Annotated in this window: 50 protein-coding genes (1 of these 50 cut by a window edge); 26 read left to right on the forward strand and 24 right to left on the reverse strand. The window is 59.6% G+C overall.

Features of this window, described 5'->3' with window-relative positions; all coding sequences use genetic code 11:
- Nucleotides 1-1,095 carry the 5' portion of an aspartate aminotransferase family protein gene (locus AAEO81_RS26095; protein ID WP_341959867.1) on the reverse strand. Its footprint begins 252 nt before the window's first position, so the window shows 1,095 of its 1,347 coding nt (coding positions 1-1,095); it begins with the start codon at nt 1,093-1,095; its stop codon lies beyond the left edge, outside the window.
- Between the two features lie 136 nt (nt 1,096-1,231).
- Here AAEO81_RS26095 and AAEO81_RS26100 point away from each other — a divergent pair, with 136 nt between their 5' ends.
- From AAEO81_RS26100 to AAEO81_RS26115, 4 genes are all read left to right on the forward strand, one after another.
- The gene (locus AAEO81_RS26100; RefSeq protein ID WP_341959868.1) at nt 1,232-2,152 is read left to right on the forward strand and encodes a LysR family transcriptional regulator; all 921 of its coding nucleotides are present in this window, start codon (nt 1,232-1,234) and stop codon (nt 2,150-2,152) included.
- Nucleotides 2,153-2,412: 260 nt separating this feature from the next.
- A complete protein-coding gene (locus AAEO81_RS26105; RefSeq protein WP_341959869.1) occupies nt 2,413-3,792 on the forward strand; it encodes a nucleobase:cation symporter-2 family protein in 1,380 nt (459 codons plus the stop codon).
- 84 nt (nt 3,793-3,876) lie between these two features.
- On the forward strand, nt 3,877-4,536 hold the full coding sequence (locus tag AAEO81_RS26110) for a TetR/AcrR family transcriptional regulator (protein WP_166598393.1): 660 nt from the start codon (nt 3,877-3,879) through the stop codon (nt 4,534-4,536).
- Nucleotides 4,537-4,571: 35 nt separating this feature from the next.
- A complete protein-coding gene (locus tag AAEO81_RS26115; protein WP_341959870.1) occupies nt 4,572-5,165 on the forward strand; it encodes a YigZ family protein in 594 nt (197 codons plus the stop codon).
- A gap of 215 nt (nt 5,166-5,380) precedes the next feature.
- On the opposite strand, the gene AAEO81_RS26120 is transcribed toward AAEO81_RS26115, so the two are convergent.
- On the reverse strand, nt 5,381-5,635 hold the full coding sequence (locus AAEO81_RS26120; RefSeq protein ID WP_341959871.1) for a hypothetical protein: 255 nt from the start codon (nt 5,633-5,635) through the stop codon (nt 5,381-5,383).
- A gap of 51 nt (nt 5,636-5,686) precedes the next feature.
- Between AAEO81_RS26120 and AAEO81_RS26125 the strand changes: the two genes are divergently transcribed.
- The gene (locus AAEO81_RS26125; RefSeq protein WP_341959872.1) at nt 5,687-6,373 is read left to right on the forward strand and encodes an SDR family oxidoreductase; all 687 of its coding nucleotides are present in this window, start codon (nt 5,687-5,689) and stop codon (nt 6,371-6,373) included.
- 226 nt (nt 6,374-6,599) lie between these two features.
- Nucleotides 6,600-7,955, forward strand: a complete 1,356-nt coding sequence (locus tag AAEO81_RS26130; protein WP_341959873.1) for an 8-oxoguanine deaminase — start codon at nt 6,600-6,602, stop codon at nt 7,953-7,955.
- A 107-nt stretch (nt 7,956-8,062) separates the two neighbouring features.
- On the opposite strand, the gene AAEO81_RS26135 is transcribed toward AAEO81_RS26130, so the two are convergent.
- Nucleotides 8,063-9,154, reverse strand: a complete 1,092-nt coding sequence (locus AAEO81_RS26135; protein WP_341959874.1) for a calcium:proton antiporter — start codon at nt 9,152-9,154, stop codon at nt 8,063-8,065.
- A gap of 239 nt (nt 9,155-9,393) precedes the next feature.
- Between AAEO81_RS26135 and AAEO81_RS26140 the strand changes: the two genes are divergently transcribed.
- Complete coding sequence (locus AAEO81_RS26140; RefSeq protein WP_341959875.1) at nt 9,394-10,347, forward strand: adenosine deaminase; 954 nt, start codon at nt 9,394-9,396, stop codon at nt 10,345-10,347.
- 90 nt (nt 10,348-10,437) lie between these two features.
- Here the strand turns inward: AAEO81_RS26140 and AAEO81_RS26145 are convergent, their stop codons facing one another.
- Nucleotides 10,438-11,130, reverse strand: coding sequence for a helix-turn-helix transcriptional regulator (locus tag AAEO81_RS26145; protein ID WP_166598399.1), 693 nt, complete (start codon nt 11,128-11,130; stop codon nt 10,438-10,440).
- A 675-nt stretch (nt 11,131-11,805) separates the two neighbouring features.
- A complete protein-coding gene (locus AAEO81_RS26150) occupies nt 11,806-13,014 on the reverse strand; it encodes a multidrug effflux MFS transporter (RefSeq protein ID WP_341959876.1) in 1,209 nt (402 codons plus the stop codon).
- Between the two features lie 230 nt (nt 13,015-13,244).
- Between AAEO81_RS26150 and AAEO81_RS26155 the strand changes: the two genes are divergently transcribed.
- Together AAEO81_RS26155 and AAEO81_RS26160 are read left to right on the forward strand one after the other, a co-directional pair.
- Nucleotides 13,245-13,604 (forward strand): hypothetical protein, encoded by a 360-nt coding sequence (locus AAEO81_RS26155; protein ID WP_341959877.1) that lies wholly within the window; start codon nt 13,245-13,247, stop codon nt 13,602-13,604.
- A gap of 90 nt (nt 13,605-13,694) precedes the next feature.
- Nucleotides 13,695-14,192, forward strand: coding sequence for a GreA/GreB family elongation factor (locus AAEO81_RS26160; RefSeq protein ID WP_341959878.1), 498 nt, complete (start codon nt 13,695-13,697; stop codon nt 14,190-14,192).
- Nucleotides 14,193-14,279: 87 nt separating this feature from the next.
- Here the strand turns inward: AAEO81_RS26160 and ettA are convergent, their stop codons facing one another.
- Complete coding sequence (gene ettA, locus AAEO81_RS26165) at nt 14,280-15,944, reverse strand: energy-dependent translational throttle protein EttA (protein ID WP_166598403.1); 1,665 nt, start codon at nt 15,942-15,944, stop codon at nt 14,280-14,282.
- Nucleotides 15,945-16,464: 520 nt separating this feature from the next.
- Here ettA and AAEO81_RS26170 point away from each other — a divergent pair.
- Nucleotides 16,465-20,199, forward strand: coding sequence for an EAL domain-containing protein (locus AAEO81_RS26170; protein ID WP_341964626.1), 3,735 nt, complete (start codon nt 16,465-16,467; stop codon nt 20,197-20,199).
- Nucleotides 20,200-20,575: 376 nt separating this feature from the next.
- Nucleotides 20,576-21,829, forward strand: a complete 1,254-nt coding sequence (gene glyA / locus AAEO81_RS26175) for a serine hydroxymethyltransferase (protein WP_166598404.1) — start codon at nt 20,576-20,578, stop codon at nt 21,827-21,829.
- A gap of 181 nt (nt 21,830-22,010) precedes the next feature.
- Here the strand turns inward: glyA and yjiA are convergent, their stop codons facing one another.
- From yjiA to AAEO81_RS26190, 3 genes are all read right to left on the reverse strand, one after another.
- On the reverse strand, nt 22,011-22,982 hold the full coding sequence (gene yjiA, locus AAEO81_RS26180; RefSeq protein ID WP_341959880.1) for a GTPase: 972 nt from the start codon (nt 22,980-22,982) through the stop codon (nt 22,011-22,013).
- A gap of 139 nt (nt 22,983-23,121) precedes the next feature.
- Nucleotides 23,122-23,319: a YbdD/YjiX family protein gene (locus AAEO81_RS26185; RefSeq protein WP_166598406.1), complete on the reverse strand. Its 198-nt coding sequence runs from the start codon at nt 23,317-23,319 to the stop codon at nt 23,122-23,124.
- A gap of 26 nt (nt 23,320-23,345) precedes the next feature.
- Complete coding sequence (locus AAEO81_RS26190; protein WP_341959881.1) at nt 23,346-25,415, reverse strand: carbon starvation CstA family protein; 2,070 nt, start codon at nt 25,413-25,415, stop codon at nt 23,346-23,348.
- Between the two features lie 193 nt (nt 25,416-25,608).
- On the opposite strand from AAEO81_RS26190, the gene AAEO81_RS26195 reads away from it, so the two are divergent.
- Nucleotides 25,609-25,977 (forward strand): PilZ domain-containing protein, encoded by a 369-nt coding sequence (locus tag AAEO81_RS26195; RefSeq protein ID WP_341959882.1) that lies wholly within the window; start codon nt 25,609-25,611, stop codon nt 25,975-25,977.
- A 157-nt stretch (nt 25,978-26,134) separates the two neighbouring features.
- Here AAEO81_RS26195 and radA read toward each other — a convergent pair whose 3' ends face one another.
- The gene (radA, locus tag AAEO81_RS26200) at nt 26,135-27,505 is read right to left on the reverse strand and encodes a DNA repair protein RadA (RefSeq protein WP_166598409.1); all 1,371 of its coding nucleotides are present in this window, start codon (nt 27,503-27,505) and stop codon (nt 26,135-26,137) included.
- A gap of 197 nt (nt 27,506-27,702) precedes the next feature.
- Here radA and mscL point away from each other — a divergent pair, with 197 nt between their 5' ends.
- Complete coding sequence (mscL, locus tag AAEO81_RS26205; protein ID WP_166598411.1) at nt 27,703-28,152, forward strand: large-conductance mechanosensitive channel protein MscL; 450 nt, start codon at nt 27,703-27,705, stop codon at nt 28,150-28,152.
- A 171-nt stretch (nt 28,153-28,323) separates the two neighbouring features.
- On the opposite strand, the gene AAEO81_RS26210 is transcribed toward mscL, so the two are convergent.
- Nucleotides 28,324-29,100: a ferredoxin--NADP reductase gene (locus tag AAEO81_RS26210; protein ID WP_166598412.1), complete on the reverse strand. Its 777-nt coding sequence runs from the start codon at nt 29,098-29,100 to the stop codon at nt 28,324-28,326.
- A 358-nt stretch (nt 29,101-29,458) separates the two neighbouring features.
- On the opposite strand from AAEO81_RS26210, the gene AAEO81_RS26215 reads away from it, so the two are divergent.
- Nucleotides 29,459-29,683 carry a helix-turn-helix transcriptional regulator gene (locus tag AAEO81_RS26215; RefSeq protein ID WP_256665454.1) on the forward strand — a complete coding sequence of 75 codons (225 nt, stop codon included), beginning with the start codon at nt 29,459-29,461 and terminating at the stop codon, nt 29,681-29,683.
- A 157-nt stretch (nt 29,684-29,840) separates the two neighbouring features.
- Entirely contained in the window at nt 29,841-30,965 is a 1,125-nt protein-coding gene (locus AAEO81_RS26220; RefSeq protein ID WP_341959884.1) for a methyltransferase, read from the forward strand.
- A gap of 114 nt (nt 30,966-31,079) precedes the next feature.
- On the opposite strand, the gene AAEO81_RS26225 is transcribed toward AAEO81_RS26220, so the two are convergent.
- The 8 genes from AAEO81_RS26225 to AAEO81_RS26260 form a co-directional block, all read right to left on the reverse strand.
- Nucleotides 31,080-31,247: a DUF2474 domain-containing protein gene (locus AAEO81_RS26225; protein ID WP_341959885.1), complete on the reverse strand. Its 168-nt coding sequence runs from the start codon at nt 31,245-31,247 to the stop codon at nt 31,080-31,082.
- Between the two features lie 12 nt (nt 31,248-31,259).
- A complete protein-coding gene (gene cydB / locus AAEO81_RS26230; RefSeq protein WP_341959886.1) occupies nt 31,260-32,267 on the reverse strand; it encodes a cytochrome d ubiquinol oxidase subunit II in 1,008 nt (335 codons plus the stop codon).
- Between the two features lie 3 nt (nt 32,268-32,270).
- A complete protein-coding gene (locus tag AAEO81_RS26235; RefSeq protein WP_341959888.1) occupies nt 32,271-33,710 on the reverse strand; it encodes a cytochrome ubiquinol oxidase subunit I in 1,440 nt (479 codons plus the stop codon).
- Between the two features lie 355 nt (nt 33,711-34,065).
- The gene (locus AAEO81_RS26240; RefSeq protein WP_341959889.1) at nt 34,066-35,001 is read right to left on the reverse strand and encodes an alpha/beta hydrolase; all 936 of its coding nucleotides are present in this window, start codon (nt 34,999-35,001) and stop codon (nt 34,066-34,068) included.
- Nucleotides 35,002-35,178: 177 nt separating this feature from the next.
- Nucleotides 35,179-36,120 carry a choline ABC transporter substrate-binding protein gene (gene choX, locus AAEO81_RS26245; RefSeq protein ID WP_341959890.1) on the reverse strand — a complete coding sequence of 314 codons (942 nt, stop codon included), beginning with the start codon at nt 36,118-36,120 and terminating at the stop codon, nt 35,179-35,181.
- Nucleotides 36,121-36,360: 240 nt separating this feature from the next.
- Nucleotides 36,361-38,580, reverse strand: coding sequence for a xanthine dehydrogenase family protein molybdopterin-binding subunit (locus tag AAEO81_RS26250; RefSeq protein WP_341959891.1), 2,220 nt, complete (start codon nt 38,578-38,580; stop codon nt 36,361-36,363).
- A complete protein-coding gene (locus tag AAEO81_RS26255) occupies nt 38,580-39,566 on the reverse strand; it encodes a xanthine dehydrogenase family protein subunit M (protein ID WP_341959893.1) in 987 nt (328 codons plus the stop codon). Before AAEO81_RS26255 ends, AAEO81_RS26250 begins: the two co-directional genes overlap by 1 nt.
- Nucleotides 39,563-40,087, reverse strand: coding sequence for a (2Fe-2S)-binding protein (locus tag AAEO81_RS26260; protein ID WP_341959895.1), 525 nt, complete (start codon nt 40,085-40,087; stop codon nt 39,563-39,565). Before AAEO81_RS26260 ends, AAEO81_RS26255 begins: the two co-directional genes overlap by 4 nt.
- A 492-nt stretch (nt 40,088-40,579) precedes the next feature.
- Between AAEO81_RS26260 and AAEO81_RS26265 the strand changes: the two genes are divergently transcribed.
- The 3 genes from AAEO81_RS26265 to AAEO81_RS26275 all read left to right on the forward strand — a co-directional run bounded on the left by AAEO81_RS26265 (nt 40,580) and on the right by AAEO81_RS26275 (nt 44,436).
- On the forward strand, nt 40,580-41,872 hold the full coding sequence (locus AAEO81_RS26265; RefSeq protein WP_341959897.1) for an NCS2 family permease: 1,293 nt from the start codon (nt 40,580-40,582) through the stop codon (nt 41,870-41,872).
- Entirely contained in the window at nt 41,869-42,954 is a 1,086-nt protein-coding gene (trmA, locus tag AAEO81_RS26270) for a tRNA (uridine(54)-C5)-methyltransferase TrmA (protein WP_341959899.1), read from the forward strand. Before AAEO81_RS26265 ends, trmA begins: the two co-directional genes overlap by 4 nt.
- A gap of 189 nt (nt 42,955-43,143) precedes the next feature.
- The gene (locus AAEO81_RS26275) at nt 43,144-44,436 is read left to right on the forward strand and encodes an MFS transporter (RefSeq protein WP_341959901.1); all 1,293 of its coding nucleotides are present in this window, start codon (nt 43,144-43,146) and stop codon (nt 44,434-44,436) included.
- A 59-nt stretch (nt 44,437-44,495) separates the two neighbouring features.
- On the opposite strand, the gene AAEO81_RS26280 is transcribed toward AAEO81_RS26275, so the two are convergent.
- Nucleotides 44,496-45,434: a LysR family transcriptional regulator gene (locus AAEO81_RS26280; protein WP_341959903.1), complete on the reverse strand. Its 939-nt coding sequence runs from the start codon at nt 45,432-45,434 to the stop codon at nt 44,496-44,498.
- Nucleotides 45,435-45,546: 112 nt separating this feature from the next.
- Between AAEO81_RS26280 and AAEO81_RS26285 the strand changes: the two genes are divergently transcribed.
- The 5 genes from AAEO81_RS26285 (at nt 45,547) to AAEO81_RS26305 (ending at nt 50,271) form a co-directional block, all read left to right on the forward strand.
- Complete coding sequence (locus AAEO81_RS26285; RefSeq protein ID WP_341959904.1) at nt 45,547-46,740, forward strand: MFS transporter; 1,194 nt, start codon at nt 45,547-45,549, stop codon at nt 46,738-46,740.
- Between the two features lie 179 nt (nt 46,741-46,919).
- A complete protein-coding gene (locus AAEO81_RS26290; protein ID WP_341959905.1) occupies nt 46,920-47,885 on the forward strand; it encodes a hypothetical protein in 966 nt (321 codons plus the stop codon).
- Entirely contained in the window at nt 47,885-48,250 is a 366-nt protein-coding gene (locus tag AAEO81_RS26295) for a hypothetical protein (protein ID WP_341959906.1), read from the forward strand. Before AAEO81_RS26290 ends, AAEO81_RS26295 begins: the two co-directional genes overlap by 1 nt.
- Before the next feature lie 139 nt (nt 48,251-48,389).
- A complete protein-coding gene (locus tag AAEO81_RS26300) occupies nt 48,390-49,277 on the forward strand; it encodes a neutral zinc metallopeptidase (protein ID WP_341959908.1) in 888 nt (295 codons plus the stop codon).
- 4 nt (nt 49,278-49,281) lie between these two features.
- Complete coding sequence (locus AAEO81_RS26305; RefSeq protein ID WP_341959910.1) at nt 49,282-50,271, forward strand: alpha/beta hydrolase; 990 nt, start codon at nt 49,282-49,284, stop codon at nt 50,269-50,271.
- Nucleotides 50,272-50,418: 147 nt separating this feature from the next.
- On the opposite strand, the gene AAEO81_RS26310 is transcribed toward AAEO81_RS26305, so the two are convergent.
- The 3 genes from AAEO81_RS26310 to AAEO81_RS26320 all read right to left on the reverse strand — a co-directional run bounded on the left by AAEO81_RS26310 (nt 50,419) and on the right by AAEO81_RS26320 (nt 52,564).
- Nucleotides 50,419-51,009, reverse strand: a complete 591-nt coding sequence (locus AAEO81_RS26310; RefSeq protein ID WP_341959911.1) for an HAD family hydrolase — start codon at nt 51,007-51,009, stop codon at nt 50,419-50,421.
- Nucleotides 51,006-51,875, reverse strand: coding sequence for an acyl-CoA thioesterase II (tesB, locus tag AAEO81_RS26315; RefSeq protein ID WP_166597022.1), 870 nt, complete (start codon nt 51,873-51,875; stop codon nt 51,006-51,008). The genes AAEO81_RS26310 and tesB overlap by 4 nt, the downstream gene beginning before the upstream one ends.
- Before the next feature lie 113 nt (nt 51,876-51,988).
- Nucleotides 51,989-52,564 (reverse strand): GNAT family N-acetyltransferase, encoded by a 576-nt coding sequence (locus AAEO81_RS26320; RefSeq protein WP_341959913.1) that lies wholly within the window; start codon nt 52,562-52,564, stop codon nt 51,989-51,991.
- A 139-nt stretch (nt 52,565-52,703) separates the two neighbouring features.
- On the opposite strand from AAEO81_RS26320, the gene AAEO81_RS26325 reads away from it, so the two are divergent.
- Nucleotides 52,704-53,621: a histone deacetylase gene (locus tag AAEO81_RS26325; protein WP_166597024.1), complete on the forward strand. Its 918-nt coding sequence runs from the start codon at nt 52,704-52,706 to the stop codon at nt 53,619-53,621.
- A 326-nt stretch (nt 53,622-53,947) separates the two neighbouring features.
- The gene (locus AAEO81_RS26330) at nt 53,948-55,204 is read left to right on the forward strand and encodes a TIGR03862 family flavoprotein (RefSeq protein WP_341964627.1); all 1,257 of its coding nucleotides are present in this window, start codon (nt 53,948-53,950) and stop codon (nt 55,202-55,204) included.
- A gap of 6 nt (nt 55,205-55,210) precedes the next feature.
- On the opposite strand, the gene AAEO81_RS26335 is transcribed toward AAEO81_RS26330, so the two are convergent.
- Nucleotides 55,211-56,389, reverse strand: a complete 1,179-nt coding sequence (locus AAEO81_RS26335) for an acyltransferase (protein WP_341959917.1) — start codon at nt 56,387-56,389, stop codon at nt 55,211-55,213.
- A gap of 389 nt (nt 56,390-56,778) precedes the next feature.
- On the opposite strand from AAEO81_RS26335, the gene AAEO81_RS26340 reads away from it, so the two are divergent.
- Nucleotides 56,779-57,273 carry a phage infection protein gene (locus AAEO81_RS26340; RefSeq protein ID WP_341959919.1) on the forward strand — a complete coding sequence of 165 codons (495 nt, stop codon included), beginning with the start codon at nt 56,779-56,781 and terminating at the stop codon, nt 57,271-57,273.
- Nucleotides 57,274-57,275: the final 2 nt, after the last annotated feature.

The following is a 57,275-nucleotide window of genomic DNA, read 5'->3' on the forward strand; positions in this document are numbered from 1 at the left end:
CAGCGCGTTTTCGAAATGCGGCGCTGTCTCGGCCACCTGCTGCACCAGATTCTCGCGCTGGAGGATATCCAGTGCCGCCAGACCTGCAGCGCACGCTACCGGATGCGCGGAGTAGGTATAGCCATGAGGAAATTCCACGACGTACTCAGGCGTCGCTTGATTCATGAACGTTTGGTAAATCTCGCTGCTGGCAATCACCGCACCCATCGGAATCGCGCCGTTGGTGACTTGTTTGGCAATGCACATCAAATCCGGGGTCACACCGAAGCTGTCGGCACCGAACATCGAGCCAGTACGACCAAAGCCAGTGATCACTTCATCGAAGATCAGCAGGATGTTGTGCTGATCGCAGATTTCGCGCAGGCGCTTCAAATAGCCCTGCGGCGGAACGATCACGCCCGCCGAGCCCGCCATAGGTTCCACGATGACCGCTGCGATGTTCGAGGCGTCGTGCAGCTCGATCAGCTTGAGCATCTCGTCGGCCAATGCGATCCCGCCTTGTTCTGGCATGCCACGAGAATAGGCATTGCTCGCGAGCAACGTGTGAGGCAGATGATCAACGTCCATCAATTGACCGAACATCTTGCGGTTACCGTTCACGCCCCCCAGGCTGGTGCCCGCAATGTTCACGCCGTGGTACCCACGGGCACGACCGATCATTTTGGTTTTGGTCGCCTGCCCTTTAAGGCGCCAGTAGGCTCGCACCATTTTCACGGCAGTATCGGCGCACTCGGAACCCGAGTCGGTATAGAACACATGGTTCAGGTTACCCGGCGTCAGGTCTGTGATCTTTTCGGCAAGCTGGAACGACAGTGGGTGACCGAACTGGAAGCCCGGCGAGTAATCCAGCGTGCCCAGCTGTTTCGAGACGGCTTCCTGAATCTCCTTGCGCGTATGCCCGGCACCACAGGTCCACAGACCTGAAAGCCCATCGTAGATCTTGCGGCCCTTATCGTCTGTCAGATAGCTGCCCTCTGCCGCCACGATCAGTCGGGGATCGCGCTGGAAATTGCGGTTTGCGGTATAGGGCATCCAGTGCGCGTCGAGCTTGAGCTGACTGGCCAAGGACATATCGGACGATTCGGGCATGTTCATTGGAATAACCTCACAAGGACGTGGGTGGTCGGTCTTCAAAAGCCCTGAAGCCGGACCGGGTTGCAGCTACGTTGCCACGGGCATAAAGTCGCTAAAACCCCGCTTTTATGATCTTTAGTTCGTGGACCACTAAACAATGAGCACACGCCGTTCCGATCCTTTGGCGCAAGTCAGCGACTTCGATATCCGCCTGTTGCGAATCTTTCGAAGCGTAGTCGAAGCGGGTGGATTTTCTGCCGCCGAAAGCAGCTTGGGCATTGGCCGCTCTGCCATTAGTCAGCAGATGAGTGATCTTGAGCAACGGCTCGGATTGCGCCTCTGCCAACGTGGCCGGGCAGGGTTTTCGCTGACGGAAGAAGGCCGCGAGGTGTATCAGTCATCGCTACAACTCTTGAGCGCACTTGAGAGTTTTCGCACAGAGGTGAACGGCCTTCACCGACACTTACGCGGCGAGCTGAACATTGGGCTGACCGATAATCTGGTCACCCTCCCCCATATGCGGATCACCCATGCGTTGTCGGAGCTCAAGGAGCTCGGTCCGGACGTGCACATCAATATCCGTATGGTCGCGCCCAACGAAGTCGAACAAGGCGTGCTCGATGGCAGCTTGCACGTGGGTGTAGTTCCCCAAGCCAACGCGCTATCAGGCCTTGAATATCAGTCGCTCTACAGCGAGCGCTCATTGCTGTATTGCGCCGTCGGTCATCCCCTCTTCTATGTAGACGACGCGCAACTTAGCGATGGACGTCTGGCCGACCAAGAAGCTATCGCGCCGACCTTTCGCCTGCCGGCAGATATCCAGGCGCACTATCAGGCGCTGAAATGCACTGCCAGCGCGTCTGACCGGGAGGGCATGGCGTTCCTGATCCTCACCGGCCGTTACATTGGCTACTTGCCAGACCACTATGCGACGTTCTGGGTGCAACAGGGTCGGCTGCGAGCCTTGAAACCTCTGTCGCGTTTTTACGATTTGAGTCTGGTGACGGTGACGCGGAAAGGCCGCCGCCCGCATTTGGTGCTGGAAAGCTTTCTACAGAGGTTGGCCGCCACACGATGAGGCAGCAACGCCGAAACCCAAGCCATATGCATCCCCTTAAAAATCGCCAATAAAATTTTAATCGTATGATTTGTATAGGCTTATCGAAATAAAAAGAAACCGTATCTGATCATATGGACAGGTTTTTGCAACGAGGCTTTCAATAGAGGTTCGATAGCTGAACGCTCCCGATCACGAGTCTGCTCACGCCTGCGGGTTCGCGATGTTTCACCGGGGGCCGGCTCATCGGACAGGCCAGACACAAAACCCGAGAGTCCAGCATGCAACCTGAAGCGCCAGACAATAACGATCTGATCTACGGCCTCAACGACCGCCCGAAACCTGCGCCGGCCATTCTGGCTGCTGTTCAGCACGTGCTGGCGGCATTTGTCGGCATCATCACGCCGCCGCTGATCATTGGGTCCGCGTTGGGACTGGGTGCCTACCTGCCTTATTTGATCAGCATGGCGTTGATGGTGTCGGGTGTAGGCACTTTCATCCAGGCGCGTCGTCCGTTCGGCATCGGCGCCGGGATGATTTGTTTGCAAGGCACCAGCTTCGCGTTTCTCGGTGCCGTGCTGTCCGCAGGATTCATGGTCAAGCAACGTGGGGGCAGCCCCGAAGACATCATGGCCATGGTGTTCGGCGTGTGTTTTTTCGGCGCTGTCGTGCAGATCGTGCTCAGCCGCTTCATTGGCCAGTTGCGTCGGGTCATCACGCCGCTGGTGACCGGGATCGTCATCACCCTGATCGGCGTCAGCTTGATCAAGGTGGGTGTGACCGACCTGGGCGGCGGCTTCAATGCTCCTGATTTTGGCGAACCGGTCAATCTGATGCTGGGCGCATTCGTGTTGTTGGTGATCATTTTGCTCAATCGTTCGAGTACGCCTTGGGTGCGGCTGTCGGCAATTATCATCGGGTTGGCAGTGGGCAGTGTCGCAGCCTGGTTCAGCGGCAAGCTGGTCCCTCATTCCATAAGCGATGTCGCGTTGGTCAGTATTCCTATGCCCTTCCGGTTCGGTTTCAACTTCGATTGGGCGGCCTTCCTGCCCGTCGCGTTGATTTATCTGATCAGCAGTATCGAAACCGTCGGCGATCTGACTGCCAATTGCATGCTCTCCCGCGAACCTATCAAAGGCCCGACCTACATTGCACGTCTCAAGGGTGGTGTATTGGGGGATGGCGTGAGCTGCATGATCGCCGCGACGTTCAGTGCGTTTCCCAACACCACGTTCGCGCAGAACAACGGGGTGATTCAGCTGACGGGCGTGGCCAGCCGCTACGTTGGTCTCTACATCGGAGCGATCCTTTTTTTGCTCGGTCTTTTCCCGGTCATCGGTGCGATTCTTCAGCAAATTCCAAAATCTGTGCTGGGTGGTGCGACATTGGTGATGTTCGGAAGCGTTGCCGCTGCAGGCGTGCGCATCCTCGCGCAAGCCCCACTGGATCGACGCAGCATGTTGATCATCGCCACCTCGTTCGGCGTTGGGCTGGGCATCGCCGCTCAACCGGCATTGCTGCAACATCTACCGATGCTGGTGCAAAACCTGTTTGACTCTGCGATTACCAGCGGCGGCCTCACCGCCATCGTCATGTGCCTCGTGCTGCCAGAAAACAAGGAGGTTCGCGCTGAAAAGGAAATGGAGGCCCTCGGGCACTAATTTCCACCACGAACGCTTGTCGGATCGCCTTGGGTGCGTTATCTGTTCACCCCGTCGCACCCAATGATCCGTCTGGAACCGCACATGGCCCTTGAAGTCCCCGCTCACAGCGTCAGCGCCGCCAAACCGGCGAGCCGAATTCGTCAAAAGAATGAAGAAGCGATCATGAAGGCTGCCGAAGACGAGTTCGCTCGTCACGGATTCAAAGGCACCAGCATGAACACCATTGCGCAGAACGCCGGGCTGCCCAAGGCTAACTTGCATTATTACTTCACCAACAAATTGGGTCTGTACATCGCGGTCTTGAGCAGCATCATTCAGCTGTGGGACAGCACGTTCAATAACCTGAAGGTCGAGGACGATCCCGCTCAGGCGCTGGCCCAATACATTCGCGCGAAAATGGAGTTTTCCCGCCGGCAGCCACAGGCCTCGCGCATTTTCGCGATGGAAATCATCAGCGGCGGCGAATGCCTGAACGAGTATTTCAGTCAAGATTACCGGGCCTGGTTCCAGGGTCGCGCAGCGGTGTTTCAAGCGTGGATCGATGCCGGAAAAATGGACCCCATCGATCCGGTGCACCTGATCTTCCTGTTGTGGGGCAGCACTCAGCATTACGCCGATTTCGCCACGCAAATCTGCCAGGTGACCGGACGCTCGCGCCTGACCAAACAAGACATGGACGATGCCGGCACCAACCTGATTCGTATCATTCTCAAAGGTTGTGGGCTGACGCCTCCGATCTGAATGTACGAAACGTCCTGATTTCAGCTGGAACCGTCATGCCTTCGACCCTCATCGGCCCTTGCGAATTTCGCGAGGAAATTCGCAAAAGCCGCTTCGTCACCTTTGCTGCGCCTATCAGTAGCCCCGCCGACGCTCAAGCCTTCATCGAGCAAAACAGTGACCTTAATGCCACGCACAATTGCTGGGCCTGGAAGCTAGGCGCGCAGTACCGCAGCACGGATGACGGCGAGCCCGGCGGCACGGCGGGGCGCCCTATTTTGGCGGCCATCGAGGCGCAGGATTTCGATCAAGTCGTGGTGTTGGTGATTCGATGGTACGGGGGCATTCAGTTGGGCACTGGCGGCCTGGCCCGAGCATACGGCGGCGGCGCAAACAAATGCCTGCAACAAGCGGAGCGCCTGCCGCTGGTCAACCGTGTCTTGCTCCACTTCGACTGCACTTTCAGCGAACTGACGCTGGTCAAGCTGCGACTGGCTGAACTCAACGGGTTGGTGCAGGACGAGCAGTTCACGGCGGTAGGTGTCGATCTCTCGGTCGCACTGAGCCCGGATCACATTCAGACTTTTCAACGTCAGCTGTCCGACATCAGTCGCGGGCGTATTGTTTTGCGCGAGGATGACGCTGACTGACATGCGTGGGCTTGAGAAGCGAGGACTGATCGTTGCCCACATCTGCTGTGCATCCGGCTGTGGACAAACTGAGCATATCCGGCTGCAGGCCTTGATTTATATCGCGCGCACGCTTTTGATCACTTTTTGCACAAATACCTCATCCACTGCATAAAACGGCCAAAAACCAAGGTGTTAGCGCGCCTTATCGCGACTGGGTCCTACGCGCACGGCCCTTATATCCACCGGTTGAGCTTGCGCACATTAACTGTGGAGCAACCTGTGGATAACACGTGCAACGTTGTCCACAATGCCGAAGCTATCGTGCTCAGCTGGATTTGGTCATTTTTTGTACAAAAAAACTGAACCAAATCTTCATTCTGCTGCAACACTGTTCTGTTCGCGACAATCGCCGAAGGTTCGGCCACCACCACAGGGTTTGCCAGAATCAGCCAACCGTACGCCGGAAAAATAAATTCCTGGCTCTGCATGCGGTCCACTCTGCTAACCCTGCCCGTTTAGTTCTTCAAGGAGTGACATTCATGTCTGCCAAAAAAACTGCGCTCATTATTGGCGCCTCTCGTGGCCTGGGCCTTGGGCTGGTGCGACGTCTGATTGAACAAGGGTGGGACGTTACGGCGACCGTTCGTGATGCGCTCAAGGCCGATGACCTGAAAGCCACCCCCGGCGTGCATATCCAGACGCTGGACATGGATGAGCAGTCCTCGCTGGAGGTCCTCACCCACAACCTCAAGGGTCAGGTTTATGACCTGCTCTTCGTCAACGCTGGCATCATGGGCCCGTTGCACCCCTCTCCTACAGATGCCACCGCAGGCGAACTTGGCCAGTTGTTCCTGACCAATGCCGTGGCACCGATTCGGCTGGCCAAACGCTTCGTCGACCAAATCCGGCCGGACACTGGCGTCATTGCTTTCATGAGCTCGGTCCTGGGCAGCGTGACCATGCCTGACGCTCCGGAAATGGCGCTCTACAAAGCGAGCAAGGCGGCCCTCAACTCCATGACCAACACCTTCGTCACTCAACTGGGCGACAACAAACCTACCGTGCTGTCCATGCATCCGGGTTGGGTCCGTACCGCCATGGGCGGCGAAGGCGCCGACATCGACGTGGAAACCAGCGTTCGCGGGATGGTTGAGCAATTGGAACGGTTCGCCGGAAAAGGTGGGCACCATTTCGTGAATTACAAAGGGGAAACGATTCCTTGGTGATCGCTTCGCTTATGTAGCCGTGCGGCTTGCCGGCAGCGGCGACTTGAATGACGTTGCGGGCAAGATGCTGCTGAAGATTCCACACACGGCATCTTGCATCGCCTCACCGGACGCACATAAACTCCCCTTCGCCTCGCGCCCGATCCAACGGCGCGGCGACCCTGGATCAGCAGACAGGGCAAAACTGAGCTGGCTACCTGAACCCACTTTTCAGAGGAGCCGGCCCATGCCCGCGATCCGTATCTGGTTGAAAAATCCCCTTGCCGTGTTTACCGCTAATGACCTCGATGCCCGAGGTGGGCTGGTGGTGCAGAACGGTGTGATTGTCGAAATGCTTGCCTCGGGCCAATCGCCTGCCCAGCCGTGCGATCAGGTCTTCGATGCCCGCGAGCATGTGCTGTTGCCCGGCCTGATCAACACCCACCATCACTTCTACCAAACCCTTACCCGTGCCTGGGCCCCAGTGGTCAATCAGCCTTTGTTTCCATGGCTGAAAACCCTGTACCCGGTATGGGCACGGCTCACGCCGGAAAAGCTGGCGCTGGCGAGCAAGGTTGCACTGACCGAACTGTTGCTGTCCGGCTGCACGACTGCCGCCGATCATCATTATCTGTTTCCGGACGGTCTGGAGCAGGCTATCGATGTCCAGGTCGAGAGTGTGCGGGAGCTGGGCATGCGAGCAATGCTGACGCGAGGGTCGATGAGTCTCGGCGAGGCCGATGGAGGCCTGCCGCCACAGCAAACGGTCCAGCAGGGTGAGGTGATTCTGGAGGACAGTCAGCGGCTGATTGAGCGTTATCACGAGCGTGGCGAAGGTGCGCAGATCCAGATCGCGCTAGCGCCCTGCTCGCCATTTTCCGTGACCACCGAGATCATGTCCGAAAGCGCTGCATTGGCTGAAAAACTCGACGTTCGCCTGCACACTCACTTGGCCGAGACGCTGGATGAAGAGGATTTTTGCCTACAACGCTTTGGCCTGCGCACGGTGGATTATCTCGACAGCGTGGGTTGGCTCGGACCGCGGACCTGGCTCGCTCACGGGATTCATTTCAATGAGCAGGAAATCGCCCGGCTGGGCGCAGCGGGAACCGGTATTTGCCATTGCCCGAGTTCGAACATGCGCCTGGCGTCGGGGATCTGTCCGACGCTGGATTTGACGGCTGCCGGTGCGCCGATTGGCTTGGGGGTCGATGGCTCGGCGTCCAACGACGGATCGAACATGATTCTCGAAGCGAAGCAGGCGTTGTACTTGCAGCGATTGCGTTATGGCGCCGAGAAGATCACCCCCGAGGTGTCATTAGGCTGGGCGACGCGAGGGTCGGCGCAACTGCTGGGCCGCAGCGACATTGGCGAACTGGCCGTAGGGAAACAGGCCGACATGGCGCTGTTCAGGCTGGATGAGCTGCGTTTTTCCGGCAGCCATGACCCGCTGTCAGCCTTGTTGCTGTGCGGGGCTGATCGTGCGGACCGGGTGATGATTGGCGGCGAATGGCGGGTGATCGATGGGCAGGTCGAAGGGCTGGATCTGAAAGGTTTGATCGCCGATCACCGGCAGGCGGCAGCGGAGTTGATCAACGGCTGATCACGCAATGCCCTGTAGGTCTTCACTTGCTCACGATGGCAGTCTGTCGGCAGGATCATCACCGACCGACACGCCGCCATCGCGAACAGCGAAGCCCTTACGAATACCTAAAGTCCCATCAACGACAGCATCACGAACGTTGCGAACAACACGAAGTGAGTCATGCCTTCGATGGCATTGGTTTCGCCGTCGTTGAGGTTGATGGCGCTCACCAGTAAGGTGACGAAGATCATCACGGTTTGCACCGGCGTCATTGCCATCTGGAACGGCTGGCCGGTGTACAGCGCCATCGCTTCCATCACGGGAACCGTCAGGATCACCGTCGACAATGACGCACCCAACGCGATGTTGACCACCGACTGCATGCGGTTGGCCAACGCGGCCCGCAAGGCCGTAAGGATTTCGGGCGCCGCGGAAATCGCGGCCACCAGAATTGCGGTCATGACTGGCGGCGCGCCGCTGCCTTCCAGTCCGAGGTCCACGGTCTTGGACATCACCTCTGCCAACGCGCCGATGATCACCACACCAAACACCAGAATGCCGATGGACAGCGACAGGTTCACCTCTTCGACGGCGTGCTCCGGCTGATCCTTGCGACGCTTCTTATCGGGATAACTGTAGCTGAAAAAGTAACTGTGCGGCCCCACTTGCATGCGCAGGAACAGCGCGTAAAGCAGGATCATCGCGCCGATCGTGAAGCCGGAGTACACCTTCCAGTTCGACTCGGGGATGAACTCGGGCACGACCATCGACACCGCCATCGCGGTCAGAATCATCACGCTGTAGGAGCGTGCGGAGTCATCGTTGTAAGACTGTTCTCCATGCTTGAGCCCACCCATCAACGCGGCGAGGCCGAGTATGCCGTTGATGTCGAGCATGACCGCCGAATAAATGGTATCCCGCACCAGCGTCGGTGAGGGTTCGTTGCTCATCATGATCGCCAGAATGACGACCTCGACCAGGACCGCCGATAGGGTCAGGATCATGGTGCCGTAGGGGTCCCCGACCTTTTCCGCCAGCAGTTCGGCGTGATGCGCCACGCGCATCGAAGCACAGACGATAAAGGCTACCAGGACAATTCCCGCGATCAGCGCGACGGTGTTGCCGTGGCTGAGCAACTGGTGCTCGAACGGGTAGGCGAAGCAGGTCGCGATCACCGCTAACAGAAGAAACTTTTCTTGCTTGAGAATCGTGCCCATCGTTGCCTCTTGTCCTCGCGACCGAGGCCGCACATCCATGGAATGATTAGTGCTCACGGCGATGAGAGTGCTTGTTGTAAATAAAGGTTTCAAGACTCGTGTGTCACACGTTTCAGCCCGATTCCGTACGGGAGCATGATCGTTGCCCTCCGGACCTGAACCTTTCGGTCAGGTTTTTAACCAGCCGATGCGCATGACTCTGTAGAATGCCGGCCATTGCACCTGATGAGAAAAAGCACATGTACGACTGGCTGAACGCCTTGCCCAAGGCTGAATTGCACCTGCATCTGGAAGGCTCGCTCGAGCCTGAACTGCTGTTCGCGCTGGCCGAACGCAACAAGATCGCCCTGCCTTGGACGGACGTTGAAGCGCTGCGCAAGGTCTATGCCTTCAACAACCTCCAAGAGTTTCTAGACCTCTATTACCAAGGCGCGGATGTGCTGCGCACCGAGGAGGATTTCTATGATCTGACGTGGGCGTACCTGCAGCGCTGCAAAGCGCAGAACGTGATTCACACCGAGCCCTTCTTCGATCCACAGACCCACACTGATCGGGGCATCCCCTTCGAGGTGGTCCTCAACGGTATTTCGAAAGCGCTGAAAGATGGCAAGGAACAACTTGGTATTGGCAGCGGCCTGATTCTGAGCTTCTTGCGCCATCTGAGTGAGGACGAAGCCCAGAAAACCCTGGACATGGCCCTGCCGTATCGCGACACCTTTGTTGCCGTCGGTCTCGACAGTTCAGAGATGGGTCACCCGCCGAGCAAGTTTCAACGTGTGTTCGACCGCGCGCGCAGCGAAGGCTTCCTGACCGTGGCGCACGCTGGAGAGGAAGGCCCCCCTGAATACATTTGGGAAGCGCTCGATCTGCTGAAAATTCAGCGCATTGATCACGGCGTAAGGGCGATTGAAGACGAGCGATTGATGCGACGGATCATCGACGAGCAGATTCCGCTGACCGTCTGCCCGCTGTCCAACACCAAACTGTGCGTGTTCGACCACATGAGCCAGCACAACATTCTCGACATGCTGGAACGAGGCGTGAAGGTCACCGTCAACTCCGATGACCCGGCGTATTTCGGCGGCTATGTGACCGAAAACTTCCACGCGCTGCATGAACATTTGGGGATGACACAAGACCAGGCGAAACGCCTGGCACAGAACAGCCTGGATGCACGGCTGGTAAAACCCTGAACGGGTGATTCGCGGGGGCGAATCGCGTCGCCCCCACGGTTTGATCGTTAGCCTGCCGCCCCTTGAAAGCGTTTCCCTCCTTCCGCCTGATCAAGCCGCTGCCGCTATCTTGCTGATTTCCCGTTGCCCGTTTGAAGAAACCTGCAACGTGCACGCCTCTTCCGTAGCACGCAACCAGCCCAACTGCATGAATAGCTGCAGTAGCCCGGCTCCCAATGCCCCGCCAAGATGCGGGTGCACATCACTGCAATCGATGCAGGCGCACACGGTTTCGCGCTGCCGAAGAGCAAGCGCTGGAACGAAGATGCCCCGCTCGGCGAACCGGGAAATGCCAACACTGGTGACTTCCAGCCGTTGATCGCATTGCTCGATCCAGCCAGCACCGAGTAACCGTTGATACAGCGCCGTCGCCAACTCTCCGCCCAAATGATCGGAGCACACGCTGGCTCGCCGTAAAGGCAGTTGCGGCAACGGCTGTGCGACGCTGCGGCTGATGACTTCCGCACTGATCACAGATGCACTGGCTAACGCCTGAACTGCGGTGCCGACCTCCGGTGCAGCCAGCCGGAAATATCGTTTTTTGCCTCGCGTTTCCAGCCTGAGCAAGCCACCGGACGCCAACCGTGCGAGATGCGCGCCTGCCGATGACGTGGATAGCCCTACCAGCAGTGCCAGTTCATCCGCCGCCCGAGAGGCCCCATCCAACAATGCCCACATGATCGCGCTGCGTTTCGGGTCCGCCAGCAGTGCGGCAATCTGGCTGATGCAAGGTGCATGTTCCATGTTTTCACTCCCTGTTGAAACATTCGTATAACGGTGGCCGGGTCGCCACATATCGTAAGCAGCCAACAGTGTTGCCATGACCGAATGATGGCCTTGATTTACGTCATATCTTGAAAACTCTGTGCAACAGAAGTCGTGTGGCAATACAGATTCGTCCGCGCGACCACAACAGGTTCAATGTCTTGTCATTAAATCGGATTCACAGTGGTGGCATAGTATAAGCGTTGCATCACGCTAGAGAATCGGCTCGCGGATACTTGATACTGAAGTTTGTCAGTATTGTCAGCAAAACGTGACGCAAAGGCTCCCCTGTGTGGCGTGCCCAACAAACATTCACCAAGCGTCGACATGCACGACTCGCGGGGCTTTCAGGCCGATTCACGCAAACGTCTCACCCGACGACCACGGTAATTGCCTACAACAAACTCTCCGATACCTCTCAAAAAAAACATCCCCTAGTCTAACTCTGACCACGAGATTCTCTGATTGAAAAATCAGCTGTTTTATTTTTACAAAAGCGGAGCTGTAAGAAATGTCTTTTTTTAAAGTAGTAAAAGGCAACCTATTAGTTTCGATTCTTCTACGCGCCGGACACGATCAAACAGGTTCGGAGACGTCCGACACTCTGGATCGGGGCCGCCTGACTGCGACGCGCCGTGCGTCGCAGGGCAGGGTTCAGATGCGGACGTCGGCGTGAGGCGTCGCCGCATCACGTTTTTGCTGAGCGCGGCGGGTCACCATCGCCAACCCTACCGCCAACACACCACACAGCGTGATGACGGTCGCCATTGGCACCGCGGTGCCGTCGTGGAGAAACCCGACTAACGACGCAGCACCCGCTGCCACGCTGAATTGCAGGCAACCGAGAAGAGCCGACGCGCTTCCGGCACGCTTGCCTTGTCCGGCCATGGCGCACGCGGAGGCATTGGGAATGATGCAGCCCAGGCTGGCAATGTAAACGAACAGCGGAATCAACAACGGCCACAGTTGTTGAGGGTGCAGCGAGGCAATCGTCAGCAGCACGACAGCTGCGCTGCAGTAAAGCCAGACCGCACGGGACAGCAGCCATGCCGGACCGAAACGCCCCACGAGGCGGGCATTGACTTGCGCCACCAGGATGAAACCTGCGGCATTGGTGCCGAACAACCAGCCGTAATGCTCAGCAGGAACGCCATACAGTTTGATGAAGACGAAAGGAGATCCCGCGATGTAAGAGAACATACCGGCCATCGCAATCCCGCCGGTCAAGGCGTGGCCCAAGAAGATCCGGTCGCCGAACAGCGCCCAATAAGACCCCAATGCGCCCGAAAGGGGTAAGCGCGGATGCCCAGGGGGCATGCTTTCCGGCAATCCCAGCGCAACCGCGAGCGCCGTGAGTGCGCTGAACAGGGTCAGCGTCAGGAAGATGGCTTGCCAACCGTAGACGTTCACCAGCAGGCCGCCGAGCATCGGTGCCAGAATGGGCGCCAATCCCATCACCAGCATCAGTTGCGAAAATACTTTGGCGGACTGCACCGGGGAGCATTTGTCGCTGACGATTGCGCGAGAAAGCACCATCCCCGCACAGCCGCCCAAGGCCTGTACGAAGCGGGCGGCGATCAACCATTCAAGACCAGGGGCAAAGGCGCAGGCCAGAGAAGCCAGCGTGAACAGCCCTACTCCGAACAGCAGCGGGATGCGTCGCCCGAAACGGTCAGCAATCGGGCCGTAAGCCAGTTGCCCGATACTCAGCCCGAGAAAGTAAGACGCCAGGGTCATCTGGACGTGCTTCTCGTCAGTCCCGAATGCCAACGCCATCGCGGGGAAGCCAGGAAGATAAAAGTCGATGGCCATCGGGCCAAATGCGCTGAGGGCGCCGAGAATAAGGATCGTTCTAAGGTTCATCAATCTTCCTAAGCCGTTTTACGCAGCTCGGCAGTTTAACAACCTTGGCTGTTTTTCAGGTTGTCTAGAAAAAAATTACCAGAAGTTTTTTCACCCACGGCGGCCGTCAGGCGGAAATCGGGAACTAATCAGGGCTGACCGAGCATCGGTTAATGGATTTATCACACGCCTTTTACAAATAACTTACGAATCCGCTTCTAGACTTTTTACATAAGTCGAGGAATACGGAAATGAATACGCGTTGGGTTGTGCTGTGGTGCTGTTTAGTGGTCGCCGGATGTCAGTCTACCCACGACCAGTTAGTGTCTGAAGGCTATCCGCCTGCTTTCGCTGACGGGTTTCAGGATGGTTGCGGCAGCGGTCGTCAATCCATCGACCCCATGAAGGGGCAATACAAAAAGGATGTGCAGCGTTATTTGCGCGATACGATTTATGCGCAAGGCTGGAGCGACGGTTTCAATCAATGTCAGGGCCAGTTGGCGAATCGCAATGTTCAGGACCAGGGCCGGGACAGCATCTGGAATGATCGTGATCGAGCCTGGGAACAACAGAAAACCCAGGACGCCGCCAAGGCCTATCGCTCCCACTGATGCCTGTGTCGCTGCCAGGCATTTCGCGAAACTTACGGGATGCCAACATGGCCCAACGCGTAGGCAGTCAGTCACGAAAGGGAGCACGCCATGAGTCGGGCCTTCGTCAATGAAGACCATGCCGCTGCGCAGGCCAGCCAGCCGGTGGAGCGTCACGTCAGCACACATCCCAATTACGTCACCGCCCGTGGGCTTGCTCAGTTGCAAGCCCACGTCGCGGCGTTGCAGGAAGAGCACGGCACGCAGTCGGCACTGGGCGAGGCGGCAGACAGACAGCGGCTGGCCGATATCGAGCGTGACCTGCGTTACTTCAATCAACGGGTGCAGAGCGCGCAAGTGGTCTCGGCGGCAAACACCACCGACAAGGTGCAGATTGGCTGTTGGGTGACGTTCGCCGATGAGGATGATCGTCAGCAACGGGTGCAGTTGGTGGGAGAGGATCAGGCCGACGCCGCGGCTCAGTTGATCAATTGGGCCTCCCCGCTGGGCAAGGCGTTGCTGGGCGCGCAAGTGGGCGATGAGTTGACATGGAGGCGCCCGGCAGGGGATCAGGTGATTGAGGTGGTGCGGATCGAGGCAGAGGGTTGAAGTCCAAGGCTCCCACAAAAAAAAGCAGCATTCCCGATAAAAAACGGAGCCCGAAGGCTCCGTTTTTATGACACCGACCCGAACAGATCAGGCCAGTTTCTTGTGACGCACACGGTGCGGCTGGGCAGCAGCATCGCCGAGTCGTTTTTTGCGGTCGGCTTCGTACTCGGTGTAGTTACCTTCGAAGAAGACTGCTTGCGAGTCGTCTTCGTACGCCAGGATGTGAGTCGCCACACGGTCCAGGAACCACCGATCGTGAGAGATCACAATGGCGGCGCCCGGGAAGTCCAGCAGGGCTTCTTCCAGGGAACGCAGGGTTTCGACGTCGAGGTCGTTGGACGGTTCGTCGAGCAGCAGAACGTTGCCGCCCTCTTTCAGCGTCAGCGCCAAATGCAAACGACCGCGCTCACCACCAGACAAGTCCTTCACGAACTTCTGCTGATCGCCGCCCTTGAAGTTGAAACGTCCGACGTAGGTGCGCGACGGGATTTCGTAGTTGCCGATCTTGATCTGATCGGAGCCGTCGGAAATCTGCGCGAACACGGTTTTGCTGCCGTCCAGGTCGTCACGGCTCTGGTCGACGCACGCCAGTTGCACCGTTTCACCGATTTCGATGGAACCCGAATCCGGCTGTTCCTTGCCCATGAGCATACGGAACAGTGTCGATTTACCGGCACCGTTACCGCCGATCACGCCGACAATGGCGCCTTTGGGCATGGAGAACGACAGGTTGTCGATCAGCACGCGATCGCCGTAGCCCTTGCTGACGTTCTTGAATTCGATGACCTTGTCGCCCAGACGTGGACCGGCCGGGATGTAGATCTCGTTGGTTTCGCTGCGCTTCTGGAATTCCTGCGATTGCATTTCTTCGAAGCGTTGCAGACGGGCCTTGGATTTGGACTGACGAGCCTTGGCGCCTTTGCGCACCCACTCCAGTTCTTCCTTCATGGCTTTTTCGTGGGCCGATTGCTGCTTGGATTCCTGGGCCAGACGATCGGATTTGGCTTCCAGCCAGCCCGAATAGTTGCCCTCGTAAGGAATGCCCGCGCCGCGGTCGAGCTCCAGAATCCAGCCGGCGACGTTGTCCAGGAAGTAACGGTCGTGCGTGATCGCAACCACAGTACCCGGGAAGTCGTGCAGGAAATGTTCGAGCCAGGCAACGGAATCGGCGTCCAGGTGGTTCGTCGGTTCGTCGAGCAGCAGCATGTCAGGCGCCGACAGCAGCAGGCGGCACAGGGCCACGCGACGCTTTTCACCACCGGACAGGTGTTCGACCTTGGCATCCCAGGCGGGCAGACGCAGCGCATCGGCGGCGACTTCCAGTTGACGCTCAAGGTTGTGGCCATCGCTGGCCTGCAGGATGGCTTCGAGCTTGGCCTGTTCGGCCGCGAGTTTGTCGAAGTCGGCATCCGGCTCAGCGTACGCCGCGTAAACCTCGTCCAGCCGCGCTTGAGCGTCCTTGATCACGCTGACGGCTTCTTCGACCACTTCACGCACGGTCTTGGTCGGGTCCAGTTGCGGCTCTTGCGGCAGGTAACCGACGTTCAGTTCCGGCATCGGGCGCGCTTCGCCATCGAACTCGGTGTCGACCCCGGCCATGATTTTCAGCAGTGTGGATTTACCCGAGCCGTTGAGGCCGAGGACACCGATCTTGGCGCCCGGGAAGAACGACAGGGAGATGTTTTTCAGGATTTCCCGCTTCGGCGGAACAACTTTGCTCAGCCGATGCATGGTGAAGACGTATTGAGCCATGGAATGAAAACCTGGTTAGGACTGTGAATAAAGGCGCGAGCCCGGTTTGCCGCGCAAACCCGGTGCCCCGTCGCAAAAAAAGCGTTTATTTAGCGTTGCGACTTGTCGTGCGACGCATCCGGGCCTTGAATGAATAAGGCACGAACAGAAGCGTTGCGACAAAACTTCCGAGTATCGGTCGTCAAGCTGGAGCAAAGTTTGCAAGCACTGCAGCCATTTGCAGAAAACCGGCTTGCAGATTCGGGCACATCGCGCGTGGCGCAAAGCTACCCGAATGCAGTCGAGAGGGCAAACCGTGCGGGCCTTAAGGGCTGGCACTTAGCCACAACTCAGGTCATGCTAGCCGCCATTTGGGCGTCAGGCTTATAGTGCATTTCGCACACGCTGATTCAGTCCAGCAGTCAGGATCACCAGTTTGTCCACACCAACACCCACTTCCCCGTTGCGCTCACCCAAAAGCGCGACGGCCGCAGCTTTTCGAAGCTCGCCCAAAGGTGCGCTGGCAGTGCTGGTGCTGCTCATGCTCGCGCTGTTGATATGGCAACTGGTCGAACAATTTCAGCAGACTCAGGACCGCCAACGCCAGCGTAGCGTGGACTACAGCATTCAGCTGGCCGATCGTCTGAGCTTGAACATGGCGCTCAGTGCGCAGGTGGCCCTCAACATTCTGGACGACGCCAAAGGCGAACCGCCCGTGGCCGATCAACGGTCGGCAACCCTGGAACGCCTGCGCTTGGAACTGCCGGGAATGCGCAGCGTGGCGTGGCTTGATGAAGACGCCAATATTCTCAGCGACAGCGCCAACAACAGTGCAGATGTCAGTTTTTTGACTGAACAGCGCGAGCGCATCAACGGTCGCACCTATTACTACGCTGACTCACCGGACGGCTCGACGCTCTACCTGTTCGTACGCCAGCCAGGAAACCGGGAAGAATGCCATTGGGCCATCCGACTCGACCCGCAGGTGATGAAAAACCTGACTCGGCAAAGTGATCAGGATTTTCGCGCGTCGTGGCGGCTGGAGAACCGCACCACCGAGCACGTCATCTATGAGGCGGAGCCTGCGGACGACAATCGGACCGACAGCGCGGCCCAGACAGTCCTCCTCGAACCCCTGACCAATAGCGACTGGCAATTGCGCGGTCTGTTCGACGCCAGCAAAACCCGTCAGGCGCTGATCGCCCCGCTCGTCGCCAAATGCCTGATCGCGCTGTTGTGCTCGATCCTTCCGCTGCTGGCCCTGCGCAGCCTGCGTCGCCGCCAATTGCAATTGCACGAGAGTCGTCGCCGCTACAAGGACATCTTTGAAGGCACCGGCGTCGCGCTGTGCGTGCTGGACTTGTCCGGTCTGCCGGACTATTTGAAGCACCTGCAACTGACCACCAGCGATGAATTGCACAAACGCCTGATCAACCATCCGGACCAGTTGAGCGGCCTGTTGCATCAGCTACGCATTACCGAGGTCAACCAGGTTGCGGCCACGCTGCTCAATGCCGATTCCTCGGCGCGTGTCTGGCAGCAACTGATCGAGGGTTGCCCACGGTCGCGCAACGGCATCGGTGTGCAACTGATCAGCGCGGTGCTGGATCGCCAGCCTCAACTGGAACTGGAGATTGTGCTGCCCAACGCCGATGGCCAGGATCATCACCTCTGGCTGGTGGTTCGGTTGCCCGAGCAGCCCGAAGACTTCAACGCCGTCATCCTGAACATCAACGACATCACCAACCGCAAACAGACCGAGCTGGCGCTGCTGGAGCGCGAAAGCTTTTGGTCGGACGTGGTGCGCACGGTTCCCGATCACCTCTACGTGCAGGACGTCGTCAGCCGTCGCATGATCTACAGCAACCACCATCTCGGCCAGACCCTGGGCTACAGCAAGGAAGACTTGCAGCAGATGGGCGAGTATTTCTGGGAAATTCTGCTGCACCCGGATGACACCGACCCTTATGAACAACTGCGCCTGACCCGCACTGAAGAAGGCCGCAGAGACCTCACGGAATGCCAGTTGCGCTTCCGGGATCGCCAGGGTCGCTGGCGGCGCTTTGATATCCGCGAACAAGCCCTGGCGCCAGACCAGAATGGTCGTGTGACGCGCATCATCGGCGTCGCCAAGGACATCACTGAACAGATCGAGGCCAGCCAGTCTCTGCGTGACAGCGAACAGCGCTATCGCATGCTCGCGGAAAGCATCAGCGACGTGATTTTCTCCACCAATCAGAAGCTGCGCCCCAACTACGTCAGCCCATCGGTCAACGCCGTGTTGGGCTACAGCGCCGACTGGATTCTGCAGAACGGCTGGAATTCGATCATCGCCAACCCTCAACAACTGGCGAATCTTCAGGCCCTGCTGAACCGCATCGGCAAGGCGCTCAATAAGCCCGAGACACTGACAGAGCTGCGCAACGAGGTGACCACGCAGTTGTATCTGTTCGACTGTCTGCGGGCCGATGGTCGCAAGATTCCGGTCGAGTTGCGTCTGGTGTTGTTGTGGGACGAGGCCGGTGCCTTCGAAGGCATTCTCGGCGTAGGCCGTGACATCAGTCAGCAGCGCCGGGCGGAAAAAGACCTGCGCATGGCGGCGACGGTGTTCGAACACTCGACCTCGGCGATCCTGATCACCGACCCTGCGGGCTACATCGTGCAGGCCAACGACGCATTCAGTCGGGTCAGCGGGTACGCCGTTTCACAGGTGCTCGATCAGCTCCCGATGATGCTGACCGTTGAGGACCAACAGGAAGCCCACATGGGCTATATCCTCAAGCAACTGCATCAGCGCGGCAGTTGGGAAGGTGAACTGTGGCTGAAACGTCGGGACGGCGAACATTATCCCGCTTGGGTCGGCATCACGGCCGTGTTCGACGACGAAGGCGACCTCGCCAGCTACGTGTGTTTCTTCAGCGACATCAGCGAGCGCAAGGCCAGCGAGCAGCGCATTCATCGCCTCGCGTATTACGACGCCCTGACGCACCTGCCGAACCGGACGCTGTTCCAGGACCGCCTGCACACCGCCTTGCAGCATGCCGAGCGCCAGCACGCCTGGGTCGTGCTGATGTTCCTCGATCTGGACCGCTTTAAACCGATCAACGACTCCTTGGGTCACGCCGCCGGGGACCGCATGCTCAAGGAGATGGCCACACGGCTATTGGGCTGTGTGGCCGAAGACGACACCGTGGCCCGCATGGGCGGCGACGAATTCACCCTGCTGCTGCAACCCGGCGCCACGCAACAAGCCGCGCTGACCCGCGCCATTCATGTGGCGGAGCAGATCCTCGCCAGTCTGGTGAAGCCCTTTGTGCTGGAGGGTCGCGAGTTCTTCGTGACGGCGAGTATCGGTATCGCACTGAGTCCACAGGACGGCAATGAGCTGAGCCAGTTGATGAAGAACGCCGACACTGCGATGTATCACGCTAAAGAGCGCGGCAAGAACAACTTCCAGTTCTATCAGGCGGACATGAATGCCAGCGCTCTGGAGCGTCTGGAGCTGGAAAGCGACCTGCGCCATGCGCTGGAGCAGGAAGAGTTCACGCTGTATTACCAGCCGCAGTTCAGTGGCGACGGCAAACGCCTGACCGGGACCGAAGCCCTGCTGCGCTGGCGTCACCCGACCCGCGGACTGGTGCCGCCCGGCGATTTCATTCCAGTGCTCGAAGAGCTGGGGCTGGTGGTCGAAGTCGGCGAATGGGTCATCAAAGAAGCCTGTCGCCAGTTGCGCGAATGGCACCAGGCTAAAGTCCGCGTGCCGAAAGTCTCGGTCAACATTTCCGCACGTCAGTTCTCCGATGGGCAGCTCGGCATGCGCATCGCCAACATCCTTCAGGAGACCGGCCTGTCCCCGGCCTGTCTGGAGCTTGAGCTGACGGAAAGCATCCTGATGCGCGAGGTCAGCGAGGCCATGCAGATTCTCGCCGGGCTCAAGCGTCTGGGCCTGAGCATTGCGGTGGACGATTTCGGCACCGGCTACTCGTCCTTGAACTACCTCAAGCAGTTCCCGATCGATGTGCTGAAGATCGACCGCACGTTCGTTGACGGCTTGCCCTCGGGTGAACAAGACGCGCAGATCGCCCGCGCCATCATCGCCATGGCCCACAGCCTGAACCTGGCGGTGATCGCAGAGGGCGTGGAAACCTACGAGCAGTTGGAGTTCTTGCGCGAGCATGGCTGTGATGAGGTGCAAGGCTACCTGTTCGGCCGCCCGATGCCTCCCGCGCGGTTTGAAGCACAGTTCAGCAATGACGCGCTCTTCATGCTGGACTAGAAGCAGCCGCGAGCTTCGAGCTGCAAGCTACAAGCTACAAGCTACAAGCTACAAGCTACAAGCTACAAGCTACAAGCTACAAGCTGCGAGCAGAAGCAGGCCTGCGGTGCTCGCACTAAATGTGCTTCAAGGTCAAAGCAAATAAACGCACGTGTCAAAAACAGAAGCCGTTACGCGATCAGCTTGAGGCTTGAGGCTTGAGGCTTGAGGCTTGAGGCTTGAGGCTTGAGGCTTGTAGCTTGAGGCTTGTGGCTTGTGGCTCAAAGCTCGAAGCTGCACCCCGCTCATCTGCCGCATGACCGCCTTTCATATGCCAGATAAAACGTGATGTTGTAGAATGCCCCCCTTTTCTACTGCCCGATCCCCGAGGACCGCCATGTTCAGCCGTAATTTGACTATCGCCAAGTACGACTCCGACCTGTATGCCGCTATGGAACAAGAAGCCAAGCGCCAGGAAGAGCACATCGAGCTGATCGCCTCGGAAAACTACACCAGCCCGGCCGTCATGGAAGCCCAGGGTTCGGTTCTGACCAACAAATACGCTGAAGGCTACCCAGGCAAGCGTTACTACGGTGGTTGCGAGTACGTCGACATCGTCGAGCAACTGGCCATCGACCGCGCCAAAGAGCTGTTCGGCGCTGATTACGCCAACGTCCAGCCACACGCCGGTTCGCAGGCCAACAGCGCCGTTTACCTGGCCCTGTTGAACGCTGGCGACACCATTCTGGGCATGAGCCTGGCCCACGGCGGTCACTTGACCCACGGTGCCAGCGTTTCGTCCTCCGGCAAGCTGTACAACGCCGTTCAGTACGGCATCGACGGCAACGGCCTGATCGACTACGACGAAGTCGAGCGCCTGGCTGTCGAGCACAAGCCAAAAATGATCGTGGCCGGTTTCTCGGCGTACTCGCAAGTGCTGGATTTCCCGCGTTTCCGCGCCATCGCTGACAAAGTCGGCGCCTACTTGTTCGTCGACATGGCCCACGTGGCCGGTCTGGTCGCCGCGGGCGTCTACCCGAACCCGGTGCCTTTCGCTGACGTCGTGACCACCACCACCCACAAGACCCTGCGCGGTCCACGTGGAGGCCTGATCCTGGCGCGCGCCAACGCTGACATCGAGAAGAAGCTGAACTCCGCGGTGTTCCCGGGCGGTCAAGGCGGTCCTCTGGAGCACGTTATCGCGGCCAAAGCGATCTGCTTCAAGGAAGCACTGCAGCCTGAGTTCAAGGCTTACCAGCAACAAGTGGTGAAAAACGCCAAGGCCATGGCCGCTGTGTTCATCGAGCGCGGTTTTGACGTGGTGTCCGGCGGGACCGAGAACCACCTGTTCCTGCTGTCCCTGATCAAGCAGGACATCTCCGGTAAAGACGCTGACGCTGCGTTGGGTCGTGCGTTCATCACCGTGAACAAGAACTCCGTGCCGAACGATCCACGTTCCCCGTTCGTCACCTCCGGTCTGCGCTTCGGCACCCCGGCTGTGACCACTCGCGGCTTCAAGGAAGCAGAGTGCAAGGAACTGGCAGGCTGGATCTGCGACATCCTGGCTGACCTGAACAACGAAGCCGTGATCGACGGCGTTCGCGAGAAAGTCAAAGCCATCTGCGCCAAGCTGCCGGTTTACGGCGCTTGATAGCGATAGTGTGATGTGAAAAAGCCCGGCGCTTGAGCCGGGCTTTTTTATGTCTGACGGTCGGCGATCAAACCTGTGGGAGCGAATTCATTCGCGATTGGACGGTACATCCAATACACATCTATCGGCTGTACGACCGAATCGCGAATGAATTCGCTCCCACAGGGTTCGGCGTACTGCCTTATTGCGCCGCGACCTTCGCAAACCCTTCCCGAATCTTGTCTTCTGGCAGATCGTCGGCAATGAACACGATCACGCTCTCACGCTTCTCGTCCGCGCCCCACTCCACGTCGAAATCAAAACCATAGAGCTTGAGCACGCCCTGAAACACCAGCTTGCGGTCTTCGCCTGCGATATTCAGCACGCCTTTGTAACGCAGCAATTGCTTGCCGTGCTCTTCCAGCAGGTCGTTCATGAAGGTGCTGAGCTTGTCGATGTCCAGCGCCTTGTCACTGCGAAGGACCAGACTGCTGATCCGGTCAATGCCACGACCTGCGGGGGCTGCCGGGCGCAGGACCATGCCGCCGACGTCGGCGTTCAGGTTGAAGCCGCGCACATCCAGCAGTTCGGCCAGATCGATCTTGCCGTGCTCGACCACGCGAATCGGCGCCCGGCGGTTGATGCGGGTCAACCGCTCGCTCAGGGCCTTGAACGTGGCCTCGTCCACCAGATCGGTCTTGCTCACCAGCAAACGGTCGGCAAAACCGATCTGGGCCTGGGCGATGGTCTGTTCCAGATGAGTGTCGGCGTGGGCGGCGTCCACCAGCGTGATGATGCCGTCGAGGATGTAACGCTCACGCAGTTCTTCGTCTATGAAGAAAGTCTGTGCGACCGGCGCCGGGTCAGCGAGGCCGGTGCATTCGATCACCAGACGGTCGAACTTGATTTCGCCGCTGTCCAGCCGCTCCAGCAGCAAAACCAGCGCCTTGGTCAGGTCGGTGTGGATGGTGCAGCACACGCAGCCGTTGGACAGAGTCATCACCTGCACCGGCTCGCTGCCGAGCAACTGGGTATCGACCCCGGCATCACTGAATTCGTTTTCAATCACGGCGATCTTCAAGCCGTGCTCTTCCTTGAGCAGGTGACGCAGCAACGTGGTCTTGCCCGCGCCGAGAAAGCCGCTCAGTACGGTGACGGGGATGGGTGTGAACACAGCAAAATCTCCAGCACAAAAATGACTGTAGGAGTGAGCTTGCTCGCGATGGCATTGTGTCAGATACATCAACGTGTCTGGCACAACATCATCGCGAGCAAGCTCACTCCTACAAGGAACGTGTTAACCGATCAGCGGATCAACAACACTTAGGCCCGCCCTTACCACCGTAACGCGCGTCCTGGCGTTCCCGAAAGAACGCCTCGTACGACATCACCGGTTTGTCGGGGTGGGTGTTCTGCATATGCTCGACATAGTTGTCGTAGTCCGGCATGCCGACCATCAAGCGCGCAGCCTGACCCAGATATTTACCCAGACGACTCAGGTCATTGAACATGTGCAGCTCCTCGCCTCACAGCGTACTCAATGGGTTTTAGGGAAGGCCTGAAACGGCGCTTCCTTGTCGGTACGCTCTTTCTTGACCCACGCTTCGCGACCGACTTTGATCGCGTAGAACAGGATACTCAACACCACGAACAGGAACAGCGAGGTCAGCGCCGCGTTGGTGTACGCGTTGAAGATCACGTGCTGCATCTGCTCGACGCTTTTCGCCGGGGCGAGTATCTGGCCTGCATCGGCCGCTGCGCTGTATTTCTTGGCCAGGGCCAGGAAGCCAACGGCAGGGCTTGGGTCGAACAGCTTGATGAAGCCTGCGGTCACGGTGCAGATCAGCAGCCAAGAGGCTGGCAGGATGGTCACCCAGACATATTGCTGACGTTTCATTTTGATCAGCACAACGGTCGCCAGCATCAGCGCAATCCCGGCCAGCATCTGGTTAGAGATGCCGAACAGCGGCCACAAGGTGTTGATACCACCCAGCGGATCGATCACGCCTTGATACAGCAGGTAACCCCACAACGCCACGCAACCACCGGTACCAATGGCATTGGCGGTCCAGGACTCGGTGCGTTTCAGAGCTGGCACGAAACTGCCCAGCAGGTCTTGCAGCATGAAGCGTCCGGCACGGGTACCGGCATCGACAGCGGTGAGGATGAACAGCGCTTCGAACAGAATCGCGAAGTGGTACCAGAACGCCATGGTGTTCTGGCCCGGGAACGCCTGGTGCAGGATCTGCGCGATACCCACGGCCAATGTTGGCGCGCCACCGGCACGGGCCAGGATGGTGTTCTCGCCGATGTCTTTGGCGGTCGCCACCAGTTGATCCGGCGTGATCACGAAGCCCCAACTGCTGACCATTTGCGCGACAGCGTTGACATCACCGCCAACGATGGCGGCAGGGCTGTTCATGGCGAAGTACACGCCTGGCTCGATGACCGAGGCAGCGACCATGGCCATGATGGCCACGAACGACTCCATCAGCATGCCGCCGTAGCCGATGTAACGGGCATTGACTTCGTTATCCAGCAGCTTCGGCGTGGTGCCCGAAGAGATCAGCGCGTGGAAGCCCGACACGGCGCCACACGCGATGGTGATGAACAGGAACGGGAACAGGGTGCCTTTCCAGACCGGGCCGGTGCCGTCAGTGAACTGGGTCAAGGCCGGCATTTTCAGCTCAGGCGCGAGAATCAGGATGCCGATCGCCAGCGCGATGATGGTGCCGATTTTCAGGAAGGTGGACAGGTAGTCGCGCGGGGCCAGGACCAGCCAGACCGGCAACATCGCCGCAACAAAACCGTAGCCCACCAGCATCCAGGTGATCTGCACGCCGGTGAAGGTGAACAGCGGCGCCCACTCAGGGCTGGCCGCCACCTGACCGCCGACCCAGATCGACAGCAGCAACAGCACAACGCCGACGATGGAGATTTCACCGATGCGGCCCGGGCGAATGAACCGCATGTAGACGCCCATGAACATCGCGATCGGGATCGTCGCCATGACGGTGAACATGCCCCAAGGGCTCTCGGCCAGGGCTTTCACCACGATCAGCGCCAGCACCGCGAGGATGATGATCATGATCAAGAAGCAGCCGAACAAGGCGATGGTGCCGGGGATACGGCCCATTTCCTCGCGGACCATGTCGCCGAGCGACCGGCCATTACGGCGTGTGGACAGGAACAGGATCATGAAATCCTGTACCGCACCGGCCAGGACCACACCGGCGATCAGCCAGAGGGTGCCGGGCAGGTAGCCCATTTGCGCCGCCAGCACCGGACCGACGAGCGGACCTGCGCCTGCAATGGCTGCGAAATGGTGACCGAAAAGGATGTGTTTGTTGGTCGGAACGTAGTCCAGACCGTCGTTGTTCAGCACCGCAGGGGTGGCCCGAGTCGGGTCCAGCTGCATGACGCGGCTGGCGATGAACAAACTGTAGTAGCGATAAGCGACCAGATAGATGGCGACCGCGGCGACCACGATCCAGAGTGCGTTGATGGCTTCTCCCCGACGCAATGCAACCACTCCAAGGGCCCAGGCCCCGAGAATCGCAACGATCAGCCAGGGCACATGGCGCAGCAGACTATTATTATTTTTCATTTTTGAGTTCCAGCAGAGTGGACGTGTTTTGAGCAGCAACGAGAGTTTAGCGCTGCTGGAGCGAAAGGCCACCCCCCACGATGGTCTAGCGCGGGATTTGGCCTATAGTCAGAGCAGCTGTCGCCCTCGGGGCGGAATGATCGGCGCTCGGGTCCATGAAACCTGGCCGCCAGAGCCTAGGAGAAGTCGCGTCATGACAGATGCCCACGAAGACCGTCGTCGTTTTAAACGTATCTCGTTCGATGCCAAGACCGAACTGACCCAAGGCCCAAAAAGCTGGCCGGTGCACCTGATCGACCTGTCGCTCAAAGGACTGCTCATCGAACGGCCATTGCCGTGGCAGGGCAACCCGGACGAACCATTTCTTGTCGACATTCACCTCAACGTCGACATCGATGTGCGAATGGAAGTGCGGCTGACCCACGACGACCATAATCATCTGGGGTTCGTGTGTGAGCACATCGGGCTGGATTCGGTGACGCATTTACGGCGGCTGATTGAGCTGAATTTGGCGGATCATGCCGAACTGGAGCGGGAATTGGCGGCGTTGATTGAGGTGTGACGCTGCCAGACCTGAATAACCTTGAACCCTGTGGCAGCGAATTTATTCGCGATTGGCCGGTACATTTGACACATTTCTATCGATTGCGCCGATGTCTCGCGAATGAATTCGCTCCCACAGGTATTACGTACGTCTGACGAGCTGGATTGATCGTCTTTTATTCCTCAAACAACGCATCCAACGCCTGATCCAACCGGGTCACGCCTATCACGGTCAGCCCCGGTGGCGATTCTTTCGGGGCATTGCCCTTGGGCACGATGGCGCGTTTGAAGCCGTGCTTGGCCGCTTCCTTTAAACGCTCCTGGCCGCTCGGCACAGGGCGCACTTCGCCCGACAGCCCCACTTCGCCAAACACCAGCAAGTCTCCCGGCAACGCCCGGTTGCGAAGACTCGACATCACCGCCGCCATTAACGCGAGGTCCGATGCCGTTTCCAGCACTTTCACCCCGCCCACCACGTTCAGAAAAACGTCCTGATCGTGCGTTGGAATCCCGCCATGCCGGTGCAGGACCGCCAATAGCATCGCCAGCCGGTTCTGATCCAGCCCCAACGTCACGCGACGTGGATTAGAGAGGTGACTGTCATCCACCAGCGCCTGCACCTCGACCAGCATCGGGCGAGTGCCTTCCCACGTCGCCATGACCACACTGCCTGCGACCGCTTCCTGTGCACGGGTCAGAAAAATCGCCGACGGGTTCGAGACTTCTTTCAGACCCTTGTCGGTCATGCCGAACACGCCCAGCTCGTTGACGGCGCCGAAACGGTTTTTCACCGCCCGTAGCAAACGCAAACGTCCGTCCGATTCGCCTTCGAAATACAGCACGGTGTCGACCATGTGTTCGAGGACGCGAGGGCCGGCCAGTGCGCCCTCTTTGGTCACGTGGCCGACGAGAAAGATCGCCGTCCCGCTCTGTTTCGCGTAACGCACCAGCAGCGCCGCGCTTTCCCGCACCTGTGCCACGCCGCCGGGCGCCGATTGCAGCTGCTCGGTGAAGATGGTCTGGATCGAATCGATCACCATGACCTTCGGCTGTTCGACGCGGGCCGTGGCGATGATGGTTTCGATGGAGGTTTCGGTCATGACCCGCAGTTTGTCCTGGGGCAGGCTCAAACGGCGGGCGCGCATGGCGACCTGCTGTTGCGATTCCTCGCCGGTGACGTACAGCGCGGGCATGCGTTCGGCGATGGCGCAGAGGGTTTGCAGCAGGATCGTCGACTTACCGATGCCGGGGTCGCCACCGATCAACACCACTGAGCCGTCCACCAGACCGCCGCCGAGCACGCGGTCGAGTTCGGCAGAATTGGTGGAAAAACGCGGAATCTCTTCAACGCTGACTTCGGCGAGGGTCTTGATCTGTGCCTGCTGCCCGGCCCAACCGCCACGCCCTGCCGGGGCTGCTGCGCCACCGCTTTCGATCATGGTTTCGGTCAGCGTATTCCAGGCGCCGCATTCGCCGCATTGCCCGGCCCATTTGGGAAAGGTCGCGCCGCACTCGGTGCAGCCATACATGCGTTTGGCCTTGGCCATGGAACCCCCGCCGCAAAAAAGGGGCAATCATACCCCATGCCTCGAACGCCCGCCCGGGATGGCCAGGGCAGACACCTTTCTGAACGATTCAGTAAAACTAACAGGGCCAAAGCCGGTCGATTGAATGGATTACGCGAGATGCAGGTAGCTGACATACACTGCATTCACCACCCTCATCTGTAACAAAGGAATACACCATGAGCGTACTAAGCGAGTTCAAAGCCTTTGCCGTCAAAGGAAACGTGGTCGATATGGCCGTCGGTATCATTATTGGCGCGGCATTCGGCAAGATCGTTTCGTCGTTCGTCGGCGATGTAATCATGCCGCCCCTGGGGCTGCTGATTGGCGGCGTGGACTTCAGTGACCTGGCGATCACCCTCAGAGGTGCCGAGGGCACGGCACCGGCGGTGGTGCTGGCCTACGGCAAATTCATTCAGACCGTGATCGACTTCATCATCGTGGCGTTCGCGATTTTCATGGGCGTGAAGGCCATCAACCGCCTGAAACGTGAAGAAGCCAAGGCCCCTTCGGTTCCGCCTGCGCCTACTCCACAGGAAACCCTGTTGACCGAGATTCGTGACCTGCTGAAAGAGCAGAACAACAAGCCTGCCGCGCCACTGCCGGTGAATCCTGATCGGTTGGTTTAACCCCTCAACATTGCCTGACATCGGTCACACGACCTGCTGAATCATCTGTGGGAGCGAATTCATTCGCGAGACGTGGGTACAAACGATGGAATTTCATCGGCTGATACACCGCATCGCGAATAAATTCGCTTCCACAAAATATCGTTCGCCTCAAAGACCGTGCGTACATCCCTACCAATAATTCTCCACCGCCACCTGCCCCGGCTTGCGGGTCAGGGCCAGGCGCATGTCGCGGGTTTTGAGCAAGGCGCGGGTGTCGTCGATCATCTGTGGGTTGCCGCAGATCATCACCCGTGAATGTTCAGGCGACAGCTCGACCCCCGCCGCCTTTTCCAGCTCACCGTTTTCGATCAGCGTCGTGATCCGGCCATTGAGCGCGCCGGGATGCGCTTCACGCGTCACCGTGGCGATGAACTGAAACTTGTGGGCGTACTCGGCCAGGTATTCCCGTTGAGTGAGTTCGGCGATCAGTTCCTGATACGCCAGCTCTGCGGCCTCGCGCACGCTGTACACCAGAATGATGCGCTCGAACTTTTCCCACACTTCGAAGTTTTGCAGGATCGACAGAAACGGCGCCACGCCCGTGCCCGTCGAGAGCATCCAGAGGTCCCGGCCATCGTTGAAGCGATCCAGCGTCAGGAAGCCCGTCGCCTGCTTTTCAACCATGAGCGTGTCGCCCTCGCGCAACCGGCTCAGCTCGCTGGTGAACTCGCCACCGGGTACGACGATGGAAAAGAATTCGAGAAACTCGTCGAAGGGCGACGACACCACCGAATACGCCCGCCACACCGTGCTGCCGTCCGCCTTGGTCACGCCCAGCCGCGCAAATTGCCCTGCGACGAAGCGAAAACCCGGATCGCGCGTGGTGCGCAGGGTGAACAGGCTGGGGGTCAAGGGGGTCACGTCGAGCAGCGTCTGCCGGGTGAATTTTTCTGCACTGGCGGTCATGGGCGCTCCTGGCTCCTGTCACTCAATCAAGTGCGCCCAGTTTCCCGCAAACCGGCCTCGATAAACACCGTGGGTTTGTAGTGGTATCCCGCTCGGCGCCACCCGAAGCGTTTTAGAGCATTTTGCGATGGGGGTTATCGCGGTTAGCGCTCAGAACAGAGGGGGCAACGCGTAACCGGTTGATTGCACATGCGTTGCCAAATCCGCCAAAAGAAGAAGCACTCCCCACTCGTCAGCCTCACGCTCGAGGGTAGAAATCACCTAAGGATTCCTTACCTAGACTCCCATTAAAACGGCATTCAATTTTGATCGGGCATGGAGGCTAGTGATGGAACACTTGAGACTGGACCTGATACAGATGAGCAAAGCCGTCGCCTTGCTGCACAGCGGATTGACGCTTAGGGAAATCGAAGTCCTCAAATGGTCGGCAGAAGGCAAGACCGCAGCCGAGGTCGCGATGATTCTGGACGTCAAAATCCGCACCGTGAATTTTCACATCGGCAGCGCCATTCGAAAAATGGGAGTCAGCAACAAGACCTCGGCGGTGGTTCAAGCCGCTCTGCATGGGGTATTTCAGTCGTGAGGCGCCCGATACCCACTCGTTTTTACTGAAAAGGCCGGGTGCCAGGCCGCGAGAAAAACACGTAAAATCGCGGCTTTCGCGAGTCAGGTGGCAAAGGTGCATCGGTCACCTGCGCTTCGCCGCTCATCGCGTGCCAACGAACGGAAATTCCCAGCACATGCCCCTGCTTACCACGCCTTTCGCCCAGCTCGACCTGATTCGCCAGCCGGAGCAGTCGGATGAACCGCTGCAGGCGTTCGACGCTGCTGACGAATACTTGCTCAACCACCTCGCCGAGCATGGCCTGACGCTGCAAACCCGCGTGCTGATCCTCAACGACAACTTTGGCGCACTGGCCGCCAGCCTGGCGCCCCACGCGGCAGTGTTCAGCAGCGCGGATTCATTCCTCGGCGTACAGGCGCTGGAAAAGAACCTGGTGCGCAATGGTCAGGCCTACGACGCCGTGCCGGTGATTCCAGCCAGTGAACCGCTGCAAGGCCCGTTCGACTGGGTGCTGATCCGCGTCCCGAAAACCCTGGCTTTGCTGGAGGAACAACTGATTCGCCTGCAAGGCCAACTGGCGCCGGACGCCAAGGTAGTGGCTGCAGGCATGATCAAACACCTGCCGCGCTCGGCGGGTGAGCTCATGGAGGATTACATCGGGCCGGTGCAGGCGTCGTTGGCAGTGAAGAAGGCGCGCCTGCTGTTCTGCACACCCGAGCCGAAAGACTATCAGCCCTCCCCGTTCCCGACCCGCTACACGCTGGACGAACCGAAAATCGAACTGATCAACCACGCCAACGTGTTCTGCCGCGACGGTCTGGACATCGGCACCCGCGCCTTCTTGCCTTACCTGCCGACCGGCCTCGGTTCGGCCCGTGTCGCGGACCTCGGCTGCGGCAACGGCGTGTTGGCGATTGCCAGTGCGCTGGCCAACCCTGACGCGCAGTACACGCTGGTGGATGAGTCGTTCATGGCCGTGCAGTCCGCTCAGGAAAACTGGCAACTGGCGTTGGGTGAGCGTGAGGTGGAGATTCGTGCCGCTGACGGCCTCGCAGGGCAGGAACCGGATTCGCTGGACGTGGTGCTGTGCAATCCGCCGTTTCACCAACAGCAAGTGGTGGGGGATTTTCTGGCCTGGCGCATGTTTCAGCAAGCGCGTTCGGCGCTGGTCACCGGCGGCGCGCTGTACATCGTCGGCAATCGGCATTTGGGGTATCACGCCAAGCTGGCGCGACTGTTTCGGGGCGTGGAACAGGTGGCGGCTACGCCAAAGTTCGTGATTCTCAAGGCCCGGAAGTAGCAGTCCCTGTAGGAGTGAGCTTGCTCGCGATTGCGGCAGACCTTTCACTGTAATGGGTCTGGCACACCGCATCGCGAGCAAGCTCACTCCTACAGAGGTGAAATGGCTGAAAACTCAGTGGGTTTTCATCCCCGCCGCGGTCATGAACATCCGCAACAACGTGGCGACGACGAACAGCGCCAGCACACTGCCTGACCAAATCACCACCAGCCAGCCCAGTCGCTGCCAGAGCGGCTTTTTCTCCGCCCCGTCGTCTTCACCCAGAGACCCCTTGGTGCTCATCGTCATGCCCTCTTAGTGGTAACCATCTTCGTGGGTGACTTTGCCGCGAAACACGTAGTAGCTCCAGAAGGTGTACCCGAGGATGAACGGCAGGATGAACAGCGTGCCGACCAGAATGAAGCCTTGGCTTTGCGGTGGCGAAGCGGCGTCCCAGATCGAGATCGACGGCGGGATGATGTTAGGCCACAGGCTAATGCCCAGGCCGCTGTAGCCGAGGAAAATCAGCACCAGCGTCAGCAGGAACGGCGTGTAATGCGCGTTGCGTTCCACCGCCTTGAACAGCCCGTACATCGTCACCAGCACCAGCGCCGGAACCGGCATGAACCAGATCAGGTTCGAAGGGCTGAACCAGCGGTCAGCGATTTCGTGGTGCGCCAACGGCGTCCACAGACTGACGATGCCCATCACCACCAGGGTTGCCAGTGCCAGCGGTCGCGCCAGATCGTGCATCGCCTTCTGCAAGGCGCCTTCGGTTTTCATGATCAGCCAAGTGCAGCCAAGCAGGGCGTAGGCCACGATCAGCGCCAGGCCGCAGAACAGCGAAAACGGCGTCAACCAGTCCAGCCCGCCGCCCGCATAGGCACGGTTGACCACCGGAATCCCGTCGATGAACGCGCCCAGCGCCACGCCCTGGAAGAACGTCGCCACCAGCGAGCCGCCAATGAACGCTTTGTCCCAGAGATGGCGTTTGGCGTCGGTCGCCTTGAAGCGGAACTCGAAGGCCACACCGCGAAAAATCAGCCCGATGAGCATCAGGATCAGCGGCAGGTATAAGGCTTCCAGTACTACCGAATAGGCCAGTGGAAACGCACCAAACAATCCGGCGCCGCCCAATACCAGCCACGTTTCGTTGCCGTCCCAGACCGGCGCAACGGTGTTCATCATCACGTCGCGGTCGGTCTTGTCCTTCATGAAGGGAAAGAGAATCCCGATACCCAGATCGAAGCCGTCCATGACGACGTACATCATGATGCCGAAGATGATGATCACGGCCCAGATCAGTGGAAGATCGATACCCATGGCTCAGTTCCCTTCCCGCAGGCTGTCTTTGTGGCTTTCTTCGCTGCCTTCGTCGGCGGCGGAGAGAGGACGTGCTGGAGTGCGTTTCTGGCCGGGGCCGCCGTGTGGCGTGTCGGCTCCTTCATGGGTCTTCGGCCCTTTGCGCACGAGGCGCATCATGTAGCCGAAGCCCGTGCCGAACAGCATGAAATACACCACGACGAACAGCACCAGGGTCAGGGTCAACTGGCCCACGCTGTGATTAGACGAGGCGTTGGCGGTGCGCATCAGCCCGTAGACCACCCACGGCTGACGACCGATTTCCGTGGTAAACCAGCCCGCCAGCATCGCGATCAGACCGGCAGGCCCCATGCACATCACGAGCCGCAGAAACAGGCGGTTGGTGTACAGCCCGCCCCGCCAGCGCAGCCACGCGCTCCACAGGCCGACGAAGATCATCAGCATGCCCAGCGCCACCATCACCCGGAACGACCAGAAGACGATCAGCGAATTGGGGCGGTCCTCAGGCGGGAACGACTTCAGCGCCGGGATCTGTTTGTCCAGGCTGTGGGTCAGGATCAGGCTGCCGAGGTACGGAATCTCGATGGCGTATTTGGTGCGCTCTTCTTTCATGTCCGGAATGCCGAACAGGATGAGCGGCGTCGGCTCGTTGCCCACGTTTTCCCAATGTCCTTCGATGGCCGCGATCTTGGCAGGCTGGTGCTCCAGCGTGTTCAAGCCATGGGCATCGCCCACCACTGCTTGAATCGGCGCCACGATCAGCGCCATCCACATCGCCATCGACAGCATCCGGCGGATGGCCGGGTTGTCACGGCCGCGCAGCAAGTGCCAGGCGGCCGAGGCGCCAACGAAGAAGGCAGTCGCGACGAACGCTGCAATGGCCATGTGCATGAGGCGATAGGGGAATGACGGGTTGAAGATCACCGCCAGCCAGTCCACCGGAATCACCCGGCCATCGACGATTTCGAAGCCCTGCGGGGTTTGCATCCAGCTGTTGGAGGCGAGAATCCAGAAGGTGGAAATCAGCGTGCCAATGGCCACCATCACGGTCGCGAAGAAGTGCAAGCCACGGCCCACGCGGTTCCAGCCGAACAACATGACACCCAGGAATCCGGCTTCGAGGAAGAAGGCGGTCAGCACTTCATAGGTCAGCAACGGCCCGGTGATCGCGCCAGCGAAATCGGAGAATCGGCTCCAGTTGGTGCCGAATTCGTACGCCATGACCAGCCCGGAGACCACGCCCATGCCAAAGTTGACGGCAAATATCTTCGACCAGAAATGGTAGAGATCTCGGTACGTGTCATCGTGCGTCTTGAGCCACAGGCCTTCGAGCACCGCGAGGAAACTCGCCAGACCGATGGTGATGGCAGGGAACAGGATGTGGAACGAAACAGTGAACGCAAACTGAATTCGGGCGAGATCGAGTGCCTCTAAACCGAACATAGGTCTTCCTCTAATCAGGTGAAACCGGCTGCAGACACACGGGGCCTTCAGCGACTGCCCCCACGGTGTATTGAGTACGACGGCGTGCCATTGTTCTTTTTGATTTCGCGCTCAGGCAAACGACCACGCGGGAGTGATGTCAAGCCGCCCGGTCAATCGCTGGAGTGTGAGAAATTGATTCAGGTCAGCCGACGCTGAAAGAGTAGTCCCATTTCCGCACATGCTCCGCGTGGTCATTTGTCGCGTGACGAGTTGCCTCACCCGGGAGGGCAGTGCAGAAGGGGAGAAAGCGGATCAGACGCGGGATAAATGTGCTTTCGCATCTGCGCGGCGCAGGCCGTGAGAGTGCAGGAGTTCACAACAAACGACGCAAAAACCCCAACAGCGCGCTGACCAACCGTCGATACAGCGCGTCCACTTCCGCCACCTGCCCCTTGCCCCGCAGGCTGCCATGCACGAGCCCCAGTCCCGGGTCGAACTCGGTAGCAACGCCCGCTTCGCGCAAGGCCCGTTCGTAACACACACCGTCGTCGCGCAAGGGGTCGAACTGGGCGACGGCAATGAACGCTGGCGCCAGGCCACGGAAGTCCGTCGCATTGAGGGGCATTGCATACGGTGAACGTTCGCCCTCGCTCAGGTACAACTGCCGGTAAAACCCCAGATCCACCGTACTGAGCAACGGCGCATCGAAACATTCCGTGCGCGATGGGAGGTCGTCGGCCCCGCCCAGTCCGGGGTAAATCAGGGTTTGCCCTACGGGCTGCCGCTGTCCCGAATCGCGTAGGGCCAGGCACACGGCAGCGGCGAGATTTCCCCCGGCGCTGTCTCCAGCAATGACGATGCGCTGAGGATCGATGTCCAGCCGTTGCGCCTGAATCTGCAAAGCGTGCCAGACCTCCAGGCAATCCTCGAACCCGGCGGGAAACGGGTGCTCAGGCGCCAACCGATAATCTACGGCGATGACCACCGCGTTGAGGTCAACCGCCAAGGCGGCGGTCAGAAAGTCATGGGAATCCAGATCCCCGACCACCCAGCCCCCGCCGTGCAGGTACATGACACATGGGGCGGGATGTTCGACAGAAACGCGATGGGGCCGGTAGCAGCGCACGTCCACCCCGGCCAGCTGGAAATCCTTGACCTCAAGGTCGGCCGGACGGGTGGGGGTGAAGGCCTCGCACATGCGCGAGTAGGAACGGCGTTGAGCGGGAATTTCCAGCGAGTCGACGCTGAAACTCAGAGTCTTTTGAATGAAGAAGGCCATTTCTGGCGAGAGGGGATATTCAGTAGGCATCTGCGGCTCCAGCCCGTCTGACGCCGGGGGGACAGGGTCGGTATGAACACAAAACCTGTAGGAGCGAGTTCATTCGCGATTGGCCAGTACATCCAACGCATTTTCATGGGATGGACGGCCTCATCGCGAATGAATTCGCTCCTACAGGGTGACATCAACAGCGCCGACTCACTGCGCTTACTTGTTGACAGCCACTTGCACAGCCGCCGCTGCGTCTTTGCCGTCAAACGTGGTCACGCCATCCAGCCAGCGCTTGGTGTCTTCCGGGTGATCCTTGAGCCAGGCCTTGGCGACGTCGTTCGGGGCCTTGCGGTCCATGATCGGCACCATCATCTGACTTTCTTGCGCTGCGGTGAATTTCAGATTGTTCATTAGCTTGTTGACGTTCGGGCAACGCGCCGCGTAATCCGGGGCGGTCACCACCGAAACGGTCGCTGCACCTTCGTTCGGGCCGAACACATCTTCACTGCCGGTCAGGTACGCGATCTTCATGTTGATGTTCATCGGGTGCGGAGTCCAACCCACGAACACCACCCACTCCTTGCGATCCACGGCGCGTTTCACAGCGGCCAGCATCCCGGCTTCGCCTGATTCAACCAGTTGGAAACCTTTAAGGCCGAACTGATCCTTGTCGATCATGCCCTTGATGTTGGCGTTGGCACCGGTGCCTGGCTCGATCCCGTAGATCTTGCCGCCAAGCTTGTCCTTGAATTTGGCGATGTCTGCGAACGTTTTAAGGCCCGCGTCCGCTTCGAATTGCGGTACGGCCAGCGTGGCCTGGGCATCGTTCATGCTGGGGGTGTCGAACACCTTGACCTGATTGGCCGACACGAAGGGTGCGATGTTTTTATCCATCGCCGGTTTCCAGTAACCCAGGAACACGTCAAGACGGTCATCACGCAAACCGCCGAAAACGATCTGTTGCGCGGCACTGGTTTGCTTCACGTCGTAACCCAGGTTCTGCAGCAACACTTCAGCCACCGCGCTGGTCGCGATCACGTCAGTCCAGTTGACCACGCCCATCCGCACGTTCTGACACTTGGCTGGCTCGGCCGCCATCAGGGCCGTGCTGCTCAGCATCAACACACCACAACTGATCTGACGAATAAACTTCTTCATGCGTGCTCCTCGGGTCGGCTCGTTATTTTTAATCAGCTCTTTTTGGCAGTTTGTTTCTAAACCTTGAAGACCCACGACAATGCGTTGCTGCCGCGTTGATGCAAATTACGCAGCCGCCCTGCCCACGAAACGCACCAGCGCGACCTGTGCTTGCACTGTGGCGACATTGAGAAAGATGGCAGGTTGACAGCAGCAAGACGAGTGCCTGTAGGAGCGAGCCCCTACAGGGTTTGCGGATGATCAGAGCACTTTATCCAAGGTGATCGGAAACTCGCGCACGCGCTTGCCCGTTGCATGATAGATGGCATTGGCAATCGCGGACGCGACACCGACGATGCCAATTTCCCCAACGCCCTTGGACCCTAACTCGTTGACGATCTCGTCGTTCTCTTCAACGAACAGCACGTCGATTTCGCCAATGTCGGCGTTCACGGGGATGTGGTATTCCGCCAGGCTGTGATTCATGAACCGGCCCAGGGTGTGATCGGTCTGAGTCTCTTCTTGCATGGCCTGACTGATGCCCCACACCACGCCCCCCAGAATCTGGCTGCGTGCGGTTTTGGGATTGACCACCCTCCCCGCCGCCACCGCGCTGACGACGCGATTCACTCGGATGTTGCCCAAGTCTTCATCGACCAGCACCTCGACAAACACTGCCGAGTGCGTCGCTGTGGCGTAGCCATTGCGCTTCTCGTCGGGTTCGGCGTCGATCTGCACGTCCAGCGTCTCGTGGGACGACTCTCGGACGATGTCGGCGTAGGCAAATCGCTGATCCTGGATGATCAGGTAGCCGTCGCCAAACGCGATGTCTTCCATGTCCACCACCGCGAATTGCGGATGGGCCATGCGCACAGCGTCCAGTAGTTTGGTGCGCACGCCACGGCATGCCTGCTGTACCGCAGTGCCCACCGATGACACGGTGAACGAGCCGCCCTGCAACGGCGCGGTCGGCAACGAAGAGTCGCCCAGCACGAAAGTCACGTCGTCATGCTTGACCCCGGCGGCTTCGGCGGCGATTTGCACCATGACGGTGTACGTCCCGGTGCCGATGTCGGTGGTGGCGCTGCTCACGGTCAACTTGCCGTTGGCGTCGATGCTGGCCTTGGCGCTGGCCTTCATCTGCATCGCCTCCCACACCCCGCCCGCCATGCCCCAGCCCACCAACTGCCGGCCGTTGCGCATGCTGCGTGGTTCGGGATTGCGTCGATGCCAGCCGAAGCGCTCTGCGCCTTGCTCATAGCAGGCGATCAGTTCCTTGCTGGAATAGGGTTTGTCCTCGTTGCCATTGCGCTCGGCGAAATTAATCACGCGCAGTTGCACAGGGTCGATTCCGGCGGCGCAGGCCAGCTCGTCCATCGCGCATTCCAGCCCGACCATGCCCGAAGTCGCGCCCGGCGCCCGCATGTCCAGCGGGGTGTAGACGTCCAGCGGCGCGAGTTTGTAGGTCAGCTGCACGTTGTCGCACTGGTACAGCATGCCGCTCCACTCGACGACGTGTTCGGTGAAGTCCTCAAAGCGCGAGGTCTGGCCGATGACGTCGTGCCCCACTGCCACCAGCCGGCCTTCTTTGGTCGCACCGAGTCGCAGGTGCTGCAAGGTGTTGGGGCGGTAGCCAAAGGTGAACATCTGTTGGCGGGTCAGGGTTACGCGAACTGAACGCTTGAGCTGCAGGGCCGCCATCACCGCCAAGGGCAGTTGGTATTGCGGACGCAAACCGGAGCCGAACGCACCGCCCACGAACGCGGCGAAAATGCGGATCTTCGACTTGTCCAGGTCGAACACCTTGTGCAGGTAGTCCTGACAATTCTGCGGGCCTTGGGTCTTGTCGTGGATGTGCAGGCTGCCGTCGGCTTGATAAAGCACGGTCGAGGCGTGAGGCTCCATCGGGTTGTGATGCTCGTTGGGCGTGCTGTAACGGGCGTCCATGGTGAACGCCGCACTGGCCAGCCCCGCGTCGAAATCCCCCCTTGGTTTCGGGGTTTCCGCCGGGGCCGTATGAGCGCTGCCTTGGGCGGCGAGCAGACTCGTCTGGTGAGCCTCGGTCTCGTACTCGATGCGGATCAGCGAACCGGCATGGCGCGCAATCTCCAGCGAGTCGGCCACGACCAGCGCCAACGGCTGACCGCTGTAGAGCACGCGATCGTTATAAAGAGGCCGAAATGGCGACCCCTCTGCCGAGTCGGCGTCTTCGTAATCCTTGTCGTAACTGGCGACGTGCGGGCGATTGAGGTGGTCGATGACGGCCACGACCCCCGGCACTTGCAGCGCCTGCGACGTGTCGATGTTGATCACGCGCCCTCGGGCGATGGTGCTGGAGACCACGCTCCCATGAAGCAGGCCCTTTTCCGGGTATTCACCCGCGTAACGCGCCTGGCCTGTCACTTTCAGCACGCCATCGACTCTGTCCAGTGGCTGGCCCACGGGCGAGACGCGACCGGGTGGAAACATTTTGGCGTTCATCAGGCATTCCCTCCCACGGCGGCGTCGCTGAGCGCACGGACGATAGCGCGACGTGCCAGTTTGATTTTGAAGGCGTTGTGCTCAAGCGGCTGAGCGTCGCGCAGCATGGCGTCGGCGGCGGCCACGAAGTTTTCCCGTGAGACCGGTTGGCCGATCAGCGAGCGCTCGACCACCTTGTCACGCCACGGCTTGTGCGCCACGCCGCCCAAGGCCAATCGCACGTCGCGAATGACGTCGCCGTCGAGTTCCAGCGCGGCGGCCACGGAGACCAGCGCGAACGCGTAGGACGCGCGATCACGGATTTTCAGGTAATGGCTGTGCTGCTCGAAACGCGCAGGAGGCAACTCGACCGCTGTGATCAGTTCATCGTCGGCCAATTGGTTGTCCCGTTCGGGGGAGTCGGCCGGCAGGCGATGAAAATCCGCGAATTCAAGGGTGCGTTTCCCGGCTCGCCCTTCGACATGAACCACCGCTTCAAGCGCCGCAAGTGCCACGCACATGTCCGAGGGATGAGTCGCCACGCAGTCGTCGCTGGCGCCCAGAATCGCGTGAATCCGGTTCAAGCCTTGTTTCGCCGGACAGCCAGAACCTGGCTCGCGCTTGTTGCAGGGCACCGTCGAATCATAGAAGTAGTAGCAACGGGTGCGCTGTAACAGGTTGCCGCCGGTGCTGGCCATGTTGCGCAACTGAGGCGACGCACCCGCAAGTACGGCTTGCGACAAGAGCGGATAGCGGATTTCGATCAACGGGTGCCAGGCCAGGTCGGCATTGCTGACCAGAGCGCCAATCATGACGCCGCCTTCGGGCGTCTCGCGGACATCCTTCAGCGGCAGTCCCGTGATGTCGATCAAGTGTTCGGGGTGGGCGATATTTTCTTTCATCAAGTCCAGCAGATTGGTGCCGCCCGCGATGAAGCGGCTGGCGGGTCCCGCAAGGTTGATGGCTTGAGCCACATCGGCTGGTTTGCTGTAACTGAACGGGGTCATGACTGGCGCCCTCCCTGACCGGGTGCGGCGTCGAGTTGAGGCAGCACCTCAACGACGGCCGCACGAATGTTGCTGTAGGCGCCGCAACGGCACAGATTGCCGCTCATCAGCTCTTTGATGTCGTCTTCGCTGTTTGCGCGCCCTTCGTTGGCCAGCCCTACGGCCGAGCAGATCTGGCCTGGCGTGCAGTAGCCGCACTGAAAGGCGTCATGTTTGATGAACGCCTGCTGCATCGGGTGCAGGGTGTCGCCTTCGGCCAACCCTTCGATGGTGGTCAGTTCCGCGCCGTCGCACATGATCGCCAGCGTCAGGCAAGCATTGATGCGCTTGCCGTCGCGCAACACGGTGCACGCCCCGCATTGGCCGTGGTCGCAGCCTTTTTTGGTGCCGACCAGATCGAGCTGTTCGCGCAGCAGGTCGAGCAACGTGGTCCAGGGGCGCACGTTCAATTGTCGGGGTTGGCCGTTGAGCGTCAGGGCAATGGAATGCTCTGCGAAGGCCTGTGGGTTCGTCGCACTCATGGGAAAGCCTCACGGTTGATACGCATCAGCGCAGTGAATCTGCGTCTCTGGTTTACGACGTGTGGTGTTTCGCAATCGTTCAGGGAATGTGATGAGTGAGCGTCGGGGCGCTTGTAACTCCTGGGCTTGGGAACCCCGCGACACCTGTGGGAGCGAATTCATTCGCGAAATCGTCCAGACGGTAAAGACGTGTCGGCTGAACGGGCTTTCGTCGGAATGCCGCCCAGAATAAATTCGCTCCCACAGGGAATTGAGCATGTGCCGCGAGACGTTTTGAGCCTCAACGCCGCGGGCGAATAGAGGGGCAATCCTGACAAATACCGTCCCCCGACGGGCTCCCGCCCCCATCCCGCAAAGCTGCTGGTATGATGCGCGGCTTTTTTGCGACTGGCAGATTTTGTGCAGTGAATTAATACGAGCCGTTTCAACGGCTGTGCTTTGCTGTTACTAGTCGATTCATTAAAGGTGCATTGCGCCACCGGGGAGCCATACATGCTGGAGCGGCTGTTTCAACTCAAGGCACATGACACCAATGTGCGTACCGAAATTCTGGCCGGGGTCACGACGTTCCTCGCCATGGCCTACATCCTGTTCGTCAACCCGAGCATCCTCGGCGCGACCGGCATGGACAAGGGCGCCATCTTCGTGGCGACCTGCCTGGCGGCCGCCATCGGTTCCACGGCCATGGGCCTGATCGCCAACTACCCGATCGCGCTGGCACCGGGCATGGGCCTGAACGCCTTCTTCACCTACACCGTCGTCCTGCACATGGGCCACACCTGGCAAGTGGCGCTGGGGGCGGTGTTCATTTCGGCCGTGATGTTTTTCCTGCTGTCGATCTTTCGCATCCGCGAGTGGATCATCAACAGCATCCCGCTGCCGCTGCGCTCGGCCATTGCCGCCGGTATCGGCCTGTTCCTGGCGCTGATCGCCCTGCACAACGCCGACATCGTGGTCAGCAACCCGGCGACCATGGTCGGCCTGGGCGATCTGGCCAAACCTGCGCCCATCCTCGCCGCGCTCGGTTTTGCCCTGATCGTCGCCCTCGACGCCCTGAAAGTGCGCGGCGCGGTGCTGATCGGCATCCTGGCGGTCACCGTTATCTCCATCGTCCTTGGCTTTTCGCCGTTCGGTGGCGTGATGTCGATGCCGCCATCGCTGGCCCCGACGTTCCTGCAACTGGACATTCCGGGCGCGCTGAACATCGGTCTGGTGAGCGTGATCTTCTCGTTTCTCTTTGTTGATCTCTTTGATAATTCGGGCACCCTGATCGGCGTCGCCAAGCGCGCCGGCCTGATGGGCAAGGACGGTCACATGCCGAAGATGGGCCGCGCCCTGATCGCCGACAGCACCGCCGCCATGGCCGGTTCGCTGCTGGGCACCTCGACCACCACCAGTTACATCGAGTCGGCAGCAGGCGTCAGTACCGGGGGCCGCACCGGTCTGACCGCCATCGTCGTCGCGGTGCTGTTCTTGCTGGCGCTGTTCTTCGCCCCGTTGGCGGGCAGCGTTCCGGCGTTTGCCACCGCTCCGGCGTTGCTGTTCGTTGCCGTGCTGATGACCTCGGGTCTGGCGGAAATCAACTGGGACGACATCACCGAAGCCGCCCCGGTGGTGCTGACCGCACTGGCGATGCCGTTCACCTATTCCATCGCCAACGGCATCGCCTTCGGTTTCATTTCCTGGACCGTGATCAAGCTGTTGTCGGGCCGGGGCCGTGAGCTGAATTCGGCCTTGGTCGTGCTGTCGATTCTGTTTGTGATCAAGTTGGGCTTTTATCCATGAGTGCTGCGTTCGACCCCGCCAACTACACCCGACAGCTCGACGAAAAGGCCCAGCGCCTGCGCGAGTTGTTGCAGCCCTTCGATGCACCCGAGCCGCAGGTGTTCGACTCTCCGCGCGAGCATTACCGCTTGCGCGCCGAGTTCCGGCTGTGGCGCGACGAGGGCGTGCGTCACTACGCGATGTTTGCGCCGGGCGACAAATACACCCCGATCCTGATCAACGATTTCCCCATCGCCAGCCAGCAGATCAACGCGCTGATGCCGGTGCTACGGGACCGTTGGGAAGCCAGCAAGACGCTCAATCACAAGCTGTTCCAGGTGGATTTCCTGACCACGCTGGCGGGCGACGGCATGGTTACCCTGTGCTACCACCGCCCGCTGGATGAGGCCTGGCAGGTTGAAGCCGAGCAGTTGGCGGCGGACCTCAACGTCAGCGTGATCGGGCGTTCCAAAGGCCAGCGCCTGGTGATCGGTCGTGATTACGTGACCGAGCAACTGGAAGTGGCCGGGCGTAAGTTCAGCTATCGCCAGCCCGAAGGCGCGTTCACTCAGCCCAACGGCACGGTGAATCAGAAAATGCTGGGCTGGGCGTACGACGCGCTGGGCGACCGGGACGATGACCTGCTGGAGCTGTACTGCGGCAACGGCAACTTCACCCTGCCGCTGGCAACCCGCGTGCGCAAAGTGTTGGCGACCGAAATCAGCAAGACGTCGGTCAACGCGGCACTGAGCAATCTGGCGGACAACGGTGTGGATAACGTGTCGCTGGTGCGTCTCTCGGCGGAAGAGCTGACCGAGGCGCTGAATGACGTGCGTCCGTTCCGCCGTCTGGCCGGTGTCGATCTGAAAAGCTACGACTTCGGCAGCGTGTTCGTCGACCCGCCCCGCGCCGGGATGGACCCGGACACCTGCGAGCTGACCCGGCGTTTCGAGCGCATTCTGTACATCTCCTGCAACCCCGAAACCCTGGCCGCCAACATCGCCCAACTGCACGACACCCACCGGGTCGAGCGTTGCGCGTTGTTCGATCAGTTTCCGTATACCCACCATATGGAATCGGGTGTGTTGCTGGTTCGTCGGTAATCCTGATCGTTGCTTTGATCGTTCCCATGCTCCGCGTGGGAACGATTATCTGCGATGAGCCTTTCGCGACAGACCTCAAAACGCGCCTATTTCCTACCATCCATCATTAAATTTCTGACAGCAAGCGGCATATACCTCCTTGGCGGTGTATAACAGTCGGCCGTCTTTCGCTTCGATGGATGTCCTGCCTTGAGTTCCGATTCGTCCGCCTCACCTTCCGACGCCGTTTCTGGAAGTGCCCTTAAGCAGCCCGGCTTTTTTGCCTTCCTGACCGCCCGCCTTGCCGCCGTCTTCGCCATGCAAATTCAAGCCGTTGTCGTGGCCTGGCAAGTCTATGACATGACACGCGATCCGATTTCGCTGGCGTATGTGGGACTGGCGCAGTTCATTCCGATGCTGTTGCTGCTGATGCCAGCCGGTGACCTGATCGACCGCTACGACCGCAAACTGATCCTGACCATCAGTTGGACCGTGCAGGCCACGTGCAGCCTGATGCTGATGCTGTTTTCCGTTACCCACCACCAGGACACCCGCCTGATCTACGCGACGCTGGCCCTGTTCGGTTGTGCCCGCGCGTTCACCGGTCCGGCGCTGCAAAGCCTGCTGCCGCAAGTCGTCCCTCGGGAAAAACTGGCGTCGGCGATTGCGACGAACAGCATGATCATGCGCATCGCGACCATCGCCGGGCCTTTGGTCGGCGGCGGTCTTTACGCGGCAGGCGGTGGCGGGCTGACCTACACCGTGTGCATGGCAAGCTTCATCGCAGGCGTGCTGTTGCTGATTCGCGTGCCGGTGCTGTACGCCGGTAAAAAGCAGATCCTTGAATCCACCGCCTGGAAACGCTTCACCGCTGGCATCGCTTTCATTCGCTCCCGCCCGATCATTCTCGGCACCATTTCCCTCGACCTGTTCGCCGTGCTGCTCGGCGGCGTAGTGGCGTTGCTGCCGATCTACGCCCACGAAGTGTTGCACCTCGGTCCTCAAGGGCTGGGCGCTTTGCGCAGTGCGATGAGCCTGGGCGAAGTGACCACCGGCCTGTATCTGGCGGCGCGTCCGTTCGACCGCCACGTTGGTATGGTGATGTTCATCGCCGTGGCGGTGTTCGGCGTCGCTAATCTGGTGTTCGCCCTGTCGACGCTGTTCTGGCTCTCACTGATTGCGCTGATGTTCGCCGGTGCGGCGGACATGGTGAGCGTCTACATCCGTTCGACGCTGGTGCAGTTCTCCACGCCGGACGACATGCGCGGGCGGGTCAACGCCGTGAACATGCTGTTCATTGGTTCCTCCAACGAACTGGGCGAATTCCGTGCAGGCAGCAGCGCGTCACTGTTCGGCGCTGTGCCTGCCGCGATCCTCGGCGGGCTGTGCACCTTGGGCGTCGTGGGCACCTGGATGGTGGGTTTCAAAGCGCTGCGGCAGGTGAACCATTTCGCCGATGCATCGCCTGTGGAAGTGTCCGAGAAGCAGACCGCGCGGGTGTGATGACGCGCGTTTGCCTGTAGGAGCGCTTGACCGCGTGACGTCGGATCAAGCGCGAAAGGCTAATCGACGGTTGCTGACCGCGTGCTGCCCGTCGGCGTCAGTCGGGCAGTCAGATAATCCAGCAGCGCCCGTACTTTCGGCAGATTTTCCCGGTTCCTGCGCCAGACCAGGTTCATCGGCATGCCCTCGGTCGCCAGGTCTGGCAAGACCTCCACCAATGCCCCCGAATCCAAATGACGTTGCACCAGCCAGGTAGGCAGCTGCGTAATTCCCAACCCCGCCAGCGCCGCCATCACCACCCCTTCCCCATCGCCCACCGCCACATGGGGGTGCATGATCCTGCGCTCCATGTCGCCGGACTGCCGCCCCTTGAAATACCACGGGCTGATCGTGCCCGCATGCATCGAATACCCCAGGCACCGATGCGCTTCAAGGTCGTGCTCGAACGCCGGAATGCCGAACTGGGCCAGGTATTCGGGGGACGCGCAGAACACCAGTCGCTGACTGCCAAAATAGCGATGTCCCACGCTGGACGCCCACGCGTCCGGCCCGCCGATGCGCACCACGATGTCGATTTCTTCGTGCACGGGGTCGACGAAGCGGTCCGCGAACGAAATGTGCGGCATCAATCGCGGGTGCTGTTTGACGAAGTCCAGAATCAGCGGCAGGACGTGCAACCGCCCGTAGGCCGCGGGCAAATCGATGCGCACCTTGCCCTGAGGCTCATCCTGCTCGGAATGCAGCACCTGCTCGACTTCTTCGAGGTCCGAGAGCACGGCGGTGCAGGTCTGATAAAACGTCAGCCCCGCGTCCGTCAGCGAGAGGCGTCGCGTGGTGCGATTGAACAGCCGCGTCCCCAGTCGGTTTTCCAGCCTGCCGATGCTCTTGCTCACAGCAGAATTGCTGAGGTTGAGGCGTTCAGCGGCGGCGGTGAAGCTGCCCAGATCGGCGACGATGACAAACACGTCGATACCTTTTAGGCGTTCGGAAGAAAACATCGGCGACCCTGCGATTAGTGAACCTGTTTCACATCATTTCAGAAAAAATGACCGGAATAGACCTTAAATTCTCCAATAGGCTAGCGCCATACCTTTTTTCTGGAGTTTTCCCATGTCGTCCCCCTCAACGGCCAACGCCAACGCGCTGCCGTACGAGTCCTCGCGATCCGGCGTGCAGATCCTGATCATGGCCATTGCGGCCTTCATCATCGTGACCACCGAGTTTGTCATCGTCGGGCTTCTGCCTGCGCTCGCGCAGGATTTGAACGTCTCGATCACCGTCGCCGGTCAGGTCGTCACGCTGTTCGCCTTCACGGTGATGCTGTTCGGCCCACTGTTGACGGCCAAGCTGGCCCGCGTGGAACGCAAGAAACTGTTCACGCTGATTCTGATCGTCTTCGCCTTGTCGAACGCCTTGGCCGCCGTTTCGACCAACATTTGGGTGCTGGCCATCGCCCGCTTCATTCCAGCGCTGGCGCTTCCCGTGTTCTGGGGCACGGCCAGCGAAACCGCCGGGCAACTGGCCGGTCCCGGTAACGCGGGCAAAGCCGTGTCGAAGGTCTACCTCGGCATCTCGGCGGCGCTGGTGTTCGGCATCCCGCTGGGCACCGTGGCAGCAGACCTGATTGGCTGGCGTGGCAGCTTCTGGGTGCTGTCGGGACTCTCGCTGATCATTGGCATTCTGATGCACCTGATGATGCCGACACTGCCCAGCGCGCCTGTTACTGACAAAGGCGAGAAACAGACCGCCATCTTGCGTCAGCCTCGGTTCCTCGCGCACATCCTGCTGTCAGTCCTGACCTTTACGGCGATGTTCACGGCCTACACCTACCTGGCCGACATCCTCGAACGTCTTGCGAATATTCCGTCGAGTCATGTCGGCTGGTGGCTGATGGGCTTCGGCGCCGTCGGCATGATCGGCAACCATTTAGGCGGCGCCATGGTGGACCGTCGGCCGTTGGGGGCGATGGTGCTGTTCCTGCTGGTGCTGGGGTTCGGAATGCTCGCAGCAGTGGCGCTGGCGGCGGACACGCCCTGGCTGGTCGCGTCGCTGATCATCTGGGGCGTGGCCTACACCGCGCTGTTCCCGGTCTGCCAAGTGCGCGTGATGACGGCTGGCGCCAAGGCGCAAGCGCTGGCAGCGTCGATGAACATCTCGGCGGCGAATGCTGGCATCGGCCTTGGTGCCATTTTTGGCGGCTTGGGCATCCATCACTACGGGCTGGGTTCGCTCGGGATCATCGCCACGACCCTTGCCGCCCTTGGCGTTATCGTGGCGCTGTTGATGATGCGCGGTCAGCGTTAAGAGCGTGGCTCGCGCGAGGAAAACACCTCGCGCGGCCCACTTTATGAGCCAGTGTTGTAGGAAAGAATCACGCCCTGAGTAGGGCCGTTCTGAATTCTCTGTAACCCCGCCCCAGCCCCTCGAAAAGCCCTCTGCCCGTTCCTATCCTCGCGCCTTCATGCACATTCAGGGACAGGAAAATGGCAGTTGCAGGCAAGCCGTATGTGTTCATCAACGATCAGGTTCAGCACTACCCCGTCATCAAGGCGCAGGTCGGCGGCGGGGCAAAATTCGACCAGCTTAACGCTCACGTCCGCAACACGATGGTCATGCCGGGGCAGCTCATGGTCGTCGCCGATGAAGCGACGTCGCGCGTGACGCCTGAGGAGGCGGAGATGATGAGACTCGCCTACGGCACTCACCATTCGCTCTTTCAGCATCAAGCGGACAAAGACATCGTCAAAAATTACGACCTGTTACAGCACATGCTGGGCTACGGATCATTGGGCATCGGGGCCGCCACCGGGAGCTGGGAAAAGCACCTCAAAGGTGTTGAAGCCACGCTGAAAGACATCGAGCAGCTGTATCAACTCGCCCTCAAACGCGGCACCCCCATCGCTCGGCAGGAATTCATCAACCAACGCCGCGTGCACTTCGTCAAACTCGCCACCCAACTCAAAGGCATCGCCCACTGGGGCACGGGTATGCGCAATAACGGGTCGATCAAGAAAATGCTGGGGGTTTCGACGAAGAGCTATCTGCACAACCCGGAGATGCGTGGGTATTCGCAACGGCTGGCGCATATTGCCAAGGCGTCGAAGTTGCTGAGGATGGGGACGCCGATCGGGATTGCTTTGAATGCCTGGTCTACGCATCTGGAGATCAAAGAAGCATGTTCGATGGGGCGGGAGGAGATGTGCAGGAAGGCGAAGTATGTCGAGGGGTCGAAGCTGGTCGGTGGCATTAGCGGCGGCCTGGTAGGGGGCACTATAGGAATGGCCACCCTTGCGCCACTTTGCATGGTCGTGTTCGGAGTACCAACCGGCGGTTTGGGCGCGATTGGATGCGGTATCGTCGCGTCTGCTATAGGCGGCTACGCTGCAGGCTCTGCAGGTGAGTGGGGTGGTGAACACATTGGCGAAATGATCTACGAATGGAGGCCGTAATGCCGATTTTTGTCGTCCTTGGCTTGGCTTGGCTCATTTCCTCGTGGGTCAATCTCATGGCAATGGGATGGTTCACGTACAAGAATATTGATGTACTCGAAGAGCATTTGTCCGACTGCCAAGGTGTTACAAACACCCGAAACCTGTGGCAAGGCGGCGTGATAGGTCGACAGATGCGACTCAGCATCATCTTCGCAATTATGTACATGCCGAGAATCATGTACCGCCGAGGTGACATTACCCAAGACGCTCACCTCAGGATTCCTTTCCGTTTGAGGCGACATATCTGGGCACTTCATATCTGGCTTTTCATCAACGGCGGCGCCCTAGCTGCATTGTGTTACGCCATTAAAAGCTCTCGATAGTCAGCAAGGTCAGGGAATGCTCCAATCACCTAGCATCCCCTGAACCATTCCCCCCACTTCCCTCTCTTAGTCCCAGCAGTCAGACGCCGTCCCTCCCCCGGCGTCTACACTTCCTACACGACTAAAAGAGGATTCCTCCATGCTCTGGAAAAAAGGACGTCGCAGTGACAACGTCGTCGATGCACGCGACGACTCCGGTGGCGGGGGTGGGATGCGCATCGGGGGCAAGGGGCTGGGGCTTGGCGGGATTGTGATCATCGTCGCCATTGGGCTGTTGACCGGGCAGGACCCGATGCAGATTCTCGGGCAGATCGCCGGTCAGGTGGGCAGCCAGCAGACCACCTCTGTCAGCCCCCAGACGCGGCAGGCGCCTCCGGCCAACGACGAGCAGGCGGATTTCGTGCGAGCCATTCTGGGTGACACTGAAGACACATGGGGTCAGATTTTTCAGCAGGGTGGTCGGCAGTATAAAAACCCGACTCTGATTCTGTTCCGGGGTCAGGTGCAGTCTGCGTGTGGTTTTGCGTCATCCGCCAGCGGCCCGTTCTATTGCCCGGCCGATCAGAAGGTTTATCTGGACATGGATTTCTTCCGCGAGATGAGCCAGCGCTTCAAAGCTGCAGGGGATTTTGCCCAGGCCTACGTGATTGCGCATGAAGTTGGCCATCATGTGCAGACCTTGCTGGGGGTTTCAGCTAAAGTTGACGCCGCCCGCCAGCGTGGCATGCGCATGGAGGGTGACAACGGTCTGCTGGTGCGTCAGGAGTTGCAGGCGGATTGCCTCGCCGGTGTTTGGGCCAACAACGCGCAAAAGCGTTTGAACTGGCTCGAACCGGGTGATATTGAAGAGGCGCTGAATGCGGCGAATGCCATCGGCGACGACCGTTTGCAGCAACAAAGCCAAGGGCGTGTAGTACCCGACTCGTTCACTCACGGGACGTCTGCCCAGCGGGTTCGCTGGTTCAAGACAGGTTTTGCCCAGGGACAAATCAACCAATGCGATACCTTCGCCGCCAAGAGCCTCTGATCACATGATGAAACCGCTTTCGATCCTGTTGTTGGGCACCCTGATGAGCGCGACGGCTCATGCTGCGGATCAGGCGGTCAAATCCATCAGCCCCGACCGGCTGCTGATCAATGGAACGTCTCAAGCCACGCTGGGCCTGAGCCAGAGCTGGGTCAGCCCGAACCCGCATATTCAGCGGGTGGTCATCATTTTTCATGGCCGCCTGCGCAACGCTCAGACGTATTTGCGCAGTGTCGAGCGGGCTGCCAACCAGTCCAAGCAGCGGCCTAAAACCCTGCTGATCGCGCCGCAGTTCCTCGATGAGAAGGACATCACCGCGCACCACTTGCCGGAAACGGTGTTGCGCTGGCACGGCAATGACTGGATGGCGGGCGACAAATCGCTGGGTGCCAAGCCGGTCAGTTCATTCGTGGTCATCGACCATATCCTCAAACGCCTGAGCGACAGCAAGCTGTTTCCGAACCTGAAAGAAATCGTCATCGCCGGTCACTCGGGTGGTGCGCAGGTGGTGCAGCGCTACGCGATGATCGGCGGCAAGGAAGACGCGCTGCTGAAGAAGGAAGGCATCAAGCTGCGTTACGTGATCGCCAACCCGTCGTCTTACGCCTATTTCGACGCGACCCGGCCATTGCCGGTGACGACGGCGAGCTGCCCGGGGTTCGACACCTGGAAATACGGCATGAACAAACTGCCGGCCTATGCAGGCAAGGAAACCGTGGCGGAGCTGGAAGCGGCGTACGTGAAGCGTGACATCACGTACCTGCTGGGCGATCAGGACACCGACCCGAATCACCCGGCGCTGGACAAGGATTGCGGTGCCGAGGCGCAAGGGCCGTTTCGCCTGGTGCGGGGGCACAATTTCTTCGATTACCTGACCAAGCGTCATCCTGAAGGGATGAACCAACGGCTGGTGGAAGTGAAAGGTGTGGGCCACAACGGCGACGCAATGTTCACCTCTCCCGAGGGACAGGCGGCGTTGTTCAAAGGGAATTGATCGCCGCCCCCGCCAAAAAACCGCATCACTGTAGGCGTGAGCTTGCTCGCGATCAGGGAACGTCAGTCATACACACGGTGGCTGATACCCCGCTATCGCGAGCACGCTCACTCCTACAGATTGTGTGTATTTCAAGCAGCTTTCGCGCTAGCTGAGCATCGCCCGTAACGCCACGCAATCATCCGCATGCCAATCGGTCAGTTCCGGCCAGGGGTTTTCCGGCAGGTTAACCAGCACGGTGTGTGCGCCCGCTGCTTTGCCGCACGCCAGGTCGAACTGGTAGTCGCCCACCATCACCATCTGCGAAGGCTCGACGTCCCAGGCCTGGGCCAACTTCAGAAGCCCGCCCGGATCAGGCTTCGGCGGCGCTTCGTCCCGTCCCAGCACGTCCTCAACCTCGAAACAGTCCGCGATGCCAATGGCTTCCAGCGTGACATGGGCCAGCTCCCGCGCATTGCGCGTCAGGATGCCAAGTCGGTAGCCGCGCCCTGCCAACTCACGCACCAACTCGACCGCACCGGTCGCAGGCTTCGACGCCACGGCCAACTCTCGCTCGTGCTCAAGCAGCCACGCATGTTTGGCCGCACCCTCGTCGGCCGGCAACGCGGCCAGATGGGTGAGGATGTCGTCCTCCAGCGGAATACCCAAGGCGCGCTTGATCGCCGGAAAGTCGTGCACGGCGATGGTCAGCGTGCCGTCCATGTCGAACACCCAATGGCGCAACTGCGACAGGCTCATGCCCAGTCCTTGCGGTGTCGGATCAAACCTTCCTGACTCACCGAGGCCACGAGCTGGCCTGCGCGGTTGTAGACGCTGCCACGGGAAAACCCGCGCGCGTTGCCGGCCCACGGGCTGTCCATCGCGTAAAGCAGCCACTCATCGGCCCGCAGTTCGCCATGAAACCACAGCGAATGGTCGAGACTGGCGATCTGCATGTCTTTCTGCCAGACCGTCTTGCCGTGAGGCAGCAGCGACGTGGTCAGCAGATTGAAGTCCGACGCATAGGCAAGCATGTAGCGGTGCAGGGCCGGGATGTCAGGCAGCGTGCCGTCGGCGCGGAACCACACGTATTTCACCGCTTCGGTGGGCTGCGGGTTGTAAGGATCGAGGGCGGTGACAGGGCGAAACTCGATGGGCTTGGGGCACAGCAGCTTGTCTTTCATGTGAGCGGGAATCAGGTGCTCGCGTTGACGCGCCAACTCAAGTTCCGACGGCAGATTTTCCGGGCCGACCACCTGCGGCATCTGGCTTTGATGCTCGAAACCTTTTTCGTCGTACTGGAACGACGCGCTGCACGTGAAGATGGGGTGGCCCTTCTGGATGGCCGTCACGCGGCGGGTGCTGAAACTGCCACCATCGCGCACGCGATCAACCTGATAAACCACAGGCAATTGCGCATCGCCCGGACGCAAGAAATAACCGTGCAGCGAGTGAACGTGGCGTTCATCCTCGACCGTCTTGCTCGCTGCCGACAACGACTGCCCCAAGACCTGACCGCCAAACAGCTGGCGAAAGCCAAGGTCCTGGCTGCGCCCACGGAAGAGGTTTTCTTCGATCGGCTCCAGGCTCAACAGCGACACCAGATCATCCAGCACATGGCTCATTCAGAGGCTCCTCACACACAGTCATTACACCGGTCCAGCCACCGACGCCGAACGACGGCGAACGTGGAGGTTGGGCAGAATGATACAGATGTTTGCGGCGGGGTTCCCGTCCATCACAACGTGGCGAGCCATTGTTGGCGATTGATGCGATACAGCACGTGGGGCCGCAGCGGGTGGGCTTCCGGGAGGTTGGGGTGGTCAAAATCATCATCCGGATCGTTCTGCATCCCGATGGCTTGCATGACCTTTTGTGAGGGCAGATTGCTGACGGCGGTGAACGAGACGATCTCATCCAGTTCGACGTGCTCGAACCCGCAGCCCAACACCGTCCACGCGGCCTCGCTGGCGTAACCAAGGCCCCAGTGTTCCCGAGCCAGTCGCCAGCCGATTTCAACCGCAGGATTTTGGACGCTGCTGAACGGGGCGTCGAAGCCCACCACATTCAACCCGGTGAAGCCGATGAATTGCCCGGTGTCCTTGCGCTCCAGCGCCCACAGACCGAAGCCGTATTCAGCGAAATGGCCGCGAATACGCCCGATCATCTTGGCGCTTTCCAGGCGCGTCAGCGGTTGCGGGAAATAACGCATCACCTGTGGATCGGCGCACATCTGCGCGAAAGCCGGCAAATCATCGTCCCGCCACTGACGCATCAACAAGCGTGCGCTGTTGAGCTCAAGTATCGGCTCCATTGAACATCTCCCCTGCCCCGCTTCTCAAATGGCTCGCCAGAATAACCTGCCAGTGCAACTGTGCCCGTCCCGGCCAAATCGCTGTGCCACAACGGGCATAACTGGCAAGATTCCCCCTCGAACCCCATGCGTACGCACTATGTCCCTGCCGCTTATCTACCACGAAGATTACAGCCCGGCGTTTCCGCCCGACCATCGCTTCCCGATGGATAAATTCCGCCTGCTGCACGACCACCTTATCGACAGCGGCCTCACCACGGATGCTCAACTGTTCCGCCCGCTGGTCTGCCCTGACGACATTCTCGCGCTCGCCCATGACCCGTCCTACATTCGGCGGTACATGGACGGCGACCTTTCCCGCGAGGATCAGCGCCGTCTGGGCCTGCCCTGGAGCGAAGACCTGGCCCGACGTACGGTGCGCGCCGTTGGCGGTTCGCTGCTCACGGCAGAAAAGGCATTGCAACATGGCCTGGCCTGTCATCTCGCCGGAGGCACGCACCATGCGCATTACGATTACCCTGCCGGGTTTTGCATCTTCAACGACTTGGCCATCATCAGCCATTACCTGTTGCAGAGCGGTCGCGTCGACCGCGTGTTGATCTTCGACTGCGACGTGCACCAGGGCGACGGCACGGCTCGGATTCTCGAACACACCGAGGATGCGATCACCGTCTCCCTGCACTGCGAGAAAAACTTCCCCGCGCGCAAGGCCCAGAGCGACTGGGACATTCCGCTGCCAATGGGCATGGGCGACGATGAATACCTGAAAGTAGTCGATGACACGCTCAATTACCTGCTGCCGCTCTACCAGCCCGACCTGGTGCTGTATGACGCAGGGGTCGATGTGCACAAGGACGATGCGCTGGGCTACCTGAAGCTGACCGACAACGGCGTGGCCCGGCGCGACGAAGCGGTGATGCGCCATTGCCTGGGCCGCGACATTCCGGTGATGGGCGTGATTGGCGGCGGGTACAGCAAGGATCGCGAAGCACTGGCGCGACGGCACGGGATTTTGCATCACAGCGCGCAGCGGGTCTGGGTGTCGGAGGGCTTATGACCCACTCGCCTGCCACTGCACATTCGCTGTAGGAGCGAATTTATTCGCGAGGCGGCGGTACATCCGAAGAAGATGTGTGGGTGCATCACCGCTCGCGAATGAATTCGCTCCTACAGAGATCTGAGACAACTCATACCGATCGGTATTTACCCACATCCGCTGTGGAACCACCTGTGGATAACCTGAGCGCAAGGCCACAGAGCCTATATCCCATAAGGCTCACGGAGCGCTGTACGTTTTTTGCTCAAAAGTTTTCCACAGGCCGTTCGTTCGTCACAGGCCTCGGGTAGAATGCGCGACCCACTTCGATGATCCGCACGTTGACCATGATTTCAGCCTCTTCTTCCTCCGCACACGCCGTCGCCATCATCGGGGGTGGCCCGGCCGGGTTGATGGCCGCCGAAGTGCTGAGCCAGGCCGGCTTCAAGGTCGATCTCTACGACGGCATGCCCTCAGTCGGACGCAAATTTCTGCTGGCCGGTGTTGGCGGCATGAACATCACTCACTCCGAGGCGTACCCGGCGTTTCTGTCGCGCTACGCCGAACGCGCTCCGAACATCGCGCCCCTGTTGCGAGCCTTCGGTGCCGACGACTTGTGCGAGTGGATTCACGGGCTAGGCATCGAAACATTCGTTGGCAGCTCCGGTCGCGTGTTTCCCACCGACATGAAAGCCGCCCCCCTGCTGCGCGCCTGGCTCAAACGTCTGCGCGAGGATGGCGTGGTTATCCACACCCGCCATCGTTGGCTGGGCTGGAATGCGGACAACAGCCTGCGCATCGAAAGTCCAGAGGGCGAGATCGCGATCCGTCCCGCCGCGACATTGCTCGCCTTGGGGGGCGCTAGTTGGGCCCGCCTGGGATCGGACGGCGCCTGGATGCCCCTGCTCGAACAGCAAGGTGTGCAGACCGCCCCCCTTCAAGCCGCAAACTGCGGGTTTGAAGTGCCTGCCTGGAGCGAATTGCTGCGCAGCAAATTCGCAGGCGCCCCACTGAAAAACATCTCCATGGGCTTGCAGGGCCAAACGCTGCGATTGGGCGAGTGTGTGCTGACGCAGACGGGTGTCGAGGGGAGTCTGGTGTACGCGTTGTCGGCGCAGATTCGCGAGGCGATCAATCACAGTAGCGTCGCTACCGTCGAGATCGATCTGCTGCCAGGCAAGCGCCTGAACGATGTGCAGAAAGCACTGAGCAAACCCCGCGGCTCGCGCTCGATGTCCAAACACTTGCACAGCCAGTTGGGGCTCGACGGCGTCAAGGCAGCGTTGCTGCGGGAATTGGCCCCTGCCGAAGCCTTCGCTGATCCGACCTTATTGGCCAATGCCGTGAAATGCCTGCCGCTGACGCTGATCAAACCCCGCCCGCTGGACGAGGCGATCAGCACGGCGGGCGGCGTGACGTTCGAGGCGATGGATGAACGCTTGATGCTCACCTCATTGCCTGGCGTGTTCTGCGCCGGGGAGATGCTCGACTGGGAAGCGCCCACTGGCGGTTATCTGCTGACCGCCTGTTTTGCCAGCGGGCGTGCAGCGGGGCTGGGGATGGTGGAGTGGTTGCGCGCCCAGCCAACCGCGAAACCTTTGTAGAAAAAATCACGCCACCCGATCAACCTGCGGCTTGAGTCCGTTCGCCGACTCCAGCTTGTCCACCGGCGCCTTGGTCGCAGGTTTGCCCAACACGCGCTTGCCCAGCTCGTACCCTTTCATTTCGATGTACTTGTGAGCGAACCCCGCCACAACCACCGTCAGTACAGTGACGCCCACCACAAACAGGTTGTTCGCCCACATCGACCCTGTGTCCATGAATCGCTGCCCTGCGATCATCGGCGCCATTTCGAAACCGGTGACCTTCTGCCCGATGATGAAGACCGTCGACAGCAGGAAAATGACAGCAGCGTGGGTCATGTAGATCGAATACGACAGCTTGCCGAGCAACACGAAAACACCGGTTTTCAACAGCGCCGACACCAGGCCGCCTTCGAACGCGAACAGCAGCACCAACACGCAGAACGCCAGACTCCCGATGGGTGAGCGGTTGTCGAAGTCGTTCATCACGATCCAGTACGTGGCGTACATCATGGCGCATTCCAACACCGTCACCAGCCACGGTTTGAGGGACCATTTATCGCGAATCAACAGGTACACCAGGTACGTGATATTGCCTGCGAAGAAGCACGACAACCCAAGCATCGCGCGGTCGACCAACGGCGCGTTGTCCGAAAAGATCAGGATAAAGGCGACCACCGAAACGCTGGCAAACAGCAAAAAGCGATTACGCATGGAGAACATGCACAGCGCCCCGAACAGCATGTAGATGTAGAACTCGATGCTGATCGTCCAGGAGGGGTAGTTGAACGACATGGTTTCGGTGTAGCTCGTCCATGCTTGAACCAGCAGGAGGTTGGGCAGGATCTCATCCAGCGCGAATGTCCCGGTGAACGGCTTGTTGTTCAGGCCAAAACCTTGGTGATAAGCGATCCAGCGCGCCGTTTCGAAAAGAATGAAGAACGCGAGCATGAACAAGTGCAGCGGGTAGAGGCGAAAGACCCGTGAAATGACGAAGGACTTGAATGAGAGGTTTGGCTTCATGCCATAGGTGTGAGCAAGAACGAACCCACTGAGGACGAAGAAGAAATTGAGCAGAACCTCATCACGTCGGAAGAACGGCAATTGAATGAAGGTGTCGACAACGTGCAGGTGGAAAAACACGACCAGCAGCGCGCAGATCCCCCTGAAACTGTCGAGTGTGGTGAATCGCTGAACAGGTTTCATAACGCTACTTCCGTTCTGGTTGAAGAAATCCCGCCCCCGATGACCGAGGTTGGAGCCAGAACACGGTATGTTTTCCGCCGCTTACTCAACAGTTGAAATATTTCATGCCTGATACACCCGAACGAGGGAATGTTGACGCCAGCGTTCAACAGCAATGACTCGCCGGTCACACTCAGAAGCAATGGTCCAAAAACGCCAATAAAATGGCTTTGTCAGTGCCGTCGCTGCGCTCCTCTAAAAATGGCCCACAAGCTTCCGGGTGATGGTCATGCCCCAACTATCAATACCGGCGATGATCGCTACCAATCGTATTGACTTCTTAATAATCCAGCGCCGCGTAACATTGCCTCCATACCGAGTTACCACTTAGACGAATTGGAGCAACCCTCATGAAAACCAACAAACTGATCCTTGGTCTGGCCTTCTCCGTACTGGCAACTGGCGCATTCGCATTGCCGGCCGCCAAACACATCAACGCGCCAATCGTCGCTGAAAACGGTTCGTCCCATACTCACATCAATCGCGTTGCCGCCGATGGCGCTGACCGTGTAGGTGCCAACCGCGTCGCTGAAAACGGCTCCGAAAAAACTCACCTGGGTCGCATCGCTGCTGACGGCGCCGACCGTGTAGGCGCCAACCGCGTCGCTGAAAACGGCTCCGAAAAAACTCAACTGGGTCGCATCGCTGCTGACGGCGCCGACCGCGTAGGCGCCAATCGCGTCGCTGAAAACGGCTCCGAAAAAACTCAACTGGGTCGCATCGCCGCTGACGGCGCTGACCGTGTAGGTGCCAATCGCGTCGCTGAGAACGGCTCCGAAAAAACTCAACTGGGCCGCATCGCTGCCGACGGCGCTGACCGTGTAGGCGCTAATCGCCTGAGCTAAGA

This window comes from Pseudomonas sp. RC10 (assembly GCF_038397775.1).
GTDB lineage: Bacteria > Pseudomonadota > Gammaproteobacteria > Pseudomonadales > Pseudomonadaceae > Aquipseudomonas > Aquipseudomonas bambusae.

Excerpts from the sequence above, each read along its gene's own strand:
- AAEO81_RS26145 (WP_166598399.1), bottom strand. The coding sequence starts at position 11,130 with ATGGAACATGCACCTTGCATCAGCCAGATTGCCGCACTGCTGGCGGAC.
- trmA (WP_341959899.1), top strand. The coding sequence starts at position 41,869 with ATGAGTGCTGCGTTCGACCCCGCCAACTACACCCGACAGCTCGACGAA.
- AAEO81_RS26220 (WP_341959884.1), top strand. The coding sequence starts at position 29,841 with ATGCCCCTGCTTACCACGCCTTTCGCCCAGCTCGACCTGATTCGCCAG.
- AAEO81_RS26260 (WP_341959895.1), bottom strand. The coding sequence starts at position 40,087 with ATGAGTGCGACGAACCCACAGGCCTTCGCAGAGCATTCCATTGCCCTG.
- AAEO81_RS26255 (WP_341959893.1), bottom strand. The coding sequence starts at position 39,566 with ATGACCCCGTTCAGTTACAGCAAACCAGCCGATGTGGCTCAAGCCATC.
- AAEO81_RS26340 (WP_341959919.1), top strand. The coding sequence starts at position 56,779 with ATGAAAACCAACAAACTGATCCTTGGTCTGGCCTTCTCCGTACTGGCA.
- glyA (WP_166598404.1), top strand. The coding sequence starts at position 20,576 with ATGTTCAGCCGTAATTTGACTATCGCCAAGTACGACTCCGACCTGTAT.
- ettA (WP_166598403.1), bottom strand. The coding sequence starts at position 15,944 with ATGGCTCAATACGTCTTCACCATGCATCGGCTGAGCAAAGTTGTTCCG.
- AAEO81_RS26155 (WP_341959877.1), top strand. The coding sequence starts at position 13,245 with ATGAATACGCGTTGGGTTGTGCTGTGGTGCTGTTTAGTGGTCGCCGGA.
- AAEO81_RS26100 (WP_341959868.1), top strand. The coding sequence starts at position 1,232 with ATGAGCACACGCCGTTCCGATCCTTTGGCGCAAGTCAGCGACTTCGAT.
- AAEO81_RS26305 (WP_341959910.1), top strand. The coding sequence starts at position 49,282 with ATGATGAAACCGCTTTCGATCCTGTTGTTGGGCACCCTGATGAGCGCG.
- AAEO81_RS26140 (WP_341959875.1), top strand. The coding sequence starts at position 9,394 with ATGTACGACTGGCTGAACGCCTTGCCCAAGGCTGAATTGCACCTGCAT.
- AAEO81_RS26285 (WP_341959904.1), top strand. The coding sequence starts at position 45,547 with ATGTCGTCCCCCTCAACGGCCAACGCCAACGCGCTGCCGTACGAGTCC.
- AAEO81_RS26265 (WP_341959897.1), top strand. The coding sequence starts at position 40,580 with ATGCTGGAGCGGCTGTTTCAACTCAAGGCACATGACACCAATGTGCGT.
- AAEO81_RS26215 (WP_256665454.1), top strand. The coding sequence starts at position 29,459 with ATGAGCAAAGCCGTCGCCTTGCTGCACAGCGGATTGACGCTTAGGGAA.
- AAEO81_RS26330 (WP_341964627.1), top strand. The coding sequence starts at position 53,948 with ATGATTTCAGCCTCTTCTTCCTCCGCACACGCCGTCGCCATCATCGGG.
- AAEO81_RS26300 (WP_341959908.1), top strand. The coding sequence starts at position 48,390 with ATGCTCTGGAAAAAAGGACGTCGCAGTGACAACGTCGTCGATGCACGC.
- AAEO81_RS26105 (WP_341959869.1), top strand. The coding sequence starts at position 2,413 with ATGCAACCTGAAGCGCCAGACAATAACGATCTGATCTACGGCCTCAAC.
- AAEO81_RS26225 (WP_341959885.1), bottom strand. The coding sequence starts at position 31,247 with ATGAGCACCAAGGGGTCTCTGGGTGAAGACGACGGGGCGGAGAAAAAG.
- choX (WP_341959890.1), bottom strand. The coding sequence starts at position 36,120 with ATGAAGAAGTTTATTCGTCAGATCAGTTGTGGTGTGTTGATGCTGAGC.
- AAEO81_RS26250 (WP_341959891.1), bottom strand. The coding sequence starts at position 38,580 with ATGAACGCCAAAATGTTTCCACCCGGTCGCGTCTCGCCCGTGGGCCAG.
- AAEO81_RS26150 (WP_341959876.1), bottom strand. The coding sequence starts at position 13,014 with ATGAACCTTAGAACGATCCTTATTCTCGGCGCCCTCAGCGCATTTGGC.
- radA (WP_166598409.1), bottom strand. The coding sequence starts at position 27,505 with ATGGCCAAGGCCAAACGCATGTATGGCTGCACCGAGTGCGGCGCGACC.
- AAEO81_RS26325 (WP_166597024.1), top strand. The coding sequence starts at position 52,704 with ATGTCCCTGCCGCTTATCTACCACGAAGATTACAGCCCGGCGTTTCCG.
- AAEO81_RS26295 (WP_341959906.1), top strand. The coding sequence starts at position 47,885 with ATGCCGATTTTTGTCGTCCTTGGCTTGGCTTGGCTCATTTCCTCGTGG.
- AAEO81_RS26240 (WP_341959889.1), bottom strand. The coding sequence starts at position 35,001 with ATGCCTACTGAATATCCCCTCTCGCCAGAAATGGCCTTCTTCATTCAA.
- AAEO81_RS26170 (WP_341964626.1), top strand. The coding sequence starts at position 16,465 with ATGCTCGCGCTGTTGATATGGCAACTGGTCGAACAATTTCAGCAGACT.
- AAEO81_RS26335 (WP_341959917.1), bottom strand. The coding sequence starts at position 56,389 with ATGAAACCTGTTCAGCGATTCACCACACTCGACAGTTTCAGGGGGATC.
- AAEO81_RS26120 (WP_341959871.1), bottom strand. The coding sequence starts at position 5,635 with ATGCAGAGCCAGGAATTTATTTTTCCGGCGTACGGTTGGCTGATTCTG.
- AAEO81_RS26235 (WP_341959888.1), bottom strand. The coding sequence starts at position 33,710 with ATGTTCGGTTTAGAGGCACTCGATCTCGCCCGAATTCAGTTTGCGTTC.
- AAEO81_RS26135 (WP_341959874.1), bottom strand. The coding sequence starts at position 9,154 with ATGGGCACGATTCTCAAGCAAGAAAAGTTTCTTCTGTTAGCGGTGATC.
- AAEO81_RS26125 (WP_341959872.1), top strand. The coding sequence starts at position 5,687 with ATGTCTGCCAAAAAAACTGCGCTCATTATTGGCGCCTCTCGTGGCCTG.
- AAEO81_RS26115 (WP_341959870.1), top strand. The coding sequence starts at position 4,572 with ATGCCTTCGACCCTCATCGGCCCTTGCGAATTTCGCGAGGAAATTCGC.
- AAEO81_RS26320 (WP_341959913.1), bottom strand. The coding sequence starts at position 52,564 with ATGGAGCCGATACTTGAGCTCAACAGCGCACGCTTGTTGATGCGTCAG.
- AAEO81_RS26290 (WP_341959905.1), top strand. The coding sequence starts at position 46,920 with ATGGCAGTTGCAGGCAAGCCGTATGTGTTCATCAACGATCAGGTTCAG.
- mscL (WP_166598411.1), top strand. The coding sequence starts at position 27,703 with ATGAGCGTACTAAGCGAGTTCAAAGCCTTTGCCGTCAAAGGAAACGTG.
- AAEO81_RS26210 (WP_166598412.1), bottom strand. The coding sequence starts at position 29,100 with ATGACCGCCAGTGCAGAAAAATTCACCCGGCAGACGCTGCTCGACGTG.
- AAEO81_RS26185 (WP_166598406.1), bottom strand. The coding sequence starts at position 23,319 with ATGTTCAATGACCTGAGTCGTCTGGGTAAATATCTGGGTCAGGCTGCG.
- tesB (WP_166597022.1), bottom strand. The coding sequence starts at position 51,875 with ATGAGCCATGTGCTGGATGATCTGGTGTCGCTGTTGAGCCTGGAGCCG.
- AAEO81_RS26110 (WP_166598393.1), top strand. The coding sequence starts at position 3,877 with ATGGCCCTTGAAGTCCCCGCTCACAGCGTCAGCGCCGCCAAACCGGCG.
- AAEO81_RS26130 (WP_341959873.1), top strand. The coding sequence starts at position 6,600 with ATGCCCGCGATCCGTATCTGGTTGAAAAATCCCCTTGCCGTGTTTACC.
- AAEO81_RS26280 (WP_341959903.1), bottom strand. The coding sequence starts at position 45,434 with ATGTTTTCTTCCGAACGCCTAAAAGGTATCGACGTGTTTGTCATCGTC.
- AAEO81_RS26310 (WP_341959911.1), bottom strand. The coding sequence starts at position 51,009 with ATGAGCCTGTCGCAGTTGCGCCATTGGGTGTTCGACATGGACGGCACG.
- AAEO81_RS26190 (WP_341959881.1), bottom strand. The coding sequence starts at position 25,415 with ATGAAAAATAATAATAGTCTGCTGCGCCATGTGCCCTGGCTGATCGTT.
- cydB (WP_341959886.1), bottom strand. The coding sequence starts at position 32,267 with ATGGGTATCGATCTTCCACTGATCTGGGCCGTGATCATCATCTTCGGC.
- AAEO81_RS26195 (WP_341959882.1), top strand. The coding sequence starts at position 25,609 with ATGACAGATGCCCACGAAGACCGTCGTCGTTTTAAACGTATCTCGTTC.
- AAEO81_RS26160 (WP_341959878.1), top strand. The coding sequence starts at position 13,695 with ATGAGTCGGGCCTTCGTCAATGAAGACCATGCCGCTGCGCAGGCCAGC.